The sequence below is a fragment of the Micromonospora carbonacea genome (assembly GCF_014205165.1).
Taxonomy (GTDB): domain Bacteria; phylum Actinomycetota; class Actinomycetes; order Mycobacteriales; family Micromonosporaceae; genus Micromonospora; species Micromonospora carbonacea.
In genome coordinates this window covers 5,627,326-5,684,996 of the sequence record NZ_JACHMZ010000001.1, presented here as the reverse complement: position 1 = coordinate 5,684,996, position 57,671 = coordinate 5,627,326, and the positions used below count along the sequence as shown (strand labels likewise).

The following is a 57,671-nucleotide window of genomic DNA, read 5'->3' as shown; positions in this document are numbered from 1 at the left end:
CGAGGTGGCGTTGTTCCGACTGGTCCACGGCTGGGGGGTCCGGCCCGACGTGCTGCTCGGCCACTCGGTGGGCGAGCTGGCGGCCGCGCACGTGGCCGGCGTACTCGACGTGGACGACGCGTGCGAGCTGGTCGCGGCGCGGGGCCGGCTGATGGGGGAGCTGCCGTCGGGCGGCGCGATGGTGGCGGTCCGGGCCACCGAGGAGGAGGTCGGGCCCCTGCTCGACGGGCAGCGGGTCGCGGTGGCGGCGGTCAACGGCCCGCGCTCGGTCGTGGTCTCCGGCGACGAGGAGGCGGTGCTGGCCGTGGCCGCCCGGTGCGCCGCCCTCGGCCACCGGACGCGACGCCTCAACGTCAGCCACGCGTTCCACTCCCCGCACGTGGAGGCGATGCTGGAGCCGTTCCGGCGGGTGGCGCGGGGCCTGACGTACCATGCCCCGACGATCCCGGTGGTGTCGAACGCGACGGGCCGGCTCGCCACCGCCGACGCGCTGCGCGACCCCGGTTACTGGGTCCGGCACGTCCGCCAGCCCGTCCGGTTCCGGGACGGGGTGCGGGCCGCCCGCGACCAGGGGGCCACCGCCTTCGTCGGGCTCGGCCCGGACGGGGTGCTGTGCGCGTTGGCCGAGGAGTGCCTCGGGCCCACCGGCGACGTGCTGCTGCTGCCGGTGCTGCGCCCCGGTCGGCCGGAGCCCGCCACCCTGCTGGCCGCCCTGGCCGGGGCGTACGCCGGCGGCGCGGAAATGGACTGGTCCCGGGTGTTCGCGGGCACCGGCGCGCGCAGGGTCGAGCTGCCCACGTACGCCTTCCAGCACCGGCGCTACTGGCTGGCGCCGGGCCCGCCGTCGGCCCGCCGCGACGACGCCTGGCGGTACCGGATCGCCTGGCGGCCCCTGCCGACCGTGCCCGCCGCCGCCGGGACCGAGACGGTGGCCGGGGCGTGGTTGCTGGTGGTCCCCGCCCACGACGGCGTCGCGTCGCTCGCCGACGCCGCCGAGCGGGCCGTGCACCGGGGCGGGGCCACGGTCACCCGGCTGACGGTGGACGCCGCCGACGTGGACCGGGACACCCTCGCCGCCGTGCTGACCGAGGCCGCCGCCGACGCGGACGGCGGGCCGGACGGGGTGCTCTGCCTGCTGGGCCTCGACGACCGGGCACATCCCCGGTCCGCCTCGGTGCCCCGCGGGGTGCTGGCGACCCTGTCCCTCGCCCAGGCCCTGACCGACCTGGGGGCCTCCGCGCGGCTGTGGTGCGTGACCCGGGGGGCGGTCGCCGTGACGCCCGGCGAGTCCCCGTCGGTCGCCGGAGCCCAGTTGTGGGGCTTCGGCCGCGTGGCCGCGCTCGAACTCCCCCGGTCCTGGGGCGGCCTGGTGGACCTGCCGGTCGACCCGGACGACCGGGACTGGGACCTGCTGCGGCGCGCGCTGCGCGGCCCGGAGGACCAGGTCGCGGTCCGGGGGGCGGTCGGGTACGCCCGGCGGCTGGTCCCCGCGCCCGCGCCCCGGGCCGAGCGGGCCTGGCGTCCGCGCGGCACGGTCCTGGTGACCGGCGGTACGGGCGCGCTCGGCGCGCACACGGCCCGCTGGCTGGCGCGCAACGGCGCCACGCACCTCGTCCTCACCAGCCGCCGGGGCGGGAACGCCCCCGGGGTCGCCGCGCTGCGGGCGGAACTGGTCACGCTCGGTGCCGAGGTGACCGTGGTCGCCTGCGACGTCGCCGACCGGGAGGCCGTGGCCGGCCTGCTCGCCGGGATTCCCCGCGCCGCTCCGCTCACCGCCGTGTTCCACGCGGCGGGCGTGCCCCAGGTGACGCCGCTTCACGAGACGACCCCGGAGTTGTTCGCGCAGGTCTGCGCAGGCAAGGTCGCCGGGGCGGTGCACCTGCACGAGTTGGCCGGTGACCTGGACGCCTTCGTCACCTTCGCCTCCGCCGCCGGGGTGTGGGGCAGCGGCGGGCAGTGCGCGTACGCTGCGGCCAACGCCGCCCTCGACGCGCTCGCCGAGCGTCGTCGCGCCGCAGGGCTGCCCGCGACCTCCGTCGCCTGGGGGGTCTGGGGCGGGCCCGGCATGGGGGCGGGCGCGGGGGAGGAGTACCTGCGCCGCCGGGGCGTCCGGGCGATGCCCCCGGCAGCCGCCCTCGCCGCCCTCGGGCGGATCCTGGACGCCGACGAGACCGGGGTGACGGTCTCCGACACCGAGTGGGGCCGGTTCGCGTCCGGCTTCGCCGCCGCGCGTCCCGCCCCGCTGCTCGCCGAGCTGCCGGGCGGGGACGTCGATCCGGCCGGCCCGGCGCACCGGGCGCAGCCGCCCGTGCCCCGACCGGCCCCGGCAGCCACCGACCGCCCCGGGCTGCTGGCGCTGGTCCGCGCCGAGGCCGCCGGGGTGCTGGGGCACGACGGTGCCGACGACGTTCCGGCCGACGCGGAGTTCTCCGCCCTCGGCTTCGACTCGCTCGCCGCCGTCCAGCTGCGCCGCCGGCTCGCCGAGGCCACCGGCCTGAGCCTCTCGGCCCCGGTTCTGTTCGACCACCGCACCCCTGACGCGCTCGCCGCGCACCTGCACGGCCTGCTCACCGGCGCGGCGGGCGGGCCACCCGCGCCGGCCGCCGGGAGCGCCCTGGTCGAGATGTACCGGCGGGCCGTCGCCACCGGCCGCGCCGCCGAGGCGGTGGAGGTGCTCGGCACCGTCGCCACGTTCCGGCCGGTGTTCCGGTCCCCGGACGAACTGGGCGAGCCACCGGCCCTCGTCCCGCTCGGCACCGGGGCGGGGGGACCCGCGCTGGTCTGCTGCGCGGGCACGGCCGCGGCGTCCGGCCCCCGCGAGTTCACGGCGTTCGCCGCCGCGCTGGCCGGTCTCCGGGACGTCACCGTCCTTCCGCAGACCGGCTTCCTGCCCGGCGAGCCGCTGCCCGCCGGGCTGGACGTGCTGCTCGACGCCCAGGCCGACGCCGTCCTGGCCCACTGCGCCGGGGGACCCTTCGTCCTGGTCGGCCACTCGGCCGGGGCGAACATGGCGCACGCGCTGACGGTCCGCCTGGAGGCGCGGGGCGCGGACCCCGCCGCGCTGGTGCTGATGGACATCTACACGCCCGCCGCCCCGGGGGCGATGGGGGTGTGGCGCGAGGAGATGCTGGCCTGGGTCGCCGAGCGGTCCGTCGTCCCCGTCGACGACACGCGGCTGACCGCGATGGGCGCCTATCACCGGCTGCTCCTGGACTGGGCGCCCCGGCCGACCCGGGCACCCGTGCTGCACCTGTATGCCGGTGAACCGGCGGGCGCCTGGCCGGATCCCCGGCAGGACTGGCGTTCGCGCTTCGACGGCGCGCACACCAGCGCCGAGGTGCCCGGCACCCACTTCTCGATGATGACCGAGCACGCCCCCGTCACCGCCGCGACCGTGCACAAGTGGCTCGACGAGGTGTGCCCGCCCCGCGTTCCGTGACCCGTACGCCGGGTCCGTCCCGGCGAGTCCGACGACAGCAGGAGAGGAAGCGCATGATCACAGTCCCGCCCGACGGGGATCCCGCGACCTGGGCCCGCCGGCTGCAACTGACCCGCGCCGCGCAGTGGTTCGCCGGCAACCACGGCGACCCGTACGCGCTGATCCTGCGCGCGGAGACCGACGACCCGACCCCGTACGAGCAGCGGGTGGCCGCCCAGCCGCTGTTCCGCAGCGAGCAGTTGGACACCTGGGTGACCGGGGACGCCGCGCTGGCCCGGGAGGTGTTGACCGACGACCGGTTCGGCTGGCTGACCCGGGCTGGGCAGCGGCCCGCCGAGCGGACCCTGCCGCTGGCCGGCACGGCACTGGACCACGGGCCGGAGGCCCGGCGTCGGCTGGACGCGCTCGCCGGGTTCGGCGGGCCGGTCCTGCGGGCCGACGCCGCAGGGGCGCGTACCCGGGTCGTGGAGACCACCGCGGTCCTGCTCGACGGGATCGGGGAGCGGTTCGACCTGGCCGTGCTCGCCCGGCGGCTGGTCGCTGCGGTGCTGGCCGACCTGCTGGGGGTGCCCGCCGCGCGGCGGGGCCGCTTCGCCGAGGCACTCGCCGCCGCCGGCCGTACGCTGGACAGCCGGCTGTGCCCGCAGACCGTGGCGACCGCTCTCGCCACCGTCGCCGCCACCGCCGAGCTGACCGACCTGCTGGGCGAGGTGCCGCCCCCGCCGTCGCTGTCCCCGTCCGCCGCCGGCTCCGGGCCGCCGCGTCCGTCCGCAGCCGGTTCCTGGCCGCCGCTGCCGGCTGACGACCGGACGGCCGCCGCGCTCGCGCTGGCGGTCGGCACGGCCGAACCGGCGATCACCCTGCTCTGCAACGCGGTCGGTGCGCTGCTCGACCGCCCCGGGCAGTGGGCCCTGCTCGGTGGGGACCTCGACCGGTCCGCCGCCGTCGTCGAGGAGACCCTGCGCTGCCTTCCGCCGGTGCGCCTGGAGAGCCGCGTCGCGCAGCAGGACGTCACCCTGGGCGGGCAGTTCCTCCCGGCGGACAGCCACCTGGTCGTGCTGGTCGCCATGGCGAACCGGGGTCCGCGCGCGGCGACCGCCCCGAGCCCGGACGCGTTCGACCCTGGCGGGTCGCGCGTCCCGGCCCGCGACGTGGTGGGCCTGCCGCAGCTTGCCGGCGCCGGGCCGCTGATCAGACTCGTCGTCACGACCGCCCTGCGGACCCTCGCCGAGGCGCTGCCCACGCTGCGGCGGGCGTCCGGCGGCGTCCGGTGGCGACGCTCGCCCGTCCTGCTCGGCCACGCCCGCTTTCCCGTCGCACGGGCGGAGAGCGGCGAACAGCGGTCCGACGACCGCCCGGCGCTGGAGGAGGCGATCCGATGCGCGTCCTGATGACGTCCTTCGCGCACAACACCCACTACTACAGCCTGGTGCCGTTGGCCTGGGCGCTGCGCGCGGCCGGCCACGAGGTACGGGTGGCGAGCCAGCCCTCGCTCACCGACACCATCGTGCGGTCGGGGCTGACCGCGGTGCCGGTCGGCGACGACCAGGCGATCATCGACCTGCTCGCCGAGGTCGGCGGCGACCTGGTGCCGTACCAGCGGGGACTGGACTTCACCGAGGCCCGTCCCGAAGTGCTGACCTGGGAGTATCTGCTCGGGCAGCAGACCATGCTCACCGCGCTGTGCTTCGCGCCGCTCAACGGCGTCTCCACGATGGACGACATGGTCGCCCTGGCCCGGTCCTGGCAGCCCGAGCTGGTGATCTGGGAGCCGTTCACCTACGCCGGGCCGGTCGCGGCGCGGGTCGTCGGTGCGACGCACGCCCGGCTGCTCTGGGGGCCGGACGTGGTCGGCAACGCCCGGCGGCTGTTCACCGAGAGCCTGGCGCGGCAGCCGGATGAGCAGCGCGAGGACCCGATGGCCGAGTGGTTGCGCTGCACCCTGCACCGGTACGGCTGCGAGCTCGGCGACGACGAGGTGGAGACCCTGGTCACCGGCGGGTGGACCATCGATCCCACCGCCGACAGCACCCGGCTTCCCGTCCCCGGGCGTCGGGTGGCCATGCGGTACACCCCGTACAACAGCCCGTCCGTGGTGCCGGAGTGGGTGGCCAAGGCCGACCGGCCCCGCGTCTGCCTCACCCTCGGCGTGTCGAGCCGGGAGACGTACGGCAGGGACGTGGTCTCCTTCCAGGAGCTGCTCGGCGCCCTCGGCGACCTGGACGTCGAGGTCGTCGCGACGCTCAGCGACGCCCAGCGCGAGGACCTGGGTGACCTGCCGGACAACGTCCGGGTGTGCGACTTCGTGCCGCTGGACGTGCTGCTGCCGACCTGTGCCGCGATCATCCACCACGGCGGGGCGGGCACGTGGTCGACGGCCATGCTCTACGGGGTGCCGCAGATCATGATCGCGTCGCTGTGGGACGCCCCGCTCAAGGCGCAGCAGGCGGAGCGACTCGGCACGGGGATCTCGATCCCGCCGGAGCGGCTCGACGCCCCGACGCTGCGGGCGGCCGTCGTCCGGATCCTCGACGACCCGTCGATCGCCGCCGCCGCCCGCCGTCAGCGCGACGAGCTGCGTGCCGCGCCGTCGCCGGCCGAGGTGGTCCGCATCCTGGAACGCCTCGTCGCGGACGACCGGCCCGGCCGGCCGGCCGGAACCGCCACCGACCACTCCTGAAAGGAACGATGTCCATGATGTACGCGGACGCCATCGCCGAGGTCTACGACCTGATCTACCAGGGCAAGGGCAAGGACTACGCGGCGGAGGCGGCGGAGCTGGAGGCGCTGGCCCGGGCCCGTCGGCCGCACGCCCGGACGCTGCTGGACGTGGCGTGCGGCACGGGGCTGCACCTGCGGCACCTGGCGGGGCTCTTCGACGACGTGGGCGGCATCGAGCTGGCACCGGACATGCTGAGCATCGCCCAGCAGCGAAACCCCGGGGCGGCCCTGCACCTCGGCGACATGCGGACCTTCGACCTGGGGCACCGCTACGACGTCATCACCTGCATGTTCAGTTCGGTGGGCCACCTGGCCACCACGGCCGAGCTGGACGCGACGTTGGCCCGGTTCGCCGCGCACCTGTCCCCCGGGGGAGTGGCGATCGTCGAGCCGTGGTGGTTCCCGGAGACCTTCACCCCCGGGTACGTGGGCGCGAGCCTGGTGGAGGTCGACGGCCGTACCATCTCGCGGGTCTCCCATTCGGTGCGCGAGGGCGGCGCGACCCGGATCACCGTGCACTACCTCGTGGCCAGCCCCGGCGGGGGAGTCCGGCACTTCGACGAGAGCCACCTGATCACCCTCTTCGAACGGTCCGACTACGAACGTGCCTTCGCCCGGGCGGGTTTCACGACGGAGTACCTGACGCCCGGCCCGTCCGGCCGCGGTCTGTTCGTCGGCGTCCACCCCTGACGACCCGTTGCCGGTGCGCCTCGACCCGCGCCCCCGACCCGCTGGAGGAACAGATGCCAGACACCCCCGAGCTGAACCGGATACTCGACGCGATCCTCGCCCAGGAGACCGACGCGCGGGAGCTGGCGGCCCTGCCGCTGCCCTCCTCCTACCGGGCCGTGACGGTGCACAAGGACGAGACGGGGATGTTCCTGGGCCTTCCCCGCCAGGAGAAGGACCCGCGCAAGTCGCTGCACACGGAGGAGGTGCCGGTGCCCGAGCTGGGCCCCGGGGAGGCCCTCGTCGCGGTCCTGGCCAGCTCGGTCAACTACAACACGGTCTGGTCGTCGTTGTTCGAGCCGCTGCCCACCTTCGGCTTCCTGGAGCGCTACGGCCGGCTCTCCGAGCTGGCCCGGCGGCACGACCTGCCGTACCACATCCTCGGCTCGGACCTGGCCGGCGTGGTGCTGAGGGTCGGGCCCGGCGTCAACCGCTGGCGGCCGGGTGACGAGGTCGTGGCGCACTGCCTCTCGGTGGAGCTGGAGTCCGCCGACGGCCACGGCGACACCATGCTCGACCCGGAACAGCGGATCTGGGGCTTCGAGACCAACTTCGGCGGCCTCGCCGAGATCGCGTTGGTCAAGGCGAACCAGCTGATGCCCAAACCCGACCACCTGACCTGGGAGGAGGCCGCCGCGCCGGGACTGGTCAACTCCACCGCCTACCGCCAGCTGGTCTCCGGCAACGGGGCCCGGATGAAGCAGGGCGACAACGTCCTCGTCTGGGGGGCCAGCGGCGGTCTCGGCGCGTTCGCCACCCAGCTCGTGCTGGCCGGCGGGGCCAATCCCGTCTGCGTGGTCTCCAGCCCGCGCAAGGCCGACATCTGCCGTCGGATGGGCGCCGAGGCCGTCATCGACCGGGTCGCCGAGGACTACCGCTTCTGGTCCGACGAGCGCACCCAGAATCCCCGGGAGTGGAAGCGCTTCGGCGCACGCATTCGGGAGCTGACCGGAGGCGAGGACGTCGACATCGTCTTCGAGCACCCCGGCCGGGAGACGTTCGGCGCCTCGGTCTACGTGACCCGCAAAGGAGGCACCGTGGTCACCTGCGCCTCGACGAGCGGTTTCGAGCACGTCTACGACAACCGTTACCTGTGGATGTCCCTGAAGCGCATCGTCGGCACGCACTTCGCCAATTACCGGGAGGCGTGGGAAGCCAACCGGTTGGTGGTCAAGGGCAAGATCCACCCGACGCTGTCGCGCTGCTACCCGCTGGAGGAGGTCGGCCAGGCGGTCTACGACGTCCATCACAACCTGCACCAGGGCAAGGTCGGCGTGCTCGCGCTCGCGCCGCGCGAGGGGCTCGGGGTCCGGAACCCGGAGCTGCGGGAATGCCATCTTGCCGCGATCAACCGCTTCCGGGTGCCGGCCTGACGGGCCGCCTTTGACGCCCGGGGGCGCGGCGGCTGGCATGCGGGCGAACCGGGTGTTACCGGGCGGAAGCAATTCTCACTGCGAGTAGTTGCAGGGTGCACCGGCTACTGTGAACATATCGATAGTCTTATGTAGCCATCGACCCCCCTGAATCCTCTATTCGTTGTGTGCGAGGTGGTTGGACGCATGACTGGTACCAGCATTCCCCCGCGGGACCACGAACTCCGATTCTTCGAACTTCTGGCCAGGGAGGCACCCTTACCGCAGTACGAGGAACTGGTGCACCAGGCGCACCGGGACGGAGTGGACCAGGCCACGCTCGACCGGGTGATGATCGCCAAGCGACTCGCGTTGGAGCTTCGAGAGGTCATCGGGAGGCGGTGTCAGCGGCAGGCGGAGCTGGCCGCCCTCGTCGACACCGCCCGTGACCTCGCCGGGGCGACGAACCTGGAGGCCGGGCTGCAGCTGGTGGTGCGGCGGACCCAACTGCTGCTCGCCGGGGACGTGGCGTTCGTCAGCCTCGTCGACGACGCGACCGGCGAATCCTACGTCGCCTCGGCCGTCGGGGCGGCCACCGCGCTGACCAGCGGCTACCGGCTGCCCTGGCGCGACGGGCTGGTCGTGGCCGCCGCACCGCGCGAGCCACTCTCCTGGACGGCGGACCACCTCGCCGACGAGCGCCTCGAACGACACCCGGCCGCCGACGGCCTGGTCCGCGCGGAAGGGCTGCACGCGGTGCTGTCCGTGGTTCTGAGCGTCGAGGGCCGGCACCTCGGCAACCTGCACGTCGGCCACCGGCAGGTCCGCCACTTCGCCCCGGACGAGGTCGCGTCGCTGCGCCTGCTCGCCGATCTCGCGGCGACGGCAGTGGAGCGGATCATGCTGCTCGACGACACGTGGGCCGAACTCAAGCAGGCCCAGCAGGAGGCGGCCAGGGCCCGAGCCGAGCTGAACGCGGTCCGCATGGCCGACCGCCTGCAACCCGAACTCGTCCAGCTCATCCTCGACGGCGGCGAACTCGACGACCTGGTGGGCAGCGCCGTGCGGCGACTGGGCGGCGCCCTGCACGTGCGTGACCGGGCCAACGGCGTGCTGGCGGCGGCCGGTGAAATCCCTGTCCCGAACGAGCGGGAACTGGCCCGAGTGCGGCTGAACGCCCACGCCACCGGCCGACCCGGCCGCCTGACCACCGGTTCCTGGGTGGTGCCCCTGGCGGCCCGCGCCGGTGACCTCGGCTGTGTGTTGTTCCACGCCGACGAGCCGTCCGACGACGAGCGGATGGCGGCCCTGCCGGCGGTCGCGCAGACCGTGGCGCTGCTGATGACCAGGAACGGCGGGAGCCACGGCCAGCCGGGCGACGGGCTCCTGGAGGACCTGCTCGGCCCGTGGCCGGACCTGGAGCGGGGCGGGAAGCGCCGTCGGTACACACCTGTCGAGTTCGACCGGCCCTACGTCGTCGTGGTCGCCCGCCCCGAGGGCGCCACCTCGCCCCGGGTGTTCGAACGGGCGGTCTCCGTCGCCCACGGCCTGAACGGCATGAAGGCCATCCGGGACGGCCAGGCGGTGCTGCTGCTGCCCGGTGACGACCCGGGGGCCCGGGCCCGGGACGTGACGCGGGAACTGAGCGGGCTGCTCGGCCTACCGGTCACGGCCGGAGGCGCCGGACCGGTGCGCACGGCGGACTCGGTCAGCCGCACCTACCAGGAGGCGGCCCGGTGCGTCGACGCCCTGGCCGCGCTGGACGCGAAGGGGCGGGCGGCCTGCTCACGGGACCTGGGCTTCCTCGGGCTGCTGGTCGCCGGCGGCCACGACGTCACCGGTTTCGTCGACCGGGTCATCGGACCCGTGCTGAGCTACGACGCGCGCCGGCTCACGAATCTCAGGGAGACCCTCCAGACCTACTTCGACTCGGCGGGCAGCCGTACCCGGGCGGCGGAGATGCTGCATCTGCATCCGAACACCGTGTCCCGCCGGCTGGACCGCATCTCCCAGCTGCTCGGCCGGGACTGGCGGCAGCCGGACCGGGCCCTCGACACGCAGCTCGCTCTGCGCCTGCACCGGATCCGTGGCCTGCTCTGCCAGGAACGGGGCTACCCGGGCCCATCGCAGGAGCCGGACCAACCCGCGCGGCCTATCCGGCGGCACCGCCCTCCAGCATCCGCAGGGCGTGCGCCACGGACGCCAAGGTGACGTGCCGGTGCCAGCCTTGGTATGACCGACCCTCGAAGTCTTGGATGCCGACGTCGAGGCTGACCTGGGAGAAGTCGGTCTCGACCCGCCGGGTGAGCTTGCTCAGCCGCAGCAGTGGGCCGTACCCGGCGTCGGTCATGTTGGTCAGCCACATCTGCCGTACGCCGCGCTCGTAGGTCTGCCACTTGCCGAGCAGTGTCAGGGGCAGCCCGGGCGCGGCGGCGCGCGCCGCCCCCGGCGGGGCCGGGGCGGACGGACCGGGCGGGCGGGCACCGGACAGGCCCGGCCAATAGACCTGTAGCGGTGCGACCAGGCTCGTGCGCCGTGCGCCGGGGCTGGCCGGGTCGATCCACTCCACCGGACGGCGCTGGGCCCGCGTCAGGCTGAGCAGGTGCTCGGCGGAGGCCGCCGCGACCCGGTTCTCGCGCGGGCCGGGCCCGGCGGCCAGCAGGGTGCAGCCGCTGTTGATCCGTAGCAGGAAGGGCAGACCCGCCGTGGTGAACGCCTCGATCAGCGGGGGCAGCGCCGAGTGCCGGGCGTCCATTACCACCGGGCGAGGGCCGATTCCCCAGGCCGCGGCCTTCAGCACCGCCTGCACCGCCGCGCCGTCGCTGGTCGTGCCGTCCTCGTCCGCCGGTACGCTCGCGCGGGCGCGGTTGTCCTGGAGCCAACCCTTACCGATGGACAACTGCCAGTTGATGGGCGCGGCGACGGTCTCCGAGGCCAGCCAGAGGCCGTAGCTCTGCTGGCTGTTGACCGTCTCGCCCAGCGCGGGCACGTACCGGCGTTCCACGCCGACCGAGTGCCGGCCGGTCTTCGGCACCAGCATCGACCGCACCACCCAGGCCCGGGGCGACAGCGTCCGGTCCAGGTGGCCGGCGAGCGCGGCACGGACGGTCTCCCAGTCCCAGGTGGAGCAACTGATGAAGTGGTGCATGCTCTGTGCCGCCGCCGGATCGTCGGCGATGGCGGCCAGGTTGCGCATGGTCTTGCGGCCGGAGGCGGTCAGCAGCCCCCGGACGTACAGTTCGCCCTTGCGTCGCTGGTCGGCGCGGGGCAGCGAGGCCAGCAGGGCGGCGCAGAACCGGGACACGGTGTCCGGATCGGACCTTGCCGCGGTCACCTCCTCGCGGACGTCGAGCGTCGGCACCATCACTCCCCTCCTGCGGCGGGACGATGTGCTGATCACGGCAGACCCGGCCCCCCGGTCCCACCATCGCCCGGCGACGCCTGCCTTGCCCAGGTGCGTCGGAAACACACTTGGCGACGACGGCGATCCCGCACCCACCGCAGCCCCGCCGGTGCGTGTCCGTGGCGGGCGGGCGCGGGCCGGCGACCCGGTGACGCCCGCACACATCGCGGCTTCGGCCGCGGCGAAGTGTGTGACCGGCGAACCTCGCTTCCCGCGCCGCCATCCGGAAGCCTGCAAGGGACCGGAAGCCTTCCAACGAGATTGGCATCCCCCCGGCAAAGGACCCAGATGACCTCCGCAGCGCACCATTCCCCGCATCCGGCGAAGGCCGACGCCCTGATGGACGACGCCCACGCCGACATCGGGGCCGATGCCGAGGCCGACGGTCGACGGCTCGACCGGGCCGCCCTGCGGCGGGTCGCCGGGCTGTCGACCGAGAGGGCCGACGTCACGGAGGTCGAGTACCGGCAGGTGCGGCTGGAGCGCGTCGTCCTGGTCGGCGTGTGGACCTCGGGCACCGCCGACGAGGCCGAACGGTCCCTCGCCGAGCTGGCGGCACTCGCCGAGACCGCGGGAGCCGTGGTGCTCGACGGGGTGATCCAGCGCCGCGACCGGCCCGACCCGGCGACGTACATCGGCTCCGGCAAGGCGCGGGAGTTGCGGGACATCGTCCAGGAGGTGGGGGCCGACACGGTGATCTGCGACGGTGAGCTGAGCCCGGCCCAACTGGTACGCCTCGAAGAGGTCGTCGACGCCAAGGTGGTGGACCGCACCGCGCTGATCCTCGACATCTTCGCCCAGCACGCCACGTCCCGCGAGGGGAAGGCGCAGGTGGCCCTGGCACAGATGCAATACATGCTGCCGCGGCTGCGCGGCTGGGGCCAGTCGCTCTCCCGGCAGATGGGCGGAGGTGCCGGCGGCGGTGGCATGGCCACCCGGGGGCCCGGCGAGACCAAGATCGAGACCGACCGGCGGCGCATCCACGAGAGGATGGCCCGGCTCCGACGGGAGATCGCGGAGATGAAGTCCGGCCGCGAACTCAAGCGCCGCGATCGGCGGCGCAACAGCGTCCCGTCGGTCGCGATCGCCGGTTACACCAACGCCGGCAAGTCCTCGCTGCTCAACCGGCTCACTGGCGCGAGCGTGCTGGTGCAGAACGCGCTGTTCGCCACCCTCGACCCGACGGTGCGCCGGGCCACCACCCCGAGCGGGCGCAGCTACACGATCACCGACACCGTCGGATTCGTCCGGCACCTGCCGCACCACCTGGTGGAGGCGTTCCGCTCCACCCTGGAAGAGGTGGCCGAGGCCGACCTCCTGCTGCACGTGGTGGACGGCGCCCACCCCGCCCCGCTGGAGCAGCTCGCCTCGGTGCGCGCGGTCATCCGGGACGTGGACGCGGCGGGAGTGCCCGAACTCGTCGTGATCAACAAGGCCGACGCCGCCACCCCGGCCGCCCTGGCCGCGTTGGCGGAGGCCGAGCCGCACCACGTCGTCGTCTCGGCCCGCACCGGTCAGGGCATCGACACGCTTCGGCAGTTGCTGGAGGCCGCGCTGCCGCACCGGGAGGTCCGGGTCGACGTCCTGATCCCGTACGTCGCGGGCAGCCTCGTGGCCCGGGTGCACGCCGACGGCGAGGTGCTGGCCGAGGAGCACACGGCCGACGGCACCCTGCTGCAGGCGCGGGTGGCCCCCGACCTGGCTGCCGAGCTCAGCGCGTACGCCAGGACCTGAGCGTCGCCGCCCCCCGGGCGGCATCCGGAGCTGGCGAAGCTGTGGCCCGTAGAGGGAGGCAGGCGATGAAGCGAGATCTCGGGGATCTGGCACTCTTCGGAGGACACGCCAGCTTCCTCCAGCAGATCCACGTCGGGCGCCCCAACCGGATCGATCGGGCCAGGCTGTTCGACCGGCTGTCCTGGGCGCTCGACAACGAGTGGTTGACCAACAACGGGCCGCTGGCACGGGAGTTCGAGGAGCGGGTCGCCGACATGGTCGGGGTCGGCAACTGCGTGGCGACGTGCAACGCCACGGTGGCCCTCCAGCTGCTCGCGCACGCCACCGAGCTGACCGGTGAGGTGATCATGCCATCGCTCACCTTCGCCGCGACCGCACACGCGGTGCGCTGGCTCGGGCTGGAGCCGGTCTTCTGCGACATCGACCCGCGCACCGGATGCCTCGACCACGTGGCGGTCGCCGCGGCCATCACGCCGCGCACGTCGGCGGTCTTCGGCGTCCACCTCTGGGGCCGCCCCTGCGACGTCAACGCGCTGGAGAAGGTGACCGCCGACGCGGGCCTGCGCCTGTTCTTCGACGCCGCCCACGCCATCGGGTGCACCTCACAGGGCCGCCCGGTGGGGCGGTTCGGCCACGCCGAGGTGTTCAGCTTCCACGCGACGAAGGTCGTCAACGCCTTCGAGGGCGGGGCGATCGTCACCGACGACGACGACCTCGCCCACCGCGTCCGCTCCCTGGCGAACTTCGGCTTCGGCCTGCACAGCCCCAGCGCGGCCGGCGGCACCAACGCGAAGATGAGCGAGGCGTCCGCCGCCATGGGGCTCACCTCGCTCGACGCGTTCCCCGAGGTGGCCCGCCACAACCAGGCCAACTACGAGCAGTACTGCGGTGAGCTGGCCCGGATTCCCGGCCTCAGCGTGATCGACTTCGCCCCCGACGAGCGGCACAACTACCAGTACGTGATCGTCGAGATCGACCCGGACGTCACCGGGTTGCACCGCGACCTGCTCGTCGACCTGCTCCGGGCCGAGAACGTCGTGGCGCAGCGCTACTTCTCGCCGGCCTGTCACCAATTGGAGCCCTACCGGTCCCGGCAGCAGTTCCAGCTGCCGCACACCGAGCGGCTCTCGGCGCGCGTCCTGGCGCTGCCGACCGGCTCCGCCATCTCCCGGGAAGACATCCGCAGGGTGTGCAACATCGTGCGGTTGGCGGTCTCCCGGGGATTCGAATTGACCGCTCGGTGGCAGCAGCAGCCCGGGCCCGACGGACAGAGCGTGGTGGCACCCGGTTGACCGAACGGCACCGGACGGACGTGTGGGAGGGCCCGTGACCATGGAGATCTCCGCCTCGAATCCCGTGGCGACCTGCGCTGTCCCCGGCAGCGACCCGACCGCGGCGGCGCGCGTGCTGTACGACGAGGTCGCCGGGTCAGGAATCGTGCCGCCGGCAGAGATCGGGGCCGCCGCCCAGGGGTTGGTGGCATTGGCACGCATCTACGGGACCACACCTTTTCTGCCGCTTGAGCAGGCCCGCCGCGAAATCGGCCTGGACCGGGCCGGGTTCGGGCGGCTGCTGGACCTGTTCGCCCGGATTCCCGGGTTGCGCACCGCAGTGGAGAACGGACCGTCCGGTCGCTACTGGACCAACACGGTGCTCGGCCTCGAAAGGGCCGGCGTCTTCGACGCCGTGCTCGACCGGAGGCCGGCGTTTCCGCATCTCGTCGGGCTCTACCCGGGCCCCACGTGCATGTTCCGCTGTCACTTCTGCGTAAGGGTCACCGGGGCCCGCTACCAGGCCTCGGCGCTGGACGACGGGAACGCCATGTTCGCCTCTGTCATCGACGAGGTCCCCGCGCACAACCGCGACGCGGTGTACGTCTCCGGTGGCCTCGAGCCACTCACCAACCCCGGGCTCGGTGCACTGGTCAGCCGGGCGGCCGAGCGGGGATTTCGGATCATCCTCTACACCAACTCGTTCGCCCTCACGGAGCAGAAGCTCAAGGGTGAGCGGGGATTGTGGAGCCTGCACGCCATCCGCACGTCGCTGTACGGGTTGAACGACGAGGAATACCGGGCGACCACCGGCAAGCAGGGGGCCTTCACCCGGGTACGGGCGAACCTCACGCGGTTCCAGCAGCTGCGTGCCGAGCGGGGCGAGCCGGTGCGGCTCGGCCTCAGCTACATCGTCCTGCCCGGCCGCGCCGGGCGGCTGAGCGCGCTGATCGACTTCGTCGCCGAGCTCAACGAGGCGGCACCGGACCGCCCGCTGGACTACATCAACCTGCGGGAGGACTACAGCGGGCGGCCGGACGGGAAGCTCTCCCTGGACGAGCGCGCCGAGCTCCAGGCCGAGCTGCACCGGTTCCGGGAGAGGGCAATGCAGCGGACGCCGACCCTGCACATCGACTACGGCTACGCCCTGCACAGCCTGATGACGGGAAGCGACGTGGAGCTCGTGCGTATCCGGCCGGAGACGATGCGCCCTGCGGCCCACCCGCAGGTGTCGGTGCAGGTGGATATCCTCGGTGATGTCTACCTCTATCGGGAGGCGGCGTTTCCGGGCCTGGCCGGTGCCGACCGCTATCGCATCGGCACGGTATCTCCCGGCACGACGTTGGCGCAGGTGGTGGAGACGTTCGTGACCAGCGGCGGATCGGTGGTCGCGAAGCCTGGCGACGAATACTTCCTGGACGGATTCGACCAGGCGGTGACCGCGCGGCTGAACCAGATGGAGACCGACGTCGCCGATGGCTGGGGAGACCGACGGGGTTTCCTCCGCTGATGGAGATCGACTGGTGAGAGCGGGTGGCCAACGCCGAAGAAAGCCAGTTGCCGGTGGCCCGCACCGCCGTTTCAGTCGTCGGGTATAGTGCCCGTCATGGCTGTTGTGTGCTTCATGAGGCTCCGCCGCGCATAGCGGCGGACCATCGCTTCTCTTGATGAGTGTCGCCGCCCATCGGGTCACTGCCGGTGCGGCGTTCCCTGCCGACCGGCTCCGAACGATATTCGCGGAGCACGCACATGCCCTACATCCAGCACGCCGGGCGACATGAATTCGGCCAGAATTTCCTGGTCGACCGCTCGGTGATCGACGATTTCGTCGAACTCGTCGCCCGGACCGACGGCCCTATCGTGGAGATCGGCGCCGGCGACGGTGCGCTGACCCTACCCCTGAGCCGGCAGGGAAGGGAGTTGACCGCAGTGGAGATCGACTCCAAGCGTTCCAAGCGGCTCAGCCGGCAGACACCCGACAACGTCACCGTGGTCTGCGCGGATGTCCTGAGCTTCCGGTTCCCCCAGCATCCGCACGTGGTCGTCGGGAACATCCCCTTCCACGTGACCACCCCCATCGTGCGGGCTCTCCTCGCCGCGGACCACTGGCACACGGCGGTGCTGCTGGTGCAGTGGGAGGTGGCCCGCAGGCGGGCCGGCGTCGGCGGCGCGACGCTGCTGACCGCGAGCTGGTGGCCCTGGTACGACTTCGAACTGCACTCCCGGGTTCCGGCCCGCGCCTTCCGGCCTGTCCCTTCCGTCGACGGCGGGCTGTTCTCCATGGTCCGTCGCGGGACCCCGCTGGTCGACGACCGGAGGGGTTACCAGGAATTCGTCCGGCTGGTGTTCACCGGCAAGGGGCACGGATTGCCGGAGATCCTTCAGCGGACCGGGCGGATCGCCCGCAAGGACCAGCAGGACTGGCAACGGGCCAACCGGGTGGGGCCGCAGCACCTGCCCAAGGACCTGACCGCCCACCAGTGGGCCTCCCTGTGGCACCTGGTGGCACCCGCCCGGCCGGCCGGCCCCCGCCGTCCGGCACCGCGCCGGCCAGGAAGCCCCGCTTCGGCGCGCCGGCGCTGAGCGGTCCTGGTTTCGAGCCCTGGCGGCGCGCTAGCGACAAGGCCCTGAACTGGGGGTTCCACCCCAGGTCAGGGCCTTTCGCGGTGCCGCGCCGGTGGCCCGGTGCTCGGTGGGTGCTCGGGAGCCGTTGGACCGGGGTCGCCTGCCCGGACGGGATGGACGCGCGCCGCCACTCGAAGCCCGTCGGTGACGGTCACGCTCATCGGGTGGTGGCGCTGGTGGGGGAACAGCCTGCACACCGGTAGACGGTCAGGTCGTCTCGCACGGCGGGAGCTGGCAGGATGGTGGTGCAGAAGGCGGCCGGTCGGGGCGAGGAGTGGCCAGTGAGTGACTGGAACGACAGGATAATTTCCGAGTTCCGTGCGAACGGTGGGCAGGTGGGCGGCCAGTTCGCCGGTGCTCCGCTGCTGCTGTTGCACACCGTCGGTGCCAAGAGCGGTCAGCCCCGGGTGAACCCGATGATGTACCAGGAGGTGGACGGCGGGTACGCCGTGTTCGCCTCCAAGGCCGGTGCACCCACCAATCCCGACTGGTACCACAACCTGCTCGTCCACCCGCGGGTCCGAGCGGAGATCGGTACGGACACGGTCGAGCTGGTCGCCAGGGTCGCCACGGGGGAGGAGCGGGAAAGGATCTGGGACGCGCAGAAGGCCGCGTACCCGGGTTTCGCCGACTACGAGCGGAAGACCACCCGCGAGATCCCCGTCGTCGTGCTGGAACCCGTGCCGTAGGAGGAGGACGCACGTGCGCTGAGGCCGGCAGCGGCAGTCAGCTTCTGCGGCGGTGTGCCGTGGACGGGGTGGCGGGTGGCCGGCCTGGATCGATAGTGTCCTGAATGGACAGCGATCCGGTGGCCCGAGCCTGGTCGGGCGTCGAGATTGCCATCGTCCACCCGACAACTCGGAAGACCCGCAGGATCGGCTACCGCCGACGGGCCGTTGAGAAGCCCGTCGGCCCCCGAGGCTCGCCGCCCGCCGTGTCGATCGAACCCCTGGAGGGCCTGACGCATGGATCCGCAGCCGCGTCCGTTTCCGCCGAGTGATCCGCCGACCGGCCAGGTCCTCCCGTCGGCCTATGGCCTCCCTCCGGCCTACCGGGTCCCGTCGCGTGCGCAGCTGGTGCCAGTGGAGTCGGGGAATCAGGCGGCGCCGGCTGCGGGCGGGCCGATGGCATGGGACGGGACCGGCTCGTCAGCAGCCCAGCTGGCGGGTGCTGCGGGGCATGCCGTCGGGGTCGCGGGGCACCAGACGCTGCGCGCCGCGAAGGCGACCGGTACCAGGATCGGGCGCTTCTTCATCGGTGTCGGTTACTTCTTCCGCGGTGGCAAGCTGTTCGTCACCACGCCCGCCCTCTGGGCGTTCGTGCTGCTTCCCCTCGCGCTGACCGGCCTGGCGCTGCTGGGGTTGCAGGAAGCCACCGGGATGCTGGTCGAGCGGCTCACCGGTTGGCTGCTGGGGTTCGCGTCCGGTTGGCCCGAGGTCGTGCGATGGATCGTCGACAAGGCGCTGTGGGCCGCGTTCAGCCTGTTCTTCCACGGCGCGATGACCGCGCTCACCGTGCCGCTGACCATGCTGTTCGGTGCGGCGTTCTTCCCGGCCCTGACCCGCGGCGTGATCCGGCGCACCGGCGGGACGAACCAGGGCGCGCCGTCGTGGTTTCGCTCGGCGGCGGTCTGCCTGCGTCAGACGGTCATCGTCACCCTGGTTCTGCACGTGGGCTGGCTGATCATTCTGCCGCTGCTGTGGATTCCCGGCGTGAACCTCGTCGCGGCCTTCGGGGTCGGTCTGCTGTTCAACGGCTTTCTGACCGGCTCGCTGGTGCTCGCCGTGCCGCTGCACCATCATGGCGTGCGGGGCGTCGGCGAGCAGCTTCGCTTCGCTTGGCGGAACCTCGGCTTCACGCTCGGCTTCGGCATGACCAGCATCTGCGTCCTGATTCTGCCGGTGTTGTCGGTGCGGATGCTCACGCTGCTGCCGATCAGCCCGGTGTTCGCGGTGCCGGGCGTCGCCCTGTACCTGCTGACCGCACCCTCCACCCTGGTCGGGGCGGTCCTGCTGCACCAGCGGATCGAGTCGACGGGCACCGCCGGAACGGCCGGCGGCGTCGACTCCGGCGGGAGTGCTCGGGCATCGGGGAATGCGTGGTCGACCCGGCCCAGCGCCTTGCCGGCCGCGAATCCTGCGTCGCAGGCTTGACACCCCTTCGGGAAATCACCTGATGGCTCGGCGCCTCGGTGGGCGCTCGGGAGCCGTTGGGCCGCGGACCCGAAAGCCGTGGTGGGGGAGCCGCGCGCGGCCCCGGCCCGGCCGGCGGCCGGGGCGACGGCGATTATGCATAGTCGACGGGCGATCTGATGGTTGCGCCGTAAACGTATGACGTCTACGCTGCAAGGCAGAATTCTGTGACCATGGGCAAGCGGGCGTGAGCGGGCAGCGGGCGTTCCCGACGGCACGATAGGTGCCGCCGGTCGGTGTTTCTCGCCGAAGCGTACGTGGCCTCGCGCCTGTTCTTGCTGCGCCTTTGTCAAGGAACCACCATGGTCGGAATAGCCCCGTGTTCTCCCGCCGTCGGCCGTTATTCGTGCGGTGGTCCACCGTCGCGCCCCGAGGACGAATGTCCAGCGAACATGTCCTGTCGGCGGTAAGCGAAAGGAATGGTACGTGAAACCAGCCGTCTCCACCGTTCGAAGGTCACTGCTGGCGGTTGCGCTGGCCGTCGCCTCCACGCTACCGGCAGTGGTCGGGAATCAACTGCCGGCCTCGGCCGCCGTCCAACAGACCTACTATGTCGCCCCGGACGGAAACGACGCCAACCCCGGCACGCTCCAGTCGCCATTCAGGACACTGCAACGTGCGCGGGACGTCGTCCGCACAGTGAATGCGAACATGAGCGGCGACATCGAGGTCTACCTGCGTGGTGGAAGCTACCCGGTGGGCAGCACGATCGAGTTCGGGGCCGGCGACTCCGGCACCAACGGACACCGGGTCAGCTACTCCGCCTATCCCAACGAGACGCCGGTGCTCGAAGGCGGCGTGCAGGTGACCGGGTGGACCCAGCACAGCGGCAACATCTGGAAGGCGCCGCTCGACCGCGCCAACAAACTGCGCGCGCTGTACGTCAACGACAAGCGGGCGTACATGGCGTCGAAGACCATCGGCTCGGCGGGCTGCTACGGGACGTACACGATCACGGCCGGGCAGGCCGCGTGGGCCTGGGAGTCGGGCTCGCAGTGCGACGGCGCCAAGTACAACCTGAACGACTTCCCCGCCGTCGCCCGCAACGCCGACGACATCGAGATCGAGACGGCGACGACCTGGACCACGGCGATCGTGGGGGTCCGCCAGGTGACCACGAGTTCCGACGGCGCGAACCGGGTGGCGCTGTTCCAGCAGCCGGGTGCCGCCATCGCCCAGGGCGCGTTCAACGGCAACGCCCAGACGGGCGGCAGCCACAAGGTGATGAACGCCTACGAGTTCCTGGACGCCCCGGGCGAGTTCTACTTCGACAAGGGCAGCCGGACGCTCTACTACTACAAGAGCAGCGCCGAGAACATGACGACCGCGTCGGTCTTCGCGCCGAACAACGTGACCACCCTGCTGCGGGTCGCCGGCACCTCGACGGGCAGCCACGCGCGGAACATCACGTTCTCCGGCCTCACCGTCCAGCACTCCGACTGGAACCTGTTCAACGTCGCCGGGTCGTCGTTCAAGCAGGCGCAGCAGGGCAACCTCGGGGCGCAGGCGTACGCGAAGCGGAACTTCCACGACTACTACTACCGCAACGTCGACGTCACCCCCGGCATGATCCAGGTGGAGAACGCCGACGGGATCCTCCTGCAACGCAACCGCATCCAGCACACCGGCGCCGACGGCATCAACATGGTCAACGACGTGCAGAGCAGCCAACTTGTCGGCAACTTCACCAACGACGTCGCCGGCTCCGCCATCACCGTCGGCCACCCCCAGCACGTCTACATCGGCGACGGGACGTCGAGCAACCGCGAGAAGTGGTCCCCGCAGGTCGAGGGGCTGCCGAAGAACATCGACATCAGGAACAACTACCTCTACGACAGCGCGGTGCTGTTCAACGGGCACAGCCCCATCTCGGCGTACTTCGTCGACACCCTGAGCGTGCAGCGCAACCGGATCGAGAAGGCCCCGTGGTCGGGCATCACGCTCGGTTGGGGCTGGTGGAACTTCGACGGGTCATCGGGCTCGATCGCGCCCAACCGGCCGACCACGACGGCCCGCAACAACACCATCAGCTACAACCACATCATCGACACGGTGCAGCGCCTCAGCGACACGGCGCCCATCTACACCCTCGGCAGCCAGCCGGGCACCACGATCACCAACAACTACCTCCAGGGCGTGCCGTCCGGGCACAAGTACGGCCTGCACCCGGACGAGGGATCGGCGTACATCACCTTCCGCGACAACGTCCTGAGCGTGGACAAGAACGTCACCTGGCTCATCAACTCCGACGACTTCGGGCGCAAGCACGACCTGAGCATCACGCAGATCTACGGCCCGATCAACAAGGTCTCGAACAAGAACCTGCCCAACAGCACGGTCAACGACATCATCGTCTCCTCCGACTACGTCTGGCCCGCGCAGGCGTACGCCATCGCCGCCAACTCCGGCCTGGAGGACGCATTCCGGGACATCGTCCCGGCGGCCAACCTGTCCCTGCCGAACTACGTCCTGCCCGCCAGCACCTACGTCACCAGCGGTACGGCGTCGATCCCGATCCGGAGCACGGGCGACGCGACCAGGGCGGTCTGGCTGGCGCCCGCCGGCACCACCACCTTCACCGCCGGCCCGACGATGACCAGGGCCGGGGGCACCGCCACGTCCATCGCCGTGCCGACGACGCAGGGCGAGTACCGCCTCTACGTCCTCGACGCGCAGGGCAACCGGTCGGCCGAGTCGAGCTCGATCGTCCGGCAGCAGAGCGGCGGCAGCGGCCCGCAGGGCGGCCGGCTCGTGGGCGGCCAGTCCGGCCGCTGCGTGGAGGTGCCGAACTCCTCCACCACCAACGGCACGCAGGTGCAGCTGTGGGACTGCTCCGGCGGCACGAACCAGCAGTGGACCTACACCGCCAACAAGCAACTGACCGGGTACGGCAACAAGTGCCTGGACGCGAACGGCGCGGGCACGAGCAACGGCACCACGGTCATCATCTGGGACTGCCACGGCGGCACCAACCAGCAGTGGAACGTCAACGCCAACGGCACCGTCACCAACGTCCAGTCCGGGCTCTGCCTCGATGCCAACGGCGCCGCCACCGCCAACGGCACGAAGATCATCCTCTGGTCGTGCAACGGCGGCACCAACCAGCAGTGGAGCCTCCGCAACTGACCGGCGCACCGGGGCCGGGCCGGCTCGGCCCGGCCCCGGGCGACCACCGCCCTCCGTGCCAGCGGGCTGGGCTTCCCTGAGGTGTGGACACCCGGATACCGGACGCTGGTCCAGAGAAAGGGTGTCTCCGCGGGGGCATTCATCGAGGTACAGGAACTGCGTCACTTTGCGCCACACTCCCGTCGGGTTTCGCTGCCGTGGTCGGGGTGCCGGTCGGTGCTCCGCGAGCGATACGATCCACCGCCCGGGCACGATCTGATTGACGATCGGAGTGGTGTTGCGACGGAGCGCGCAAGCCGCACAGGCAGAGGTGGTCAAGTTCTGGCGGACTGTGGAAATGTTCAGTCCGCAGCGCGTCGAGCGGATCAGCCAGGAAGGATTGGTCTTCGCGGCCCTTCCGGGACAGCCGCTGCCGTGGGAGGCGGGTCACGAGCTTTCGCGGTGGAAGCTGCGGCCGAACCAGACCTGGCGACACGTCGTATACCTGGGCATCTACCGCCTCGACGAGCTGTTCGAGGTGCTGTCCCAGTTGTTCGGGCCAGGCCCGGAGAGCTATGACGAACGGCCAGCGGGAGAGAGCGCCGTCGCCGCTTTCGCCGTCGACGAACACGGGCATGTGCTGCGCGAGTCGCTGGTGCTCTCGAGCTGCGCCTTGGCCACCGGCGAGCTACTGCGAAACAAGCGGGTCAGAACCGACTGGCCGTCCGGCTTGGGGGCTGCCACCGACGATCTGGACGAGTCGCTTCAGAAGTTGCTGCCAGCGGTGACCGTCGAATCGGAGGACGGCGAGCCGAGGTTAGTCTCGGGCGTGGTGGACCACAGGCTGCTCTCCGAATATCAGAAGGAGGCAGTGCAGGCGGCCGGCGTCGATGCAGCACTGTCCTTCACCGGCATTCGGATCAGAAGCCAGATCGTGGTCCGCCGCGACGAGGACAAGCCCGACGCGAACGAGTGCCGTCACGGGTGCAACCGGGTCCCGGCCAGCGCTGGCGACCATGACTTTCTCAACAGTTTCATCATGCAAGACCTGGGTCGCGTCGCGGAGAAGATCGCCAAAGGCGTCGTCGGCGTCGCGCTGAACGACTATCTGCGACCCGAGGCCGACCTCGCCACCGCCGGCCGGGTGGACGTGCGCGACCGGATCGACGCCGTGTTGGCGGCGACGGCGCCGCAGGCGGTCCCGGCAGGACGGTGGCCCGGCCATCCCGAGCATACGCTCGCGCTCAACCAGCAGCTGGCCGTCAGCACCGCGCTGGGCATGACCGCCGGGATTCTCGGCGTCAACGGCCCGCCGGGCACCGGCAAGACCACGATGCTGCGCGATCTCGTCGCGGCACTCGTCGTCGAGCGGGCTCGGCGGTTGGCCGCGCTGACCGACCCGGCCCAGGCGTTCACCGGTCGACAGCTGCGCTGGAAGACGGGGCAACGCACCCGTGTCGTCGACGTGTGGCGGCCCGACCTCACGGGCTTCGAGATGGTCCTCGCCTCGACGAACAACGGCGCCGTGCAGAACGTCACCGACGAGATCCCCGCCGCCGATGCGATCGACGACTCGTGGCGGGAACGGGCGGAGGTGGTGGACTACTTCCCGGACATCGCCACGGCGCTGTTGGCCGGTCAGCCGGACGCCGCGCAACCGCAGGTCGTCAAACGAGGCTGGGCACTGGTCGCGGCGCGGTTGGGGAACAAGGCCAACCGGAGCCGGTTCGTCAACACGTTCTGGTACCACTCCCCAGCCGCGAACCGGAAGCAATCCAACGAGGGACACACCTGGTCCGGCCTGCTGGCGGTGCTCAAGGGGTACGAGCAGACGGGCCCGGAGGTCCCGTGGTCGACGGCGGTGTCACGGTTCCGCGCCACCGAGGCGCGGGTCGAGGCGATCCGTGCAGAGCGAACCCGGGTGTACCAAGACGTCGAGCGCAGTGCGCATCCCGAGCTCGCCCTTGCCGACCTGCGCCACGCCCTGAAGGTGGCGGCGGACGCGGTCGAGTCGGCACGGCTCCGACACGGTGCGGCGTTGGATGCCGAGCGCGAGCGGGCGGCCGAGGCCGGCCGGATCGCGTCGGCCCTTCAGGCCGAAGCCGAACGGGACGCCCGTCGTCGCGCGGCGGCTGCCGACCAGACCCTCGCGACGGCAGAGCGCCAGGTCGAGCACCTGAGCGCCGGCCGCAAGGCCAACGCCGAGCGGGCCCTGTGGTCGTGTGAGGCGGAGCTGAGCCGTTGGTTGACCGCGCACGCAACGCACCAACGGTCGCAGCCCGGCCCGTGGGAGTGGTTGCGCACCCTCGGTGAGGCACGACGGCACTGGTCGTACCACGACGGTCAGCTCCTGGCCGGGGTCCGTCAGGCGCAGGTCGCACTGGACATGGCCCGTGCGGAGCGGGCCGCCGCGCTGGTGGAGATCGACGTCGTGCAGCGGGCGGTGGACACCGCCCGGGGGCAGGCGGACGAGATCCGACGCATGCTGGCCGCGGGCATACCCGAGCCGCAGGTCGACCACGCACCGCTGACCGCGGCCCGGCGGAGGGTGGCGCTGGCGGAACAGGAGTTCTCCACGGCCGTCCAGAACCACCGCGCGGCCGAGGACGCGATACGGGCGGCCGAGGCTGATCTCTCCGCCCTCCAGGCGCGGCTGAGGCAGGCGGCCGGGACGCTCGGCCGGCACTTTCCCGACCCCGAATGGCACGCCGACCGCCAGCGCCGGGAGTCGGCGGCGCTCTGGACCGACGGGGAGTGGAACGAGGCGCGTAGCGAGCTGTTCCTGGCGGCCCTGGCGCTGCACAAGGCGTTCCTGCGGCACAACGCCACTCGGCTGCGACGTAACCTGCAGGCCGCAATGGATCTCGTCGGCGGTGACGCGTCCGCAAACCCGGCCCCCGAAGCGGCGTTGGCCGCCTGGCAGAGCCTCTTCTTCGTGGTGCCGGTGGTGTCGACCACCTTCGCCTCGTACGACCGGGTGTTCGGTCACCTCGGCAAGGAGGCGCTCGGTTGGCTGCTCGTCGACGAGGCCGGGCAGGCGACGCCGCAGAACGCCGTCGGGGCGCTCTGGCGCACCAAGCGTGCGGTGGTCGTCGGCGATCCGCTGCAGCTGGAGCCGATCACCACCCTGCCGCTCCGCACCGAACAGGCGATCCGGACCGAGCAGGGGGTGGACGAGCAGTGGCTGACCAGCCGCACCTCCGTCCAGCGCTTCGCTGACCGGCTCACGCCGCTGGGCACCTGGCTGGCCGGTGACGGTGACAGCGACCCGACCTGGGTGGGTGTGCCGCTGACCGTGCACCGGCGCTGCGACCAGCCGATGTTCGACATCGTCAACCGGGTCGCCTACGGCGGCCTGATGATCGACGGTACCGGCACCGGGGCAGGGGAGCGATTCCAACTCGCGTACCCGACGCTGCCCCCGTCGAAGTGGATCGACGTCGCGGGCACCGGTGCGCGGGGTCACTGGATTCCCGACCAGGGCCGCCAGCTCGACCGTATCCTCGCCACCCTCGCCGAGCTGGACTTCGACATGTGCGAGGTCATGGTGATCGGCCCGTTCCGGGACGTCGCCCGCGAGCTTGACCGACGGGCCCGGCGGTATCCCGGCCTGGTGGCCGGCACCGTCCACACGGCGCAGGGCAAGCAGGCCGACGTCGTCGTGCTGGTGCTCGGCGGTGCGCCTGACCGGGTGGGCGCCCGCCGTTGGGCGTCGAGCAGGCCCAACCTGCTCAACGTGGCGGTGAGCCGGGCCAAGCGTCGGCTCTATGTCATCGGTGACCGGCAGGCCTGGTCGCCGTTGCGCTACTTCCAGATCCTGGCGGCCGAGCTGCCGCACCAGGAGCCGGTCCAACGGCAGCCGCCCGCGCCCGGACGGCGCGGAACCGGACCGGGAGCGAATTCTCGGCCGGCTGCTTGGTGAGGCCGCGGATCGCTGTGGACGGTGGTAGCCGGGTGATCACATCGCGCTCACTTTGGAAGTAGGCTCCACTGGTTCCGCGAGCGGCCTTCGGGCCCGGGGCGGACCCGTCCGGTGGTCCCCGGGATCACGACGCTGTGAGCACGGGAAGCGGTCCTGGAAGGGGCGTATGGACGTCAGGCCGACCGAGGAACAGCTTGCCGCCCGGGACACGTTCCTCGCGGGCAGGGAACTGGCCCTGGTGGCCGGGGCCGGGACCGGCAAGACCTCCACGCTGGTGCTGATGGCCGGGGTCACCAGGAAGCGCGGCCTCTACGTGGCGTTCAACAAGGTGATCGCCGACGAGGCCAGGCAGCGTTTCGGAGCGAACGTCGACTGCCGTACCGCGCACTCGCTGGCGCACCGCGCCGTCGGGCGCAGATACCAGGATCGCCTGAGCCGGTCGGCCCGCATCCCGTCGAAGGAGACCGCGCGGCTGCTCGGCATCCGCCAGGATCTGTGGGTCAGCTCCCGCCCGATCAGCTGTGCACACCAGGCGCGCCTGGTGACGGGCATGGTCCGTCGGTTCTGCTACAGCACGGACCGGCAGTTGACGGTCCGGCACCTGGAGCGGGTCAACGGGCTGGACCCGACGGCCCAGGACCAGGTCGCCCGCGTGCTGCTGCCGTACGCGCGCCGCGCCTGGGACGACATCTGCGCACCGGCCGGCAGGCTGCGCTTCGAGCACGACCACTACCTGAAGATGTGGGCGTTGACCGAGCCCACGCTGGAGGGGGACTTCGTCCTGCTCGACGAGGCACAGGACACCAATCCGGTGCTGGAGGAGGTCTTCCTCGCCCAGGACGCGCAGCGGGTGTGCGTCGGCGACCCGGCCCAGCAGATCTACGCCTGGCGCAACGCCCGGGACGTGATGACCGGCTTCCCGGCGGACCACCTGTACCTGACGAAGTCGTTCCGGTTCGGCCCGTCCATCGCCCGGACGGCCAACCGGTGGCTCCGGCACGCCGAGTCGGATCTGCACCTGACCGGGAACAGCGCCACCGACTCCCGGGTCGGCGCGGTGGCGGAGGTCGACGCAGTGCTGTGTCGGGGGAACGCCGACGCGATGCAGGAGGTCCTCGGCTTCCTCAAGCGGGGCGTGCCGGTGGCGCTCACGGGCGGCGGAAACGCGCTGCGGAACCTCGCGCAGGCGGCCCAGGCGCTGAAGGCCGGCCGGCGTACCACCCATCCGGAGCTGTTCCTGTTCACCTCCTGGGACGACGTGCAGGAGTACGCCGAGAACGACACCGCCGGGCAGGACCTCAAGGCGATCGTGGCGCTGGTCGACGCGTACGGGCCGGATGTGATCATCGACGCGGTCGACCGTCTCGCCGACGAGCGCTCCGCGAAGGTCACGGTGTCTACGGCGCACAAGGCCAAGGGCCGGGAGTGGTCGCGGGTGCGGATCGGCCACGGCTTCGCGGGGCCGTCGGTCGACGACGACGGGATGCCGCGCCCGCTGCGGCCCAGCGAGGCCCGCCTGATCTACGTGGCGGTCACCCGGGCCCGGCACCGGCTCGACCCGGCGGGGATCACCTGGATCGACGAGTACGAGAAGGCCGCCGGGGCGGCGGGCGACGGCACGGTGGCCGGGCGGCCGATGATCGAGCTGAGCCTGACCCGCCAGCTGAAGTACCCGACCTCCCCGATGTCGGAGTTCGTGGCCCGGCACCTGCCGAACAGCAGGGCTGTCGTGCAGGACTACCTCCGGCGGATCGGCGACCTGCCCCGCCCGGTGCAGCCACTGGACGTGAGACACCCCGACTGGTCGGCGCTCGGCCACGCCATCGACTTCCGGTTCCGGCTCTGCCTGGGCAGCCCGCTGGGCGCGTCGGTCGGGTGCGGCGTCGACGCCGTCGGCAGCGACCGGCCCCTGCGGGGCGCGCCCGCGCCGGCCGTCCGGGAGGCGCTGCACCGGGCCGGAAACGACCTGGTCGCCCTGGTGGACGCATACCTACGCGGTGACGACGGCCTCGACGGTGAGATCCTGGAACGCCTGTGCTTCGTGGCCGCCTACTACGAGGACATCTACCGGACCGGTGAGATCCGCCGCTACAGCATGTTGACCGACGCCACCGCCACCACCACTCTGGACGACCTCCTGGCGGCGGTTCCCGACTACGCGATCGAGGACGTCAACCGGCAGTTGGCGATCGCCGAGGAGTCCTTCGGGCCGTTCCTCGAACTGCCGATCGGCGTCCGGGTCTGCGGGCCGACGTTCGCCGGCAGCCGGGACATCGGTGGAGCGGACGCCGACTACATCCTCGACGGCCTGCTGCTGGACTGCAAGGCGGCCATCCGGCCCCACCAGTTGGGCCGCGACGAGATCCATCAGCTCGCCGGCTATCTGCTGCTGGACTACGACGACCGGTACCGCATCGACCGGGTCGGCCTGTACCTGTCCCGGCAGGGTGCCCTCGTCACCTGGAGCGTGCCGGACTTCCTGCGCCGGCTCGGTGCCACCGGCCCGCTCGACGATCTGCGCCGCCGGCTGCGGGAACACCTCCGCCTCCAGCGCGGCGACCGCCGGGCGGCCCGCCCGTAGCCGGAGACCACCCTGCCCGGGGTTGGAATCCCTGGTGGCGCACCAGTAGGAAAGGCTCTGACCTGGGTTACGACCCGGGTCGGAGCCTTTCCGTTGTTGCGCCGGTGGTCCGGTGCGCGGCGGATGCTCGGGTGACAGACCCGCCCCGCCGGTTCCGTTCAGCGCAGCGGAGCGTTCACCGCCCCACGAGCTCGGCGAGGGCGGCCGCGCGGTCGGTACGCTCCCAGGTCAGATCGGGCAGCTCCCGGCCGAAGTGACCGTAGGCGGCGGTTTGCGCGTAGATCGGGCGCAGCAGGTCCAGGTCCCGGATGATCGCAGCGGGCCGCAGGTCGAAGACCTCGGTGATGGCCTTCTCGATCGCGGCCTGTGGCGCCGTCTCGGTGCCGAACGTCTCGACGAACAGGCCCACCGGCTCGGCCCGGCCGATCGCGTACGCGACCTGCACCTCGCAGCGGCGGGCCAGCCCGGCGGCGACGACGTTCTTGGCCACCCAGCGCATCGCGTACGCAGCGGAGCGGTCGACCTTCGACGGGTCCTTGCCGGAGAAGGCGCCGCCACCGTGCCGGGCCATCCCGCCGTACGTGTCGACGATGATCTTGCGTCCGGTGAGACCGGCGTCGCCCATCGGACCGCCGATCTCGAACCGGCCGGTCGGGTTGACCAGAAGTCGGTAGCCGTCGGTCTCCAGGTCGAGGCCGTGCTCGCCGGCCACGTCGAGCACCGGCTCGACGACGTGGGCCCGGATGTCCGGCGTCAGCAGGTTCTCCAGGTCGACGTGCGGTGCGTGCTGTGACGACACCACCACCGTGTCCAGCCGGGCGGTACGCGGGCCGAGATACTCCAGCGTGACCTGCGTCTTGCCGTCCGGGCGCAGGTAGGCCACCGTGCCGTCGCGGCGGACCGCGGTCAGGCGTTCGGCGAGCCGGTGCGCCAGTTGGATCGGCAGCGGCATCAGCTCGGGCGTCTCGTCGCAGGCGTAGCCGAACATCAGGCCCTGGTCGCCGGCGCCCTGGTTCCGCAGCGGGTCGCCGTCGGCGTCGACGCCGAGCGCGATGTCCGGCGACTGCGCGCCGAGCGAGATCGAGACACCGCAGGAGGCGCCGTCGAAGCCCTTCGCCGAGGCGTCGTAGCCGATGTCGAGGATGGCCTCGCGGACCAGCCGGGCGATGTCGGCGTACGCGGTGGTGGTCACCTCGCCAGCGATGTGCACCTGGCCGGTGGTGATCAGGCACTCCACGGCGACGCGGGCCTGCGGGTCCTGGGCCAGCAGGGCGTCCAGGACGGTGTCGCTGATCCGGTCCGCGATCTTGTCGGGGTGACCCTCGGTCACGGACTCCGAGGTGAAGAGGCGTCGGTACACGGAACTCCCTTGGTCGCTGCAGCAGAGGAGCGGGGCGGACCGGCCCGCGCCGGTCCGCCCCGGGGGACACGAGGCGGTCAGCTCTCCGGGTAGTGCACGGAGAAGACGGTGTACGCGTGCGGGTCCGGCTTCGCCAGCTTGGCCGCCTTGTCCCGGCCGACCTGGACGTCGGGGTCGGACATGGTCGCCTTGATGTCACGCTTGCTCTGCCACTGGGCGAGGTACGTGACGCGGGTGCCGTCGAGGCTGGCCAGGATGTTGACGGAGATGCAGCCGGGCCGGTGCCGGATGAACTTGTCGGCGCTCTCGGTCAGCACCTCGGCCAGTTCCCGCTGCTTGTCCGGCTCGACCTGGAAGACGTTGACCATCGTGAAGGTGCCGTCGTCGGCACGGATGACCGTTTCGCTCATGACAGGACTTCCTCTCTCTGGTTCGGCACGGACGGGGTCGCCCATGCCCTGACCACCTCGACGGCCTGGGCCGTGTTGAGGCGGGGATCGCAGTAGGTCGCGGTCACGGCCCCAGGCTCGACCCCCGCCGGGTCCTCCCAGACGCACTCCGCGACGTCGAAGGGGGTCGTCTCCAGGTGCAGGCCGGCCGCCGTCCCGCCGGCCGTGGTCACCGCCGCCTGGAAGGCACGCACCTCGGCGACGACGGTGCGTACCGACCGGACCTTGACGCCGGACGGCGTCTTCTCGGTGTTGCCGTGCATCGGGTCGCACAGCCACACGACTGGGTGCCCGGCACGCCGCACAGCGGACACCAGCGGGGGCAGCGCGGCGGCCGCCGCCCCGGCGCCCATGCGGGCGATCAGCGTGAGCCGACCCGGCTCGCGCCCCGGATCCAAGCGGGCGCACAGGGTGAGCAGATCCTCCGGCCGGGTCGTCGGTCCGACCTTGCAGGCGACCGGGTTGGCGGTGCGCGCCAGCATCATCGCGTGCGGTCCGTCCGGGCGTCTCGTCCGTTCACCTATCCACGGCAGGTGCGTGGAGGCCAGGATGGTGCCGGACGGCGTACGCCGCAGCAGCGGCAGCTCGTAGTCGAAGACCAGCGCCTCGTGGCTGGTCCAGACCGGCGCGCCGGAGGCGGGCGTCCAGGCGCTGATCCGCCGTCGCAGGTCCGTGACGGCCGAGAAGGCCGCGTGGTAGCAGTCCAGCATGCGCTCGGGCGTCGCCCGCCGGGCCGCCGCGGTGGGCTCGGGCCCGTTGACCAGGTGTCCACGGTAGACCGGCAGCTCGACGCCGTCGACGATCTCGGTGCTGGCGCTGCGCGGCTTGGCGAACTGCCCGGCGATCCGCCCGATCCGCAGCACCGGCTTGCCGGTGGCGGCCGCCATCACGCCGGCCAGCGCGTCGAGCAGGCCGGCCTTACGCAGCACCGTCGACGGTGTGCACTCCGCCGGATCCTCGGCGCAGTCGCCGGCCTGGACGACAAGGTAGTCGCCGGCCGCGGCTTCGGCGAGCAGGCTGCGGAGCTGACGCACCTCGTCCCAGGTCACAAGGGCGGGCAGCCGGGCCAGTTCGGCGCGGACCGCTGCGGCGCGGACCGGATCGGCCCAATCGGGCTGTTGTTCCGCCGCGCCGAAGTCCCACGGGACGTCCTCGCCGAGATCGGGGTACGGCGCCGCGGCGGTGGCTGACGGCCACGGGTAGCGGGCCATCAGGCCCCTACCTCGCCAGACGGCAGCCGGCGGGCCAGGGTGAGTCCGTCCGCGATCGGCAGGATGACGAGCTCGACCCGGGGGTCGCGGCGAGCGTGCTCGTTGAAGACGCGGATGGCGGCTGCCTTCTCGCCGGGGTACTCGTCGATCACCTCGCCACTGAAGAGGGTGTTGTCCGCCATGAGCAGCGCGCCGGGCCGCAACCGCGGCACCAGTTCCTCCCAGTAGCCGACGTATCCGGGCTTGTCGGCGTCGATGAAGGCCAGGTCGAGGTGCGGCTCGGCGGGCAGGGCGCGCAGGGTGTCGAGCGCCGGTCCGAGCCGCAACTCGATGCGGTCCGCCACACCACCGCGACTCCAGAACTCGCGGGCCAGCCGGGTCCACTCGTCGGACACGTCGCAGGTGACCAGCAAGCCACCCGCGGGCAGGCCCCGGGCCAGACAGAGCGACGAGAAGCCGGTGAAGGTGCCCACCTCGACGACGCGGGTGGCGCCCAACAGCCGGACGAGAAAGGTGAGCAGGGCACCTTCCTCGGGCGCGACGCTCATGTGCGCCTGCCCCGGGGCGGCCTCGCGGGTGCGTTCCACCAGCTCGGCCAGCAGCGCATCGGGAACCATCCGGCCCTGGGTGAGCAGGTAGTCGTAGAGCTCGGAGGTCAGGGGCAGATTGCGTTGGGTCAAGGGGTCGTTGCGCAGCACGGGTCCTCCGCTGTTCGTGGGTCTTCCAGGTGGGGTGAAGGGCTCAGTCGGAGGCGGCCGGGCCGGTGGCCTGCCACCTGCGGTAGGCGCGGTCGACCGCGTCGGCGTCCCGGGCACGCCCGTCGAGGAAGTCCCGGAAGTCACCGGCGCAGTGCAGCTCGAAGCGTCGCCGCTCCGTCTGGTAAGCCTGGTCGCGCACGAAGTACAGGACAGTGGACCCCTCGGGCCCGCCCTCGTGCGGGTTGTAGCCGCCGCCTTCCCAGAGCAGGCCGGCGTCGGCACGCCAGGAGGCGACCAACCTGGCCAGCAGTGTCGTGCTCGGGCGGCGTACCACGAAGGCGGTGTGCCGTTCGAAACCGTGGGCAACCTCGCTGTCCTCGATGTGGCTGTGGTAGCCGATCCGGTCGCGGGGGAAGAGGAACACCTCCACCGCGGCATGGCGCCGGCCGTCCGGCAACTGCAGGCGCAACCGGGTGATGGCGACGTCACAGCCAACGGGGTCGAGCAGGTAGCGGGTGGCCAGCCGGTGCCGGACCACCACGCTCGGCACGGCCGGCAACGGTGCCAGGCCCAGCCGGTCGAGGTGGCGCAGGCCCGCCTCCAGGGTGTCGGGAAACAGCAGCACGCCGCAGTGGTCGAACAGGCAGGCCTGCTCGGTCAGCCGGGCCGCCTCACCGTCCTGCGGGGCTGGAGCCAGTAGGGTCGCCGGGGTGGCCGTCGACGCGAACCGCGCGGCGTTGATCGTGTCAGCGAGCTGCCGGCGGCCCGAAGGGGAGAACACGCCTTCCTCGGAAATGTCCTCGACGGCATTTCCGGAGGAATGAAGAGCGGGCATCGAGACCTCCTGTAAGGGGTTCACCGGAAGTCTGCTGCGCATACTTCGAATTTCGCAAGCCCACTTTCCCGCGTTGATCATCGAATGTCTAGGATCAGCCTATCGACCTCAATGAACGCCGCCCTTCGGCGCATCCGATGCGTTCCATCGGATGCGCCGAACCAAAAGAAAACCTTCTACGTGTGCCCAACGAAGGGTGTCCCTGCGGCTTATTCCATTGACGTATCTTGTCGGTATTGGTCCCGGCGCACTCGCGTCTCGGCAGGATCACCCCTCGTCGGTGCTTCGTTTGCGCACCTCAGTGGCACCGGGCTGGCGGAGCGTCGACCCACTCGCCCACAAGGAACACTCTTCGGCCACCTAGCGTGCGCCGATGAAGATTCTTTATAGCGGGGCCATGGACTATTTCCCGAACGGCGGACAACACTCCTTGCCGGGTCCGGCGCGATGCCGTGACGTCGTTCGTTCCCAGGAGGTTCTTCGTGGAATGTCCCGCCGTGCCACCGACGGCCCCTTCGACGTTCACCGAAGTGCTGCGCCGGGCCGCCGCCGGGCGAGAGGCCGACGCGGTGTGGGACGGTGACCGCTGGCGCACCTGGCAGGACTGCCTGGCGCAGTCCGAGCGCACCGCGGGCGCCCTGCACCGTGCCGGGCTGCGCGCCGGCGACGTGCTCGCCACCCAGCTGCCGAACTGCTGGGAACTGCTGGTGCTGCATGCGGCCACCGCCCGCCTCGGCGTACTGATGCTGCCCCTGCACACTGCTTACCGCGCGCACGAGGTGCAGTCGCTGGTCACCCAGGCCGGCGCGGTCGCACTGGTCGCCCGGGACTCGCACCGGGGACGCTCACGGATGGCTCAGATCGACGCCGTACGCGCCGCCTGCCCGTCCTTGACCCACGTCTGGCTCTTCGGCGACGAGGAGCCCCCGCCCACCGCCGGCCTGATCGGTTCCGCCGACTTGATGGCGACGGAAGATCCGGGCGTCGAACTGCCCCCGGCCCCGCGCGATCCGCAGGCGCCGCTGCTGCTGCTCGCGTCGTCCGGCACGACCTCGCGCCGCCCCAAGCTGTGCGTGCACCGCCATGCCGGGCTGCTCGGCAACGCCGGGGCCGTCGCGGCGGATGGTGGCCTCGACGCGACCGACACCATCGTCTCCGCGAGCCCGCTCAGCCACGCCTTCGGCCTGCTGTCGGTGCACCTGGCCCTGGTCACCGGCGGTGCCGTCGGACTGTTCGAGGGGTGGAACGCGCAGGACTTCCTCGATCTGCTGTGCGGTGCCTCCGCGACCGCCGCCTTCGCCGTACCGGCGCAGCTGCGGGACCTGGTGTCCCTGCTGGAACGCGCGCCGACGCCCGACCGGGCGCTGCCGTCACTGCGCGAGGTGCGCACCGGCGGAGCCCCGGTGCCCCGCGAACTGGTCGACGGGATCCGACGGACGCTGGATGCCCGGGTCATCGTCCAATGGGGCATGACGGAGGTCGGTGCGGGCACCTACACCCGCCCCGACGACCCGGCGGAGCTCACCAGCACCGTGGGTCGGCCCGCCGCAGGCGCCGAGGTACGGATCGTGGACGCGAACGGAGCGCTCGCCGGGCCCGGTGTGACGGGTGAACTGCAGTACCGCAGCCCTTTCATGTTCAGCGGCTACTTCCGGGCGCCGGACACCACCCGGGACGCGTTCACCCCTGACGGCTGGCTGCGCACCGGTGACCTCGCCGCACTTCACCCGGACGGAACGGTCGGCTACCGCGGCCGTGCCGACGAGCTCATCAACCGCGGTGGGCTCAAGTTCAGCGCGCTCGAGGTCGAGGAACTGCTCAACGATCTGCCCCAGCTCGCCCAGCACGCGGTCGTGGCGGAACCCGACCCCCGGCTGGGTCAGCGCTCCTGTCTGGTGGTGGCGCTGCGCGAAGGTGCCGGGCTGACCCTGGACGAGGTGACCGGCCACCTGTCCGGCAAAGGGCTGGCGACCTACAAGCTTCCGGAACGGCTGGTCGTCATCGACGAGTTGCCCACCACGGTCACCGGCAAGATCGCCCGCGCCCGTCTGCGGGCCGTGCCCCTGCCCGAGGCGGTCCGATGACCGGCGTGGACGTTCAGCCGCTGAGGTGCGTACGCAGCATCGACTGGAAGCTGACCAGGCCGGGGTTCGCGGAGTTGCGGTCCAGCCACGTCATCGTCAACGTCGTCCGCAGATCGGTGTCCTCGCTCTGCACGACAGCCACCTCGCCCCGGGCGACCTGGTGGCGCACCGACAGCATCGGCAGCAGCGCACACCCCATGCCGGCCGCCACGCACGCACCGAGCGTGCCGATGCTCGACACCTCGGCGACGGGCTCCTTCGTGCCCGCGCCGAACACTCCCTCGAACATCTCTCGAAAGCCGCAACCCTGCTCCGTGGCCAGAAACGCCTCCCGGGTCAGCTCGGCCAACCCGGCCCGGCCGCGCTCCGCGAGTGGATGCGCCGGCGGCACGATGATCACCAGTGGCTCCTCCGCCAAGGTCTCCGAGCGCAGCGACGTGTCCGGCGGGGGCGAGCCGAAAGTCAGGCACAGGTCCAGATCGCCGCGGCGCACCGCCTTGTACAACTGGCCGCGGTTGTCGTGCCCAAGCCTCACCCGCATCTGCGGATTCTGGTCGCGGTAGGCGGCGAGTACCGGCGGCAGCAGGTGCACACTCACCGTTTCCAGGGCACCGACCGCCAGTTCCGTGCCGGGACGCGAGACCGCGAAACGCGCTTCTTCCAGCAACTTCAGGATGCGGTCGGTGTACTCCGAGAGCACCGCGCCCTGCGGAGTCAGCCGCAGGCGGCGCTGGGAACGGTCGAGCAGTTCGACGCCCAGCTCCCGCTCCAGGGACTGGATCTGGTCACTGATGCTGGATTGCGCGTAATGCAGTTCCTTCGCTGCCTGCGTGACGCTCAGCGTCCGTGCAACGGTCTCGAAGGCCCGAAGATTTCTCAGCTCCATGCGTCGCCCCCCGTCGGCACCCATCGGCTCAGCCGATGATACTCACCGGTCCTTCCGAGGACCACCACCCACAAATCGGTCAGCGGCTCCGGTTGAATGGAAAGTCCCGGCCACCTGGCAGGGAGCGGTGAAGGAATGCAATCCCAATCGAGGAGAAACACATGGCAACGCAGGCGGGGCCGCCACCCGTAGTGGCATCGGACCGGTCGGGCAAGCCGTCACGCACACTTCTGATCGGGCTGTCCCTCGGCTACTTCATGGTGCTCTTGGACCTGACCATCGTCTCGGTGGCACTGCCCGCCATCTCCCGGAGCTTCGGTGTCGGGCTCAGCGCGCTTGAGTGGGTGACCAACGGCTACACGGTGACGTTCGCCGCCCTGCTGCTGACCGCAGGTTGGCTGTCGGACCGGTTGGGCGGCAAACGGGTCTTCGTCTGGGGACTGGTCGCGTTCGGCGTCCTGTCCGGCATATCGGCGGCCGCCACGAGCCTCGGCTTCCTGGTGGCGCTGCGCCTTGCGCTTGGCGTCGCCGGCGCGCTGCTGCTTCCGTCGTCGCTGGCGATCATCACCAACTCGTACACGGTTCCCGCCGAGCGGGCCCGCGCGGTCGGCTCGTGGGCGGCGATCACCGGCGCGGCGCTCGTCGCGGGCCCGGTGGTGGGCGGTCTGCTCACGGAGTCGGTCGGTTGGCGCGCCATCTTCCTGGTCAACGTTCCCCTCACGCTGATCAGCCTGGTCGTCACGGTCCGATTCGCGTCGGAGACCGCGCTCAAGCCGCGCAGCGGCCTTGACCTGACCGGTCAGATCAGCGCCGTCGTCGCCCTGGCCGCGTTGGTGTTCGCCCTGATCGAAGGCCCCGCCAAGGGCTGGTCGGACAGCGCAGTGCTGATCGCCCTCGGACTCGTGCCGGTCGCCGCCATCATCTTCGTTCGAGCCGAGATGCGGGCCGGCGACGCGGCCATGCTGCCGCCGCGGATGTTCCGCCGCCGCGGCTTCTCCGCCGCGCTGGTGGCCGGGCTGCTCGCCAACTTCGGCCTCTCCGGCCTGCTGTTCGTGCTGTCGCTGTTCTTCCAGGACAGCCGCGGCTACTCGGCGTCCCTCGCGGGCTTGGCCTTCCTCCCGCTGACCATCCCGACCGCCATCAACCCCATCTTCACCGGGCGCCTGGTCGGCCGGGTGGGCCCACGCCGCCCGGCCACCATCGGCTTCGTCCTCATGGGTGCCGGCGCGCTGATCCAGGCACCGTTCACCGGCAACTCCGGGCTGGCGCTCGTGGCCACCCTGGTCGGTCTGCTCGCGTTCGGCTTCGGCATCTCGTTCACCCTCCCGGCCCTGGTCGCCGGCATCGCCAGCACCGTTCCCACCGAGTTCGCCGGCATCGGCGCCGGCACGCTCAACTCCGCACGCCAGGTCGGCTCCTCCCTCGGGGTGGCCGTGCTCGGCGTGGTCCTCAGCCTGTCGGCGTCCAACGCCTCCGGCACCCGCTCCGCGCTCATCGTCGGCGGCGTGACGCTGCTGATCGGCGCCCTCATCGCGGTCACCGGACTGCGCGGGCGTACCCCCGCGTAAAGGCGCAGGACAGGCGTTTCCGCTGTCACCCTAGGAGGAGAAGTGGCATCACCACCCCCGGGCACGCCGGTCGGCCAGCCCCGGCTGAGCCTGGACGGAGTCGACCATCTCGCCTACGTCACCTGGAAGCCGCGGGCGACGCTCGAGTTCTACACCAAGGTGCTCGGCATGCCCCTGGTGCACGCCATCACCGCCAACGGCTGGGTCACCGAGGACTACCCGGACTTCGTGCACTTCTTCTTCGACATGGGGCGCGGCAACCGGATCGCGTTCTTCTACTATTTCGGCCTGCCCGAAGAGGGGCCGCAGGGTGACCTCATGCACCGTTCGCGGCATCTCGCCTTCCACGTCGACACCGCCGAGGAACTGCTCGACTGGCGGGCGAGGCTCAAGGCGCACGGCGTACGGGTCACCACGCCGCTGGCGCACGAACTCATCGAGTCGATCTACTTCGACGACCCGAACGGCATCCAGCTCGAGATCACCCGGCCGATCCGTGAGATGGCGGAGATCGACGCCCGAGACGCCGACCTGACGTTGCGTGCGCTGGTCGACGTGGCCGACTCGCCTCGCCCGTCCGCCCAGGCGTTGTGGCAGCGCAAGGCGGAGCTCATCCGCAAGAACGAGGAGGTGTCGGGCTCGTGACACTCGCCCTGTACGTACTGGACGTCGCGGAGTTCGAGCCGCTGGTGCGCACCGCGCAGGGCGCCGGGATGCAGCTGCGCCGCACCGGCGACTACTGGGAACTCAGCTCGCCGGAGCCGGAACTGATACTGCGGCGTGAGGGCACCGAGATCCGCACCGCGCTGTGGCACGCCGCGCTGACCGGGGGCCTCGACGGGCGCATCGTCTCCTTCACCAGCGAGACGATCCACCTGGAAGAGGACCCGAGTTGACCAGCAACGGCCCGGCGGCGCCGATCCATCACTCGGTGCTGGTCGTCGGCGCCGGACCGGCCGGGCTCAGCGCCGCACTGGCCCTGCGTGCCGCCGGTCTGGATGCCCCGGTGCTCGAACGGCGCGGCCCCGGCGCGGTACGACCGGGCAGCCGGGCCGCGTACCTGCACGGTTCCTCACTGGTCGCGCTGGAGAAGCTCTCACCCGGACTCGGTCACGAGATCGCTGGCGAGGGCGTGATGTGGTCCACCAAGCGCTCGTTCTGGGCCGGCAAGGAGATCTACAGCAAGACCTACCCGCCGCTGCTCCGCGAGGGCCTGCCACCCTTCACCAGCCTCCCGCAGGTGCGCACCGAGGACCTGATGGCCGCAGCGTGCCGCGAACGGGGTGTTCAGCTGCACTGGGACGCCGAGGTGAGCTCCGCCGAGATCTCCGCCGACGGAGTCCGGCTCACCGACACCAGCGGTAGGACCTGGACGGCCGACTACGTGATCGCGGCTGACGGATCCCGCTCACCGCTGCGGTCCGCCGCCGGAATTCCCCTTGAGGGGCCGCGTTCGCAGAACACCTTCGTGATCGTGGACCTCGACGACGACCCGGCACACCCCGTGCCGATCGAGCGGGTGTTCCACTACCACCACCCCGGCGTCGACGGCCGTAACGTGCTGATCGTGCCGTTCGCCGGCGGCTGGCGGGTCGACCTGAACCTGCTCGTCGACGACGTGCCGGATACGTTCACCTCCCCCGAGGGCCTGCGCCGCTGGATCCCCAAGGTGCTGCCTGCCGCGTACGGCAACCGGGTGCGGTGGGTGTCCACCTATCGGTTTGCGCAACAGGTCGCTGCCCACTTCACCGACGAGCATCGCCGGGTGCTGCTGACCGGCGAGGCATCCCACCTGTTCGCCCCCTTCGGCGCGCGGGGGATGAACTCCAGCATTCCCGACGCCATCCGCGCGGTGGACGCCGTCCGGGAAGCTCTGTCGGCGAAGGACGCCGCGGCGGCAGGGGCGGCAGTCGACCGCTTCGCCCGGGAACGCAAGGAGGCGGCGGAATACAACCGGGCCTGCGCCAGCGCGGCCCTGGAGCACATGCTCGCGGACAGTCGGGCGGTCCGGCTCAGGCGGCGGACCGCGGCGGCGCTCGCCGCCGTGGGGCGGAAGGCCGGGGAGTGGTTGGACTCCGCGCCGTACGGGCCGAAGCTGGCCGCGCGCGGTGCGGCCAGGACCTCCTACTGACCGCTCGGGTGCCGGGTGCGCGGCCGATCCCCCCTCGGCCGCGCACCCCCGGAGCTCGCTGCGGCTGCGGGTCGACGGCCGGCTCCGCAGCGCCCGGCGACCAGGGTCACGGAGCGACGAGGGGCATGTCCTTCAGCGTTATCCGAGCCGCCATCCGGGCCGCGGTGACCACGAGCTCGCTTGCCGAGGGCGACAAGGCCAGATATACCGGCAGGGGTTCCGGCGTGGGGCCGAGGACGTCGTCGGGCGCGGGGAGCAGACCGGGGTGACTGGTCCGCGAGTTGGACGGCAGAGCCGTGTACGCGAGGCCTGCCTCCACGGCGGCCCGCACCGTCACCGGATCGGCCGACCACGGCACCGAGTGCCAGCTCACGCCGTTTGCGGCCAGTGCCTCCAAGATCCGCATGCTCAACGCGGAGTGCCCTCCCACCATCGCCACCGGGTACGTGGTGTCGGCGGCGGCCGGGGCGTGGCCGAACCAGGCGAGGCTGAGCCGGCCCAGCATCTCGCAGCGTGGCGTCGAGACCCCCAACAGGACGGCTGCCTCCAGTTCCTCCCTGGCGAGCCTGTCGGCGAGAGATGCACTGAGGCCGGTCACTATCTCGAGTCGTAGTTCGGGCCGCTCCGCCGCGAACTCGGCGAGCATGCGTTGCAATCCGGCCACGCAGTGCACCGAGTAGCCCAGTCGGAAGGCCTCCTGGCCGCGCAGCGCCGACAAGGTGCCGAGGACTTCGCTATTGAGCAGCAGGACGCGGCGAGCATGGGCGACCAACTCACGTCCGGCGCTCGTAAGCCTGAGCGGCCTGTTCGTGCGTTCGAGAAGGGGAGACTGGACCACGGACTCCAGCCGCTGGATCTGCTGGCTGACCGTCGGCTGCGTGACGTGCAGGGCCTGCGCAGCCCGGGAGAAGCCGCCATTGTCGACGACGGCGACGAGGGCCCGTAAGAGCTTTACTTCGATGTCGCGTTGCATTGCTTCTCACACCATCTCTCGTTTCATCCCGATCCCTTTCGGGGACACGGTCCTGCCGACGTGGGCTGGTTCCGGAATTGTCTCGGCAAATCACCCAGATCCGTGCGGTGTTTCGCCGTGCCATGTCCGGTCCGCGCGGCGCCCGGCGGGACGCAATCACGGGGAAGGTGCAGCTCAGGCGGCCGAGTTGAGAACAGGCGGCCTCGTCGGCGCTGTTCCCCCGGCCTGGGGTGGGGTCGTAGAGAGCGCAGCGTTGACCGCCGGCTTGGCGGCCTGGCGACGTGCAGGCCTTATTCGCGTTTTCCCATGATCGGCCAGGTGGCGCAGGTAGGCTGATCACGCTGGCGGCTGATGCGGGCGGCGTCGACAACAGTCGGCGACATGATCGACAACTGGTGCCCGCGGGCCTGCGGCGTCAGGGGTCGCTGAAAGTCGATGCTGTTGACGACGAAAGGCCTATTGGCGGCCGAACGTGAACTTTCCCCTTCGGGCGGGCCCCCCCGAGCGCATCCATGGCTCCAGTTTGCACTATGCCTGGCGAGGTGCGAAAGATTTACATGCAATGAAAAATTCACCATGATGAACTTTGCCCAATCGCTTTCCTGTGATCCTGCGGTGAAATGCCCCGAACATCCGCCATGGCCTGCCGTGGTCAGCCATCCCTGGGTCAACAAGCGCATGACGGTTCTCACGCCTCGCCAACAGTGGCTACGCGACGACGTTCACGGTGCGCGTGATCAAGCGCCGGCGAAAACCTCGGGCAAATAACGCGAAAGACGCCGTGGCTCAACCGGAGAATTGGGCGCGACCCGCCAGGTGATCGACGTCGACGGTAGGGGCGGTTACGTGGCGGTCCGCCGCGCCGATGCTGTCGGCGCTGGGCGCGTCGACGACGTGGCGGAGCGGTCTGGCCCACGCTGCCTGGAAGGGCTCCTGTCGCCTTCCAGACAGCGTGGCGATCGTTGCCGGTAGTGACCATCTCTCGTTGCGGCCGGCACCGGACTGCATGGCTGGAAGCGTGCCGACGACTGCGGCGGGAGCCGCGGGAAGCGGGCCGTCGAAACGTTTGACCAATGTTGATATCTTGATCCGCGTGTTCGGTGTTCGGCTGTCTGGCGGCGTGCCGGCAGAAGGGCCCCGACCTGGGGTCGCCTTCTCGGTCGGAGCCCTCCTCGTCGCCGCGCCGGTGGCCCGGGCGACTCTTTGCCCGACCCGGTTCGTCCATGTGTCGCCAGGGGTGGTTCGGCAGCCCTTCCTTACCGGCAGGGTGTGCCGTTGAGGGAGAAGCCCGTGGGGACCGCGTTGCTGCCGCTCCACGAGCCCTGGAAGCCGAACGTGACGCTGGCGCCGGCCGCGATCGTGCCGTTCCAGTTGGCGTTGCGGACCGTGACGGCGGAGCCGGACTGGGTGTAGGTGGCGCTCCAGAGCGTCGTGATCCGCTGGTCACCCGGGAACGTGAAGGCCAGGGCCCAGCCGTTGACGGCGCTCGTGGCGGTGTTCTCGACCGTGACGTCGACGACGAACCCGCCGGGCCATTCCGACTGCTTCTGGTAGGTCACCGCGCAGGTGGTGCCGGGTGGCGCAGTGGTCGGGTCGGTCGGCGGGGTGACCCGCACCTCGTTGGTCGCGATCGACACGTTGCCCGCCGCGTCCCGGGCCCGCACGTAGTAGCGGTTGGGCACGGAGGGCGCGATCGACAGCTGGTAGCTGGTGCCGGTCACGGTGGCCACCAGCGTCGAGACGAAGACCCCGTCCCAGCGGTAGACGTTGTAGCCGGTCACCCCGACGTTGTCCGTCGAGGGCGTCCAGTTCAGCTTGGCGGACGCGGCGGTCACGTCGGTGACGGTCAGCGTCCCGGGGGCGCTCGGCGGCACGGTGTCGGGGCCGGTGTCGGTCGCCGGGGTGACGATGGTGAGCGGGGCCGACCACTGTGAGCTGTGCCCGCCCGAGTCGCTGGCCTGCACCATGAAGCGATACTGCGTGGCCGGCTTGAGGGTGATCGTGGCCGTGGTGACGTTGCCGACCCGGACGGTGTCCCCCAGGTCGTAGAACGCCTGGAAGTAGGTGACCGTGTATCCGGTGACGTCGCAGCAGCCGGGCTCGGCCGCCGCCCAGGTCAGGGTGACCGACGTCGAGGTGATCCGGCTGACCGCCAGGTTCGCGGGCGGGGTCGGCGGGAGGTCTGCCGGGGGCGTCGAGCTGGTCGCGTCGACCGTGTTGGACGCGGCCGACAGGTTGCCTGCGGCGTCCGTGGCGCGCACGTAGAACTGGATGTGCGGGCCGGGCCCCGTCGTGGCCGAGGGCGGAAGCTGGTACGTCGTCGACGTGGTGGTGCCGAGCAGCGTGGAGGTGTACCAGCCGTCGTACCGGTAGACGCGGTAGCCGGTCACGCCGACGTTGTCCGGCGCGGCCGACCAGTACAGGGTGCCGTTCCGATTGGTCAGGTTGGTCGGCGAGCCGGGTGGCACGGTGTCCGGGCCGCTGTCGGTGGCCGGGGCCACCACGATGATCTGGTTCGACCAGGGGGAGGTGTGTCCCGTCGAGTCCCTGGCCGCCACCCTGATGTTGTACTGGTGGGTCGGCGAGATGTTGATCGTGGCAGTGGTGACGTTTCCGACCGTGATGGTCGGTATGACGTCGCTGAACGGCTCGGGGTACATGATGTTGTAGTTGGTGATGGCGCAGCAGCCGGGGACGGATGCGGTCCAGGTCAGGGTGACCGACGTCGAGGTCACCTGGGTGGCGGTGAGCAGCGTGGGCGGGGCCGGCGGCGCCGGTGTGCTGGCCGGGGCCGGCGGCGGGACGCTGCTGGCCGGCGTCGACATGGTGCCGGCGTCGGCCGCGGGTGTGGTGGCCAGGCCCACACCGGGCACCGCGACCAGCAGGGCGGCGGCGGCCACGAAGGCCGGCCACAGGCGGCGGAACAGAGAGCCCCCGGACACGGGCGGCTCCTCTCTGGTAGGTGGTTGGCGCGGACGCGCGCCGATTATTTCAATCGGCGGGAATCGATGGCCATCATATAGATGGACGATAATCTATATGTGAATTCGGTCCGTCCCGGGCCGATCGGCGACGGGAGCCCCTGATGGGTGTGCAAAGGCGGCGCAGGCCGCGTCCGGCCACGGCGATCGGCGTGGCCGGCTCTCTCGTGGCGGGGCTGCTGACCGCCCAGGCCGTCGCCGGCCCGGCGGCGGCTGCCGACGGGCTCACCCTGGCCGTGGACGTGTCCGCCGCCCGGCACCCCATCAGCCCCGACATCTACGGCATGAACGGGGGCGACCCCGAGCTCGTCGCCGAACTCGGCACGCCGGTCGCGCGCTGGGGCGGCAACACGAGCAGCCGCTACAACTTCAGGAACCACACCTACAACACGGGCAGCGACTGGTACTTCGAGAACATCGTGGCCGGGCCCGACAACACGGTCGAGGCGTTCGTCCGGCGGAACCGTGACCACGGGACCAAGCAGGTGGTCACCGTGCCGTTGATCGGATGGGTGGCGAAGGACTCGCCCTCGTCGCACCCGTTCGCCTGCGGCTTCCCGGCCACGCGGTTCCCCGAGCAGGACTCGTTCGACCAGTGGGACCCCAACTGCGGCAACGGCCGGCACGCCGACGCGAACCTGACCGGGGCGGTCCCGACGGACACCTCGATCCCGGCCGACGCGTCGTTCGCGGGCGAGATGGTGTCGCATCTCGTGACCCAGTTCGGCCCGGCGTCACGTGGCGGCGTGTCCATCTACGAACTCGACAACGAGCCGGTGCTGTGGAGCTCCACCCACCGCGACGTGCATCCCGAGGCGGTGGGCTACGACGAGCTGGGCGGCAAGGGCACGGCGACCGCCGCGGCCATCAAGGCCGCCGACCCGCGCGCGGCGGTGCTCGGCCCGTCCGGCTGGGGCTACTGCGAGTGGGTGGCCTCCGGCGTGGACGGCTGCGCGCCGGGCGCGGACGCGGCGGCGCACGGCGGGCTCAACCTGTCCCAGTGGTACCTGAAGAACATGAAGGACTTCGGCGACGCCCACGGCGGGAAGCGCTTCCTCGACTACTTCGACCAGCACTACTACCCCCAGATCAGCGGCGGCAGGGACCCGGAGGCCAACGCGCTGCGGCTGCGGTCCACCCGGTCGCTGTGGGATCCGACGTACGTCGACGAGTCGTGGATCGGCCCCGGCGGGGTGAACGCGCCGCCGTTGCAGTTCATCCGCCAGATGAAGTCGTGGGTCGCGCAGTACTACCCCGGCACGAAGGTCGCCATCACCGAATACAATTGGGGCGCGCTGGACGACATCAACGGCGCGCTCGCGCAGGCCGACGTGCTCGGCATCTTCGGGCGCGAGGGGCTGGACCTGGCGACCATCTGGGGCGAACCGAAACCGACCGACCCCGGGGCGTACGCGTTCCGGATGTACCGCAACTACGACGGCGCCGGGAGCCGGTTCGGCGACGTGAGCGTGTCGGCGGTCAGCAGCGACCAGGGACAGCTCGCGGTCTACGCCGCGCAACGCTCGTGCGACAGGGCGCTCACCGTCATGGTGGTCAACAAGACCGGCGGCGATCTGACGTCGCGGCTGACGCTCGCCGGCTTCCACGGCAGGGACAGGGCCCAGCGGTTCACCTACGGCCCGGCCGACCTCACCTCGATCGTCCGGGGCGAGGATCTCCGGATGACCCGTGGCGGCGTCAGCGCGACGTACCCGGCGAACTCCGTGACGCTCCTGGTCCTGCCGCAGCGCTGACACCGCGCGCTTCCCGCCGGCCGGCAAGGGGGACGGCGGCGTGGCCCGACGCGTCGCCAAGCCGCGGCACGACGGCCTTCGCGACGACACCTTCCCGCCACCTTCGTGTGTCAGCCTGGGCGCCGAACGGGCCGGGCCGTGACCGGCCGCCCTTGAGCCACCAGGGGAGGCGGCATGGCCAGACGCGTCTTCCTGCACGTCGGCGCCCCGAAGACGGGCAGCACCTTCGTGCAGGACGTGCTCTGGCGGAACAGGCGGGAGCTGAAGCGGGCCGGCATCCTGCTGCCGGGCAGCGCCCGCGCGCAGGACGCTGCCATGACCGACCTGCGCCAGGTGCCCTGGCGCGACGCGGACCTGCGCTGGACGTGGGACCGGCTGGCCGCGAAGGCGCGCGGGTGGCCGGGCGACGTGATCATCAGCAACGAGGGGCTGGGCGGGGCGAGCAGCGTGCAGGCGGCCCGCGCCGTGGAGAGCCTGCTGCCGGCCGAGGTGCACATCGTGGTGGCCGGACGTGACCTGTGGCGCACCCTGCCGTCGACCTGGCAGCAGAGCATCCGGGCCCGCAGCGGCTGGCGCTTCGGCGCCTTCCTGGGCGCGGTGGAACGCGGCGAGTTCGACACGTTCTGGGAGAACTACACCGCGAACCGGATGCTGCGCCGCTGGGGCGACCTGGTGCCCGCCGAGCGACGCCACCTGGTGACGGTCCCGCCCCCCGGGGCGCCGCACGACACCCTGTGGCACCGCTTCGCGGGGATCATGGGCATCCCCGACGGCCTCTGCGAACTGGCGGCCCCCACCTCGAACCCCTCGCTGGGCGCGGCCGAGGCCGAGGTGCTGCGCCGGGTCAACCTCGCGCTGGGCGACCGCTATCCGCTGCGCAGGCCGTACCAGGAGGTCGTCCAGCGGCACCTGGTCGACTCGGTGCTGCGGCAGCGCGGAAACGGGCTGCGGTTCGGCGTCGGCCTCGACCGGGCCGCCTGGGTGGCCGACCAGGCGGAGCGGCAGATCACGGAGCTGCGGGACTACCCGTGCCAGGTCGCGGGCGACCTGGCGGAGCTCCGGCCGACCGGCATGACGCAGAGCCGCAGCCCCGACGAGCTCGACGACGGGCAGGTCCTGACCACGGCGATCGAGACGATCGTGGCCATGCTGGAGCAGGCCGAGGCGCTCAGCACGCGCGCGGACCGCCGGTACGAGGAGATCCTGGCGCGGGTCAGGACACGGGTCGACGGCGGCGTGCGCCGCAGGCTCCGGCGCGCCGGCCGGCGGTAGCGGACCGGCCGGCTCAGCTGCGTGCCGACCGGTCCGGGTGGGCCCGGTCCGACGCGGTCGACGCGCCGACGTACCGGGCGGTCCGTGGCTGGGTCGGAGCGGATCCCGGCACGTCGAACACGACGACGAGTCCACCCGCCGGCCTCGGCTGGGCCCGCACGGATCCGCGGTGCGCCCGGGCGATCGAGGCGACGATCGACAGCCCCAGCCCCACCCCGTGATCCGCGCTGTCCCGGCCCCGGCGCAGCTGCCGGAACGGCTCGAACAGCGCGGCGGACTGGTCGACCGGCACGACCGGCCCGGTGTTGTCGACCCGGAGCACGGGGCCGGGGGAGCCGACCCGTACCCAGACCTGCCCGCCCGGGTGGTTGTACTTGATCGCGTTGTCCACCAGGTTGATCACCAGGCGCTCCAGCAGCACCCGGTCGCCGTTGACGACCTGCGGTGCCAGGTCGGCGTGGATGCGCAGGCCGTGCTGGCCGGCGCGGGCGCGTTGCGCCTCGACCACCCCGGCGGCCACCTCGTCGAGCCGCACGGGGGCGCGGTGGTCCAGCCCGCGGTCGCTGCGGGCCAGCACCAGCAACCCCTCGATGAGGGACTCGATCCGGACGTTCATCGCGAGCAGGCGAGAGCACAGGCCCCGTACGTCCGGGTCGGTGCTCCTGCGGGCCAACGCCACCTCGACCAGGGTGCGCTGCGCGGCCAGTGGGGTGCGTAGTTCGTGCGAGGCGTTGGCGACGAACCGCCGCTGGCTGTCGAACGAGGCGGACAGCCGGTCGAGCATCTCGTCGAAGGTGTCGGCGAGGTCGGTCAGCTCGTCGCGGTGCCCCCGCATCCGGATGCGCTCGTTGAGGTTCTCCGCGCTGAACTGGCGCGCCGCCTCGGCCATCACCCGCACCGGCCGCAGCATGCGGCTGGCGACGATCCAGCCCACCAGCAGGGCGAGCAGCAGGGTGATGGCGAGCGTCACGCCGGACTGCACCAGCAGCGTGTTGAGGACGTCGATCCGGTATTCGGCCGCCGTCTCCGCGTTCAGCGGCCGCACCAACGACGTCGGGTTCGGGCCTGCGGTGTCGATCCGTCCGGTGACGGCCGGAGGCAGCGCCGCCCGGAACAGGATGTAGTTGATCGTCAATAGGACGACGGCGCTGAGGAGGAAGATCCCCCCGCACATGAGGACCAGGTGCCCCTTGACCGACAGGCGGCGCAGGACTAGTCGCCCAATCGGTAGCCCACTCCGGACAACGTTTCGATCACCGCCGGGCTGCCCAGCTTCTTGCGCAAGGTCATCATTGTCACTCGAACCGCGTTCGTGAACGGATCGATGTGTTCGTCCCATGCCTTCTCCAACAGTTCCTCGGCGCTGACCGCGGTGCCTTCGGCCCGCATCAGGACTTCCAGTACGGCAAATTCCTTTCGGGACAGCGGGATGAACCGTCCGTCCCGGAGCACCTGGTGCCGGGGGACGTCGAGTTCGATGCCGGCGCGGCGCAGCACCGGCGGCAGCGCCGGCCTGGCCCGCCGGCCGAGGGCCTGGACCCGGGCGACGAGCTCGGCGAGGGCGAACGGCTTGGTCAGGTAGTCGTCGGCGCCGAGGTTGAGCCCGTACACCCGTTCGTCCAGGCCGGTCGAGGCGGTCAGCATGATCACCCTGGTCTCGCCGCCGGCCGAGACGATCGCCCGGCAGACGTCGTCGCCGTGCACCAGCGGCAGGTCACGATCGAGGACGACGACGTCGTAGCGGTTGATGCTGATCAGCTCCAGCGCGGCCGCGCCGTCTACGCACAGGTCCACCGCCATGGCCTGCTGGCGCAGCCCTTCGGCCGTCGCCTCGGCCAGCACCGCCTCGTCCTCCACGATCAGCACGCGCATTGAGATCCCTTCTCGGAAAACCCGGCTCCAGTGTGCACCGCTCGATTCTAAGTTCGAGATAAGAACTGCCGCTTACGCCGCCAATATCAGCTCGCTGGTACACCTGTTGGCAACAATGACATCTTCCTGAGCTGGAGATGATCCTGATCGGGAGAGGGCCCGGAAAAGAGGAACGCCATGAGTCGTAAGTGGTTGACGCCCGTCCTGCTGGCCACGCTGCTGGCCACCGGCTGCGCCGCCGAGGTCGGCGGCAGGGAGGTCGCGTCGGTGTCCGGTGCCTCCCAGGCGCCGCAGGAGGCGGACCAGGACGAGTTCCGGCGGTGCATGAGGCAGCAGGGAGTCGATCTCGACGCGAACAGCGACAGCAGCGAGTTGGGCGGCGACTCGGGGCACGACTCGGGCAAGGTCGACTCCAGCAAGCCCCCCGGCCAGCAGCAGCGGGAACTCGCCGCGCTGGAGCAGTGCCGTCGGCACCTGCCCAACGGCGGCAATCCGAAACCGCTCAGCGAGGAGGAGTTGGAGCAGGCCCGGGCGCTGGCCAAGTGCATGCGCGCCGACGGGTTCGACTATCCGGACCCCGATCCGCACTCCGGCGGCGGATCCGGATCGCTGGCCATTCCGCCAGGGATCGACATCGACAATCCGACCGTCCTGGCCAAGCTGCGCGAGTGCCGGCAGGAGGCGGGCTACCTGCCGGCCACGCCGGGTGCCGGATCGTGAGCGCGGCGACCGCCGACCGCAGCGGCGGCCCGGTGCGGGTCCGGCGCGAGCGGCGACGGCGCTGGCTGCTGGGGAGCGTCGTGGCCGTGGCCGTGCTCACCACCGGTGGCGCCACGGCGTACAGCCGACTCCAGCACGTCTCCGCCGAGCCGACGCGGAAGGCCACGCCCCGGCGTACCGCGACGGTCGTCCGGACCGACCTGGTCGAGCGGATCGTGGTCGACGGCACCGTCGGGTACGGGCGGAGCAGCCCGGTGACCGGCCGCCGGGCCGGCACGATCACCTGGCTGCCCAGCCCCGGCGCGCTGGTCGGGCGGGGGGAACGGCTCTACTCGGTCGACGCCGACCCGGTCCCGTTGCTGGTCGGGGACACGCCGATGTACCGGGACATCGGCGACGGGGTCTCCGCCGGGCCCGACGTCCTGGTCCTGGAGCGCAACCTCGACGCGCTCGGCTACGACGTCGGCACGGTCGACGGCAGGTTCCGGTCGGGCACCCGGCGGGCGCTCGGCGAGTGGCAGCGCAAACTCGGCCTGTCGGAGACCGGGAGACTCGCCCTCGGCGACGTCGTGGTGCTCCCCGGCGAGGTGCGGGTCGACAAGGTGACCGGGCAGCTCGGTGGCTCGGCCCAGGGCGAGGTGCTCGACGTGACCGGCGTCGGGCGGCTGGTCAGGGCGGGGCTGGAGGAGGCCCAGCGCCGGTTCGCGCGCCCCGCCGCGAAGGTCCGCCTCGACCTGGCCGACGGACGGTCCACGACCGGCACGGTCAGGTCGGTCGCCGCCGCCGACGCCGACGAGGAGGACCGCGCCGCGCTCACGGTGACGATCGACTTCACCGACCCGGCGCTGGCCACCAAGGTGGACACCGGCCCGGTCACCGTCCGGTTCGACGGCGTCAGTCGGGCGGATGCGCTGGCCCTGCCGGTCGAGGCCCTGTTGGCGCTGCGCGAGGGGGGCTACGGGATCGAGGCGGTCGAGGGCGAGCAGCGGTACCACGCGGTCGAGCTGGGCCTGTTCGCCGACGGCATGGTCGAGGTCTCCGGCGACGGGGTCGTCGAGGGCATGACGGTGGTGGTCGCGGGATGACCGCCGTGCTGGAGTTGGAGAACGCCTCCAGGACCTATCCGGGCGGGGTCCACGCGCTTCGGGCGGCGCACCTCCGCGTGCACGAGGGGGAGATGATCGCCGTCGTCGGGCCGTCCGGTTCCGGCAAGTCGACCATGTTGCACCTGATGGGCACCCTCGACCGGGCCACGGCCGGGACGGTGTCGGTCAACGGCCACCGGGTCGACCGGCTGACCGACCGCCGGCTCTCCGCGTTGCGGGCGTCGTGGATCGGGTTCGTCTTCCAGTCGTTCCACCTGACCGACGGGTTGAGCGCCCGGGACAACCTGGTCACGGCGCAGCTCTACCGGGGCGTCCCCGCCCGGCTGCGGCGCGCCCGCGCGGACGAGGCCCTCGCCCGGGTCGGGCTCACGCACCGGGCCGACCACCTGCCGACCGAGCTGTCCGGCGGGGAACGGCAACGGGTCGCGATCGCAAGGGCCGTGGTGAACCGTCCCAGCATCGTGCTGGCCGACGAGCCCACCGGCAACCTCGACTCCCGGGTGGGCGCGGAGGTGCTCGGCCTGCTCCGGGAGCTCAACGCCGAGGGCACCACGATCGTGGTGATCACGCACGATCTCGGCATCGCCGGCCGGTTCCCCCGCCGGGTGGAGATGCTCGACGGGCGGATCCGCGCCGACGTGACGCGGCCGGGCACGGTGACCGGATGACCGTACGACTGCCACCGCCCGCCCGGCTGTCGGTGCCCGACCTGATCGGGCTCGCCACCGTCGGCATCCGGGCCCGCCCGGCGCGCACGGTGCTGGCGGCCCTCGGGATCACCATCGGCATCGCCGCCCTGATCGCGGTGCTCGGGATCCCGGCGTCCAACCAGGCCGCGGTACGGGCGGGGCTGGCCGCGCTCGGGCCGAACCTGCTCACCGTCACGCCCGGCCAGAACCTGGTCACCGGGGAGCGGGCGCAGCTTCCCGCGGAGTCGGTGCCGATGATCCAGCGCATCGCACCGGTGCAGTCGGCCTCCGCCATCGGCTACACCTCGGCCAGGGTGCGGCGGACCAACCTGGTGCCGGAGGGCGAGACCAACGGCCTCGCGGTCGCCGCCGCCCGGCTCGACCTGCCGACCGTGCTGAGGTCGACGATGCGCGCCGGGGTGTTCCTCGACCGGGTCACCGAGCAGTATCCGGCAGTGGTGCTGGGCGCGCGGGCCAGCGAGCTGCTGGGCATCGAGCCGCACCCGGGGGAACCGGCCCCGCCGGTCTGGATCAACGACCGCTGGTACGTCACCGTCGGGGTGCTGGACCGGCTCCCACTCGCGCCGGAGATCGACAACTCGGTCCTGGTCGGCTGGCCGGCGGCGCAGCGCCACCTCGGCTTCGACGGGCGTCCCCAGGCGATCTTCGTCCGGGTGGACGACGAGGCTGTCGACGACGTGCGGGCGGTCCTCGGGCGTACGGCGAACCCGCAGCGGCCCGAGGAGGTGCTCGTCTCCCGGCCGTCCGACGCGCTGGCCGCGCAGCGTCTGGTCGAGCAGGCGTACTCCTCGTTGTTCCTGGGGCTCGGCGCGGTCGCGCTGCTGGTCGGCGGGATCGGCGTGGCCAACACGATGATCATTTCGGTGCTCGAACGCCGCCGGGAGATCGGGCTGCGCCGGGCGCTCGGTGCCAGCCGCGGGCACGTCGCCAGTCAGTTTCTGGCCGAGTCCGTGCTGCTCACCGGCATCGGCGGCGCGCTGGGAATCCTGCTCGGCGCGGCGGTCACCGCCGGCTACGCCGTCGTCGAGCGGTGGCCGGCCGTCCTGCCGCCGACGGCCCTGCTCGGTGGGCTCGCGGTGGCGGTCGGCACCGGTGTGCTGGCGGGTGTCTACCCGGCGGTCCGGGCCGCCCGGCTGGCGCCGACCGAGGCGCTGAACACGAACTGACCGCCGGCGCCGGCCGCCGGGTGGTGGGCCGGGCCGCCGGTGGCCGGGCCGGTTCGACGCGGGCACGGGGGCGGCCCCCCGGGGAGAACCGGGGGGCCGCACCTGCTGTCGATCGAGCGGGTTCGGAATCAGCCGATGGTCAGGAACCGGAACGCGGTCGCCGGCCCGTACCCGCCGCAGTCGACCCAGCTGAACCAGGAGCCGACCCCGACGTAGGGGCCGTCGACCCAGCCCCAGCCCGCGCAGTACACGCCGAAGCTGACCGCTCCCGAGTAGACGGTGTAGTAGGCCTCGACGTAGTTGGGCGCGTAGTAGTACACGTTGTAGCTGTAGGACGCCGCCGGCCCGAACACCGAGTCCTTGCCGAGCACCTTGGCCCCGGACGGCACGGCGGTCGGCGCGGCGGCCGAACCGACCGCGGCCTCGGTGCCGGCGGTGGGCGCCGTCTTGGGACCGGCCTGGGCGGGCGCGGCCACCGCGGTGGCCGCGAAGATCATCGCTACCGCCAGCGTCAGCTGGAGCAGGAGAGTGCGGATGCTCTGGCCGTCGCGCCGGAGCTTGGTCGGAACGTTCATCCTGGGACCTCCATGGAGCCCTCGTGGGGGACGGACACCGACAAGCATCGGCAGCAACCGGCGAGGCTCAAATAAATGGAAGCGATCCTTTCCGCGACATGCGGCGAGGTGAATGTGCAGGGCGATTCTTGTCAGCCGATCATCCTTCGGCGATGGTCCGAAGGGTTGGTCCGCTCACCCTTTCAACCCATCGACCGACAACTGTTCGGCGGGTGTCGGATGATGCGTCGAATTCGACGAGCGGGATCAATGTGGGCGAATGATTGGTCGCTGGGCCGATGTGGACGCCGTCGGCTCGGATGCGCGGATTCCCTCGGTTGGGCACGGGCGGCGGGCGACGCAAGAATTGCGCGGCGTGGATAATTGACCCGCCGGGGTTGACGCCGTCCGGTTGTCCGTCGAGGCGTGGGAACTCGGCGGCGCGCGGCCGGGCCTGCTGGTCCCGGCCGCCTACGGTGAGCTTTCCCGCAGGTGTCCGGGCGGGGGGTCGGCTTCTCCGCCTGGCCGGAGGTGCCCGCCTGGCCGGAGGCTGCCGCGGGCCGGGTGTATCCGGGTGTGACCAAAGAAGTGACATTGCGCCGTAGGGCCTTTTTGGGTCGCGAAGCGCCGCCGGGTATGCATCACGTACATCGCGGGGTGGCGTGTTGTGCTCGGCCCGGGTGTCTTACGCGTATCGCCGGGGCGGCCGGTTGGTGGCATTCGTCCAGGCGTGGGCGACGGGCGCGACGAACGCCTGCGCGCCCTTTATGTTTTGCTTATAGCGGCGCTGCCACAATCACGGTCCGGGGGATGGGGAATGTCGTCCGACGGGCTCCGGCGTAAACCACTCGGTGTGCGCCCGGCGGGCTGCCCGGTCCCCTCCGTCGGCATCGGTGGGTCCGTGCCGACGGTCGGCGATCCGTCGATCCCCCGGACGTGCTGCCGCGCTCCGGAGGAAGGCGGGCGGGCCGAGGCTCACCGGGCCCGGCCGTCATCCGGGCGTCGGGCTGCTGCGGCAACGAGCGGAGGTAGGGGATTATATTGATGACCATAGATCAGCTCGCGGCCGAGGTCTGGCTCACCCCACGGACCATCCGCTCCTACCACACCCGTGGGTTGTTGCAGCCGCCGAACCGGATCGGCAGGACGCCCTACTACGACCTTCCCCACCTCAACCGGATGCGGACCGTGGCGCTCCTGCAAGGGCGGGGCCTCTCCCTGGAGACGATCTGCGCCCTGATCGACCCGGACGGGGTGATCGGCAAGTTCATCCTGCCGGAGCGGACGATCGACCAGGTGCTGCGCGCCGACCCGAGCCTGATCCGCCCGTTGATCGACAGCGGCGTCCTCCTGCCGCGTCCGGACGGCGCGTTCGGCGTCCGGGGCGCCCGTGCGGTGCTGGCCGCACGGGTTGCGAGCAGGCCGGACGCTCCGCTGACCGAGGTGCTGCACGTGCTCGCCGGCTCGGTGACCGCGATCGCGCCACTCGCCGACGAGCTGCTCAGCCGGGTGGGCGCGGAGCTGCTCCGCCTGGTGCCCGGCGGAGTCTCGCACCGGGAGGAGCTGCTCGACCTCGTCGTCGAGGCGTTGCGGGTCGGGCTGCAGACCATGGCCACGCCGACCCCGTGAACCGCGCCGCGTGCGGCGACGGGTGGCGCGCCGGCTCGGCCGGCACGCCACCCGTCTGGTACGTCCGGGCCGGGGTCAGCCGGTCCGGCAGGTGACCGTCGGCCAGTTCCAGTTGCCGTTGGCCATGATCGTGATGCCGAAGTTGTTGCCGTTGCCGTTCGGCCTGGCGGTGACGGTGCCGGTGGTGCCGCTGACCGAGGCGTTCCAGCTGTTCTGGATGCTCTGGCCGCCGCCGAGGCCGAGGCTGACCACCCAGTTGCTGGCGCCGCTGACCGCCACGTTCAGGTTGAACCGGTCACCCCACTGCTCGGCCGGCGACAGCACCGCGGTGCAGTTGCCACCCGCGGGCGGGGTGGTCGGGCCGCTGGTCGGACCGCTGGTGGGGTTGCCCCCGCCGCCCTCCCAGACGGTGACGTCGGAGCTGCCGCTGCTCTGGTAGCCCTCGGTGGCCATGATCTGGTAGCTGTGGTTGGTGCCGAGGTTGAGGCCGGCGCGGGCCCAGGCGTCGAAGTGGTTGGCGGTGGTGATGGTGCCGCTGCTCCGCTTGTTCTGGCGCACGCTCCAGTACTGGTAGAACGTCTGGATGCCGTCGATCGACGGGGCGTTGGTCCGTAGGCTGCGCAGGATGTCGTAGGTGCCGCCGTCGGTGGTCACCGTGCCCAGCCTGGTGGCCCCGGTGCTCGGGTTGTAGCTGCCGAAGTTCTCCACCACGTAGTACTCGATGAGCGGGTTGCGCGTCCATCCGTACAGGGCGAGGTAGGTGTTGTTGTTGCCCGGGTTGTAGTTGGCCGAGTAGCTGACCGTCCGTCGGGTGCCGGTGGCCCAGCCCTTGCCGCCGACCCAGTTGTTGGTGCTCCGGTCCCAGCTGCTGCTGTAACGGCCGTCGGCGCGCAGCGTCATGCTGGCGTTGCCGTTGTCCTTCCAGAACGAGAAGTAGTAGCCGTTGTGCGTGCCGGTGAGGTTGGCGGTGAGGGTACGGTCGGCCTCGGCGTACGCGTTGGGCGAGGCGATGAACGTGCCGGTGACGGCCAGCGCTGCGGCGCACGCGGCGCCGAGGAGGAGCCGTAGGCGGCTGCCCCTTCGCGGTCTGGTCGAGGTGTGGTTCATGTGCGTGTTCCTCCTCGTGACAGCTGGTGGTGGCCAGCGCCGCGGTGCGACCCGGCGGGCTGTCGACGGCCAGGCGCGGCAGCCGGTCGGTCGGCGTCTCACCACACGGTGGGCGGGCGGTCCTCGGGCACGACCGGGACGGGGTCGCGGGGGGTGACATCGACAGCATTGAGAACCGTCGATGACGAACGTAGGACGCCGACTTTGGGTCTGTCAACGACTTTCCGAAATATTCCCGAAACTTCTCCTCCTTCGGTTCGGGGTCGGGGGGTGACTCCGGCCGGCTGCCGGCCGCGTGCCGGGGCCGCGTTCCGCATGGTCATGCGGTGCCGCCGGGTGGGAGCGGCGACCCGGATCCGGATTCTCGAAACTTCCGGAACCACCCCCCGTCCACGCCCGGCCGTCAGGCGCTCACCGCCGCGAGCCGCTGACCGCGCCACAGCCGGACCGCCGGCCCGAGCGCGCGGGGCCAGTTCTCGCCCCGGCGGGTCAGGGACCGCTCACTGATCTCGAACCCGCCCACCAGCCCGGCCAGCTCGTCGAGGACGTCGGCCTCGCGGAACGGCTTGCAGGAGAAGATGTTCACGAACACCTCCCGCAGCCCCGGATAGGTGTGGATGGCGGCGTGCGACTCGGCGAGGATCACCACGGCCGACTTGCCGGCCTGGTGCGGCGGGCCGTCCTCGCTGGCGACCAGCGGCCCGGCGATCACGGTCATGCCGATGCGGGCGACGAGGTCGCGCATGAAGGTGTGCAGGGCCTCGCCGTCGTCCAGGGCGCGCGTGTCGGTCACCGCGGACAGCCGCAGGGTCAGCTCGTCCCCGTAGTGGTCGTCGGTCGGATGGTCACCAGGGTGCCCGGTCATCGGTCGGTTCTCCTTGTCGGTCGGAGGTCGGTGGGGTCAGCCGGCGCGCGACAGCAGCCGGACCGGGTCGGCGGTCAGCTCCTGCATGATCGAGACGACGCGGGACGGCCCGGTCGGCGGCGCGGCGGCCCGGGCGGGCCGGGACGGCCGGACGGTGCCGGCGCGGTCGACGAGCTCCCGCAGCCGCTCCGGCCGCCAGTCGTCGTCCCCGCAGTTGGCGGCCAGGCCCTGCCGGGCCAGCATGTCGGCGAAGTACTCGCGCTCCGGGTCCCCGCCGGGGAAGACCAGCAGCGGAACGCCGGCGTGCACCGCGCTGGCGAGCGTGCCCCGGCCACCGTGGCAGAGCAGCGCCCTGGCCCGCCCGAGCAGGTTGCGCAGCGGCAGCAGCGGCCACGCCTGCACGTTGCCGCGCGGCGACACCCGGGGCGGGGCCGTGTCGGTGCTGCCCGAGGCGATCAGCACGTCGACGTCCGTGCCCTCGAACGCCGCGAGGCAGTGCCGGTAGTACCAGTCGGCGTCCATCGGCGGGCCGCTGGTGTAGGCCAGCAGCCCGCGCTGCCCCGGCCGGGGCCAGTCCGCCGGCCCGGTGACGAGGTGCCGGTCCAGGGACGCCGCGGTGAGCTGGCCGACGTACTCGCCGGTGCTGTGCCGCGCGACCAGCGGGTC

General features: G+C 71.6%; 43 protein-coding genes (2 of these 43 only partly in view). 28 read left to right on the top strand and 15 right to left on the bottom strand.

Features of this window, described 5'->3' with window-relative positions:
• The 6 genes from HDA31_RS33170 to HDA31_RS33165 all read left to right on the top strand — a co-directional run.
• A protein-coding gene (locus tag HDA31_RS33170) for an SDR family NAD(P)-dependent oxidoreductase (RefSeq protein WP_178063516.1) crosses the window boundary here: on the top strand, nt 1–3,439 show its 3' portion. It extends 1,916 nt beyond the left edge of the window; only the last 3,439 of its 5,355 coding nucleotides appear in the window; the start codon falls outside the window, past its left edge; the stop codon is at nt 3,437–3,439.
• A gap of 53 nt (nt 3,440–3,492) precedes the next feature.
• Entirely contained in the window at nt 3,493–4,830 is a 1,338-nt protein-coding gene (locus HDA31_RS23700) for a cytochrome P450 family protein (protein WP_178063517.1), read from the top strand.
• Nucleotides 4,818–6,119, top strand: coding sequence for an activator-dependent family glycosyltransferase (locus tag HDA31_RS23695; protein ID WP_178063518.1), 1,302 nt, complete (start codon nt 4,818–4,820; stop codon nt 6,117–6,119). Before HDA31_RS23700 ends, HDA31_RS23695 begins: the two co-directional genes overlap by 13 nt.
• Before the next feature lie 14 nt (nt 6,120–6,133).
• Entirely contained in the window at nt 6,134–6,850 is a 717-nt protein-coding gene (locus HDA31_RS23690) for a class I SAM-dependent methyltransferase (RefSeq protein WP_141724030.1), read from the top strand.
• 71 nt (nt 6,851–6,921) lie between these two features.
• The gene (gene ccrA / locus HDA31_RS23685) at nt 6,922–8,262 is read left to right on the top strand and encodes a crotonyl-CoA carboxylase/reductase (protein ID WP_178067127.1); all 1,341 of its coding nucleotides are present in this window, start codon (nt 6,922–6,924) and stop codon (nt 8,260–8,262) included.
• A gap of 186 nt (nt 8,263–8,448) precedes the next feature.
• Nucleotides 8,449–10,452 carry a helix-turn-helix domain-containing protein gene (locus HDA31_RS33165; RefSeq protein WP_178063519.1) on the top strand — a complete coding sequence of 668 codons (2,004 nt, stop codon included), beginning with the start codon at nt 8,449–8,451 and terminating at the stop codon, nt 10,450–10,452.
• On the opposite strand, the gene HDA31_RS23675 is transcribed toward HDA31_RS33165, so the two are convergent.
• A complete protein-coding gene (locus HDA31_RS23675) occupies nt 10,394–11,608 on the bottom strand; it encodes an IS701 family transposase (RefSeq protein ID WP_425488120.1) in 1,215 nt (404 codons plus the stop codon). The two genes, HDA31_RS33165 and HDA31_RS23675, sit on opposite strands and share 59 nt — an antisense overlap.
• A gap of 375 nt (nt 11,609–11,983) precedes the next feature.
• On the opposite strand from HDA31_RS23675, the gene hflX reads away from it, so the two are divergent.
• The 10 genes from hflX to HDA31_RS23625 all read left to right on the top strand — a co-directional run bounded on the left by hflX (nt 11,984) and on the right by HDA31_RS23625 (nt 29,074).
• Entirely contained in the window at nt 11,984–13,378 is a 1,395-nt protein-coding gene (gene hflX / locus HDA31_RS23670; RefSeq protein ID WP_219825082.1) for a GTPase HflX, read from the top strand.
• A gap of 65 nt (nt 13,379–13,443) precedes the next feature.
• Nucleotides 13,444–14,670, top strand: a complete 1,227-nt coding sequence (locus tag HDA31_RS23665) for a dTDP-4-dehydro-6-deoxyglucose aminotransferase (protein WP_178063522.1) — start codon at nt 13,444–13,446, stop codon at nt 14,668–14,670.
• 40 nt (nt 14,671–14,710) lie between these two features.
• Nucleotides 14,711–16,159: a dTDP-4-amino-4,6-dideoxy-D-glucose ammonia-lyase gene (gene desII / locus HDA31_RS23660; protein WP_221487695.1), complete on the top strand. Its 1,449-nt coding sequence runs from the start codon at nt 14,711–14,713 to the stop codon at nt 16,157–16,159.
• Between the two features lie 239 nt (nt 16,160–16,398).
• Complete coding sequence (gene erm, locus HDA31_RS23655; protein WP_178063524.1) at nt 16,399–17,232, top strand: 23S ribosomal RNA methyltransferase Erm; 834 nt, start codon at nt 16,399–16,401, stop codon at nt 17,230–17,232.
• 323 nt (nt 17,233–17,555) lie between these two features.
• Nucleotides 17,556–17,963 carry a nitroreductase family deazaflavin-dependent oxidoreductase gene (locus HDA31_RS23650; RefSeq protein ID WP_178063525.1) on the top strand — a complete coding sequence of 136 codons (408 nt, stop codon included), beginning with the start codon at nt 17,556–17,558 and terminating at the stop codon, nt 17,961–17,963.
• A 104-nt stretch (nt 17,964–18,067) separates the two neighbouring features.
• A complete protein-coding gene (locus tag HDA31_RS23645) occupies nt 18,068–18,274 on the top strand; it encodes a hypothetical protein (RefSeq protein WP_178063526.1) in 207 nt (68 codons plus the stop codon).
• Entirely contained in the window at nt 18,240–19,427 is a 1,188-nt protein-coding gene (locus tag HDA31_RS23640) for an EI24 domain-containing protein (RefSeq protein ID WP_221486672.1), read from the top strand. The genes HDA31_RS23645 and HDA31_RS23640 overlap by 35 nt, the downstream gene beginning before the upstream one ends.
• A gap of 690 nt (nt 19,428–20,117) precedes the next feature.
• Nucleotides 20,118–22,592: an RICIN domain-containing protein gene (locus HDA31_RS23635; protein ID WP_260422062.1), complete on the top strand. Its 2,475-nt coding sequence runs from the start codon at nt 20,118–20,120 to the stop codon at nt 22,590–22,592.
• A gap of 274 nt (nt 22,593–22,866) precedes the next feature.
• Nucleotides 22,867–26,493, top strand: a complete 3,627-nt coding sequence (locus HDA31_RS23630; protein WP_219825006.1) for an AAA domain-containing protein — start codon at nt 22,867–22,869, stop codon at nt 26,491–26,493.
• Between the two features lie 166 nt (nt 26,494–26,659).
• Nucleotides 26,660–29,074, top strand: a complete 2,415-nt coding sequence (locus HDA31_RS23625; protein ID WP_178063529.1) for a UvrD-helicase domain-containing protein — start codon at nt 26,660–26,662, stop codon at nt 29,072–29,074.
• Between the two features lie 175 nt (nt 29,075–29,249).
• Here the strand turns inward: HDA31_RS23625 and metK are convergent, their stop codons facing one another.
• From metK to HDA31_RS23600, 5 genes are all read right to left on the bottom strand, one after another.
• A complete protein-coding gene (metK, locus tag HDA31_RS23620; protein WP_178063530.1) occupies nt 29,250–30,434 on the bottom strand; it encodes a methionine adenosyltransferase in 1,185 nt (394 codons plus the stop codon).
• A 77-nt stretch (nt 30,435–30,511) separates the two neighbouring features.
• The gene (locus HDA31_RS23615; protein ID WP_178063531.1) at nt 30,512–30,844 is read right to left on the bottom strand and encodes an antibiotic biosynthesis monooxygenase family protein; all 333 of its coding nucleotides are present in this window, start codon (nt 30,842–30,844) and stop codon (nt 30,512–30,514) included.
• Nucleotides 30,841–32,094 carry a 3-deoxy-7-phosphoheptulonate synthase gene (locus tag HDA31_RS23610; protein WP_178063532.1) on the bottom strand — a complete coding sequence of 418 codons (1,254 nt, stop codon included), beginning with the start codon at nt 32,092–32,094 and terminating at the stop codon, nt 30,841–30,843. The genes HDA31_RS23615 and HDA31_RS23610 overlap by 4 nt, the downstream gene beginning before the upstream one ends.
• Entirely contained in the window at nt 32,094–32,774 is a 681-nt protein-coding gene (locus HDA31_RS23605) for an O-methyltransferase (RefSeq protein ID WP_074478520.1), read from the bottom strand. Before HDA31_RS23605 ends, HDA31_RS23610 begins: the two co-directional genes overlap by 1 nt.
• A gap of 61 nt (nt 32,775–32,835) precedes the next feature.
• Nucleotides 32,836–33,627, bottom strand: coding sequence for a hypothetical protein (locus HDA31_RS23600; protein ID WP_178063533.1), 792 nt, complete (start codon nt 33,625–33,627; stop codon nt 32,836–32,838).
• Nucleotides 33,628–34,109: 482 nt separating this feature from the next.
• Here HDA31_RS23600 and HDA31_RS23595 point away from each other — a divergent pair, with 482 nt between their 5' ends.
• Nucleotides 34,110–35,711, top strand: coding sequence for an AMP-binding protein (locus tag HDA31_RS23595; RefSeq protein WP_178063534.1), 1,602 nt, complete (start codon nt 34,110–34,112; stop codon nt 35,709–35,711).
• A 13-nt stretch (nt 35,712–35,724) separates the two neighbouring features.
• On the opposite strand, the gene HDA31_RS23590 is transcribed toward HDA31_RS23595, so the two are convergent.
• A complete protein-coding gene (locus HDA31_RS23590; RefSeq protein ID WP_074478522.1) occupies nt 35,725–36,597 on the bottom strand; it encodes a LysR family transcriptional regulator in 873 nt (290 codons plus the stop codon).
• A gap of 161 nt (nt 36,598–36,758) precedes the next feature.
• Here HDA31_RS23590 and HDA31_RS23585 point away from each other — a divergent pair, with 161 nt between their 5' ends.
• From HDA31_RS23585 to HDA31_RS23570, 4 genes are read left to right on the top strand one after another with little or no spacing between them, the layout of a single operon-like run.
• The gene (locus tag HDA31_RS23585) at nt 36,759–38,165 is read left to right on the top strand and encodes an MFS transporter (protein WP_178063535.1); all 1,407 of its coding nucleotides are present in this window, start codon (nt 36,759–36,761) and stop codon (nt 38,163–38,165) included.
• A gap of 42 nt (nt 38,166–38,207) precedes the next feature.
• Nucleotides 38,208–38,810, top strand: coding sequence for a VOC family protein (locus HDA31_RS23580; RefSeq protein WP_178063536.1), 603 nt, complete (start codon nt 38,208–38,210; stop codon nt 38,808–38,810).
• Nucleotides 38,807–39,061 carry a hypothetical protein gene (locus tag HDA31_RS23575; RefSeq protein WP_178063537.1) on the top strand — a complete coding sequence of 85 codons (255 nt, stop codon included), beginning with the start codon at nt 38,807–38,809 and terminating at the stop codon, nt 39,059–39,061. Before HDA31_RS23580 ends, HDA31_RS23575 begins: the two co-directional genes overlap by 4 nt.
• The gene (locus HDA31_RS23570) at nt 39,058–40,296 is read left to right on the top strand and encodes an FAD-dependent monooxygenase (RefSeq protein WP_178063538.1); all 1,239 of its coding nucleotides are present in this window, start codon (nt 39,058–39,060) and stop codon (nt 40,294–40,296) included. The genes HDA31_RS23575 and HDA31_RS23570 overlap by 4 nt, the downstream gene beginning before the upstream one ends.
• 106 nt (nt 40,297–40,402) lie before the next feature.
• On the opposite strand, the gene HDA31_RS23565 is transcribed toward HDA31_RS23570, so the two are convergent.
• Nucleotides 40,403–41,269 (bottom strand): LysR family transcriptional regulator, encoded by an 867-nt coding sequence (locus tag HDA31_RS23565; protein ID WP_178063539.1) that lies wholly within the window; start codon nt 41,267–41,269, stop codon nt 40,403–40,405.
• 1,256 nt (nt 41,270–42,525) lie between these two features.
• Complete coding sequence (locus HDA31_RS23560; protein WP_178063540.1) at nt 42,526–44,211, bottom strand: cellulose binding domain-containing protein; 1,686 nt, start codon at nt 44,209–44,211, stop codon at nt 42,526–42,528.
• A gap of 191 nt (nt 44,212–44,402) precedes the next feature.
• Between HDA31_RS23560 and HDA31_RS23555 the strand changes: the two genes are divergently transcribed.
• Together HDA31_RS23555 and HDA31_RS23550 are read left to right on the top strand one after the other, a co-directional pair.
• Complete coding sequence (locus HDA31_RS23555; RefSeq protein ID WP_246384436.1) at nt 44,403–46,004, top strand: glycoside hydrolase family 44 protein; 1,602 nt, start codon at nt 44,403–44,405, stop codon at nt 46,002–46,004.
• Between the two features lie 174 nt (nt 46,005–46,178).
• The gene (locus HDA31_RS23550) at nt 46,179–47,276 is read left to right on the top strand and encodes a hypothetical protein (protein ID WP_074478377.1); all 1,098 of its coding nucleotides are present in this window, start codon (nt 46,179–46,181) and stop codon (nt 47,274–47,276) included.
• A 13-nt stretch (nt 47,277–47,289) separates the two neighbouring features.
• Here HDA31_RS23550 and HDA31_RS23545 read toward each other — a convergent pair whose 3' ends face one another.
• Nucleotides 47,290–48,450 (bottom strand): sensor histidine kinase, encoded by a 1,161-nt coding sequence (locus HDA31_RS23545; protein WP_178063542.1) that lies wholly within the window; start codon nt 48,448–48,450, stop codon nt 47,290–47,292.
• A gap of 38 nt (nt 48,451–48,488) precedes the next feature.
• On the bottom strand, nt 48,489–49,148 hold the full coding sequence (locus HDA31_RS23540; protein ID WP_178063543.1) for a response regulator transcription factor: 660 nt from the start codon (nt 49,146–49,148) through the stop codon (nt 48,489–48,491).
• Between the two features lie 177 nt (nt 49,149–49,325).
• Here HDA31_RS23540 and HDA31_RS23535 point away from each other — a divergent pair, with 177 nt between their 5' ends.
• From HDA31_RS23535 to HDA31_RS23520, 4 genes are read left to right on the top strand one after another with little or no spacing between them, the layout of a single operon-like run.
• On the top strand, nt 49,326–49,868 hold the full coding sequence (locus HDA31_RS23535; protein ID WP_178063544.1) for a hypothetical protein: 543 nt from the start codon (nt 49,326–49,328) through the stop codon (nt 49,866–49,868).
• Nucleotides 49,865–50,953 (top strand): peptidoglycan-binding protein, encoded by a 1,089-nt coding sequence (locus HDA31_RS23530; RefSeq protein WP_178063545.1) that lies wholly within the window; start codon nt 49,865–49,867, stop codon nt 50,951–50,953. Before HDA31_RS23535 ends, HDA31_RS23530 begins: the two co-directional genes overlap by 4 nt.
• Entirely contained in the window at nt 50,950–51,642 is a 693-nt protein-coding gene (locus HDA31_RS23525; RefSeq protein ID WP_178063546.1) for an ABC transporter ATP-binding protein, read from the top strand. Before HDA31_RS23530 ends, HDA31_RS23525 begins: the two co-directional genes overlap by 4 nt.
• Nucleotides 51,639–52,850, top strand: coding sequence for an ABC transporter permease (locus HDA31_RS23520; protein ID WP_074478389.1), 1,212 nt, complete (start codon nt 51,639–51,641; stop codon nt 52,848–52,850). Before HDA31_RS23525 ends, HDA31_RS23520 begins: the two co-directional genes overlap by 4 nt.
• 128 nt (nt 52,851–52,978) lie before the next feature.
• Here HDA31_RS23520 and HDA31_RS23515 read toward each other — a convergent pair whose 3' ends face one another.
• The gene (locus HDA31_RS23515) at nt 52,979–53,425 is read right to left on the bottom strand and encodes a hypothetical protein (protein ID WP_178063547.1); all 447 of its coding nucleotides are present in this window, start codon (nt 53,423–53,425) and stop codon (nt 52,979–52,981) included.
• A 1,023-nt stretch (nt 53,426–54,448) separates the two neighbouring features.
• On the opposite strand from HDA31_RS23515, the gene HDA31_RS23510 reads away from it, so the two are divergent.
• A complete protein-coding gene (locus HDA31_RS23510; protein WP_178063548.1) occupies nt 54,449–55,033 on the top strand; it encodes a MerR family transcriptional regulator in 585 nt (194 codons plus the stop codon).
• A 75-nt stretch (nt 55,034–55,108) separates the two neighbouring features.
• On the opposite strand, the gene HDA31_RS23505 is transcribed toward HDA31_RS23510, so the two are convergent.
• The 3 genes from HDA31_RS23505 to HDA31_RS23495 form a co-directional block, all read right to left on the bottom strand.
• Nucleotides 55,109–56,140, bottom strand: coding sequence for a glycoside hydrolase family 11 protein (locus tag HDA31_RS23505; protein WP_178063549.1), 1,032 nt, complete (start codon nt 56,138–56,140; stop codon nt 55,109–55,111).
• A gap of 403 nt (nt 56,141–56,543) precedes the next feature.
• Nucleotides 56,544–57,005 carry an S-adenosylmethionine decarboxylase family protein gene (locus tag HDA31_RS23500; RefSeq protein ID WP_074478397.1) on the bottom strand — a complete coding sequence of 154 codons (462 nt, stop codon included), beginning with the start codon at nt 57,003–57,005 and terminating at the stop codon, nt 56,544–56,546.
• A 36-nt stretch (nt 57,006–57,041) separates the two neighbouring features.
• Nucleotides 57,042–57,671, bottom strand: the 3' portion of a protein-coding gene (locus HDA31_RS23495; RefSeq protein WP_074478400.1) for a nucleotide disphospho-sugar-binding domain-containing protein. 570 nt of this gene lie beyond the right edge of the window; 630 of the gene's 1,200 nt are visible here — the last part of the coding sequence; its start codon lies off the right edge, out of view; it ends in the stop codon at nt 57,042–57,044.

Coding starts and splice junctions, on each gene's coding strand:
- HDA31_RS23700 (WP_178063517.1), top strand. CDS start 3,493: ATGATCACAGTCCCGCCCGACGGGGATCCCGCGACCTGGGCCCGCCGG.
- HDA31_RS23695 (WP_178063518.1), top strand. CDS start 4,818: ATGCGCGTCCTGATGACGTCCTTCGCGCACAACACCCACTACTACAGC.
- HDA31_RS23690 (WP_141724030.1), top strand. CDS start 6,134: ATGATGTACGCGGACGCCATCGCCGAGGTCTACGACCTGATCTACCAG.
- HDA31_RS33165 (WP_178063519.1), top strand. CDS start 8,449: ATGACTGGTACCAGCATTCCCCCGCGGGACCACGAACTCCGATTCTTC.
- hflX (WP_219825082.1), top strand. CDS start 11,984: ATGGACGACGCCCACGCCGACATCGGGGCCGATGCCGAGGCCGACGGT.
- HDA31_RS23665 (WP_178063522.1), top strand. CDS start 13,444: ATGAAGCGAGATCTCGGGGATCTGGCACTCTTCGGAGGACACGCCAGC.
- desII (WP_221487695.1), top strand. CDS start 14,711: ATGGAGATCTCCGCCTCGAATCCCGTGGCGACCTGCGCTGTCCCCGGC.
- erm (WP_178063524.1), top strand. CDS start 16,399: ATGCCCTACATCCAGCACGCCGGGCGACATGAATTCGGCCAGAATTTC.
- HDA31_RS23645 (WP_178063526.1), top strand. CDS start 18,068: ATGGACAGCGATCCGGTGGCCCGAGCCTGGTCGGGCGTCGAGATTGCC.
- HDA31_RS23640 (WP_221486672.1), top strand. CDS start 18,240: ATGGATCCGCAGCCGCGTCCGTTTCCGCCGAGTGATCCGCCGACCGGC.
- HDA31_RS23635 (WP_260422062.1), top strand. CDS start 20,118: ATGAGCGGCGACATCGAGGTCTACCTGCGTGGTGGAAGCTACCCGGTG.
- HDA31_RS23625 (WP_178063529.1), top strand. CDS start 26,660: ATGGACGTCAGGCCGACCGAGGAACAGCTTGCCGCCCGGGACACGTTC.
- HDA31_RS23615 (WP_178063531.1), bottom strand. CDS start 30,844: ATGAGCGAAACGGTCATCCGTGCCGACGACGGCACCTTCACGATGGTC.
- HDA31_RS23610 (WP_178063532.1), bottom strand. CDS start 32,094: ATGGCCCGCTACCCGTGGCCGTCAGCCACCGCCGCGGCGCCGTACCCC.
- HDA31_RS23600 (WP_178063533.1), bottom strand. CDS start 33,627: ATGCCCGCTCTTCATTCCTCCGGAAATGCCGTCGAGGACATTTCCGAG.
- HDA31_RS23590 (WP_074478522.1), bottom strand. CDS start 36,597: ATGGAGCTGAGAAATCTTCGGGCCTTCGAGACCGTTGCACGGACGCTG.
- HDA31_RS23585 (WP_178063535.1), top strand. CDS start 36,759: ATGGCAACGCAGGCGGGGCCGCCACCCGTAGTGGCATCGGACCGGTCG.
- HDA31_RS23565 (WP_178063539.1), bottom strand. CDS start 41,269: ATGCAACGCGACATCGAAGTAAAGCTCTTACGGGCCCTCGTCGCCGTC.
- HDA31_RS23550 (WP_074478377.1), top strand. CDS start 46,179: ATGGCCAGACGCGTCTTCCTGCACGTCGGCGCCCCGAAGACGGGCAGC.
- HDA31_RS23545 (WP_178063542.1), bottom strand. CDS start 48,450: ATGTGCGGGGGGATCTTCCTCCTCAGCGCCGTCGTCCTATTGACGATC.
- HDA31_RS23540 (WP_178063543.1), bottom strand. CDS start 49,148: ATGCGCGTGCTGATCGTGGAGGACGAGGCGGTGCTGGCCGAGGCGACG.
- HDA31_RS23535 (WP_178063544.1), top strand. CDS start 49,326: ATGAGTCGTAAGTGGTTGACGCCCGTCCTGCTGGCCACGCTGCTGGCC.
- HDA31_RS23525 (WP_178063546.1), top strand. CDS start 50,950: ATGACCGCCGTGCTGGAGTTGGAGAACGCCTCCAGGACCTATCCGGGC.
- HDA31_RS23520 (WP_074478389.1), top strand. CDS start 51,639: ATGACCGTACGACTGCCACCGCCCGCCCGGCTGTCGGTGCCCGACCTG.
- HDA31_RS23515 (WP_178063547.1), bottom strand. CDS start 53,425: ATGAACGTTCCGACCAAGCTCCGGCGCGACGGCCAGAGCATCCGCACT.
- HDA31_RS23510 (WP_178063548.1), top strand. CDS start 54,449: ATGACCATAGATCAGCTCGCGGCCGAGGTCTGGCTCACCCCACGGACC.
- HDA31_RS23505 (WP_178063549.1), bottom strand. CDS start 56,140: ATGAACCACACCTCGACCAGACCGCGAAGGGGCAGCCGCCTACGGCTC.
- HDA31_RS23500 (WP_074478397.1), bottom strand. CDS start 57,005: ATGACCGGGCACCCTGGTGACCATCCGACCGACGACCACTACGGGGAC.